Source organism: Planktotalea frisia, assembly GCF_001890925.1.
Classification (GTDB): domain Bacteria; phylum Pseudomonadota; class Alphaproteobacteria; order Rhodobacterales; family Rhodobacteraceae; genus Planktotalea; species Planktotalea frisia.
In genome coordinates this window covers 1-49,825 of sequence record NZ_MLCB01000090.1, presented here as the reverse complement: position 1 = coordinate 49,825, position 49,825 = coordinate 1, and the positions used below count along the sequence as shown (strand labels likewise).

General features: G+C 54.3%; 50 protein-coding genes, 1 tRNA gene and 2 pseudogenes. 14 read left to right on the top strand and 39 right to left on the bottom strand.

Annotated features, from left to right (window positions below; genetic code table 11):
- Positions 1 to 67: 67 nt before the first annotated feature.
- The 8 genes and pseudogenes from PFRI_RS21815 to PFRI_RS05290 all read right to left on the bottom strand — a co-directional run bounded on the left by PFRI_RS21815 (position 68) and on the right by PFRI_RS05290 (position 4,088).
- Positions 68 to 292: a TRAP transporter large permease subunit gene (locus PFRI_RS21815; protein ID WP_249033948.1), complete on the bottom strand. Its 225-nt coding sequence runs from the start codon at positions 290 to 292 to the stop codon at positions 68 to 70.
- Positions 222 to 1,262 (bottom strand): TRAP transporter large permease, encoded by a 1,041-nt coding sequence (locus PFRI_RS05310; RefSeq protein WP_249033949.1) that lies wholly within the window; start codon positions 1,260 to 1,262, stop codon positions 222 to 224. Before PFRI_RS05310 ends, PFRI_RS21815 begins: the two co-directional genes overlap by 71 nt.
- Positions 1,263 to 1,372: 110 nt before the next feature.
- A complete protein-coding gene (locus PFRI_RS05305; RefSeq protein ID WP_170124846.1) occupies positions 1,373 to 1,900 on the bottom strand; it encodes a TRAP transporter small permease in 528 nt (175 codons plus the stop codon).
- 4 nt (positions 1,901 to 1,904) lie between these two features.
- On the bottom strand, positions 1,905 to 2,027 hold the full coding sequence (locus PFRI_RS21810; protein WP_273509472.1) for a hypothetical protein: 123 nt from the start codon (positions 2,025 to 2,027) through the stop codon (positions 1,905 to 1,907).
- A gap of 24 nt (positions 2,028 to 2,051) precedes the next feature.
- A pseudogene (locus PFRI_RS21630) lies at positions 2,052 to 2,702 on the bottom strand (type 2 periplasmic-binding domain-containing protein).
- A gap of 8 nt (positions 2,703 to 2,710) precedes the next feature.
- Positions 2,711 to 2,881 (bottom strand): hypothetical protein, encoded by a 171-nt coding sequence (locus PFRI_RS21290; RefSeq protein ID WP_170124848.1) that lies wholly within the window; start codon positions 2,879 to 2,881, stop codon positions 2,711 to 2,713.
- A 31-nt stretch (positions 2,882 to 2,912) separates the two neighbouring features.
- Positions 2,913 to 3,146, bottom strand: coding sequence for a hypothetical protein (locus tag PFRI_RS21940; protein WP_342742262.1), 234 nt, complete (start codon positions 3,144 to 3,146; stop codon positions 2,913 to 2,915).
- Positions 3,147 to 3,161: 15 nt separating this feature from the next.
- Positions 3,162 to 4,088, bottom strand: a pseudogene (locus PFRI_RS05290) (4-hydroxybenzoate 3-monooxygenase).
- An 86-nt stretch (positions 4,089 to 4,174) separates the two neighbouring features.
- On the opposite strand from PFRI_RS05290, the gene PFRI_RS05285 reads away from it, so the two are divergent.
- A complete protein-coding gene (locus tag PFRI_RS05285) occupies positions 4,175 to 5,083 on the top strand; it encodes a LysR family transcriptional regulator (RefSeq protein ID WP_072629696.1) in 909 nt (302 codons plus the stop codon).
- Between the two features lie 104 nt (positions 5,084 to 5,187).
- Positions 5,188 to 7,224: a phenylacetic acid degradation bifunctional protein PaaZ gene (gene paaZ, locus PFRI_RS05280; protein WP_072629685.1), complete on the top strand. Its 2,037-nt coding sequence runs from the start codon at positions 5,188 to 5,190 to the stop codon at positions 7,222 to 7,224.
- Between the two features lie 19 nt (positions 7,225 to 7,243).
- Here paaZ and PFRI_RS05275 read toward each other — a convergent pair whose 3' ends face one another.
- Positions 7,244 to 9,112 (bottom strand): FAD-dependent monooxygenase, encoded by a 1,869-nt coding sequence (locus PFRI_RS05275; RefSeq protein WP_072629684.1) that lies wholly within the window; start codon positions 9,110 to 9,112, stop codon positions 7,244 to 7,246.
- Positions 9,113 to 9,279: 167 nt separating this feature from the next.
- Here PFRI_RS05275 and PFRI_RS05270 point away from each other — a divergent pair, with 167 nt between their 5' ends.
- Complete coding sequence (locus tag PFRI_RS05270; protein WP_084649608.1) at positions 9,280 to 9,507, top strand: DUF6455 family protein; 228 nt, start codon at positions 9,280 to 9,282, stop codon at positions 9,505 to 9,507.
- Between the two features lie 4 nt (positions 9,508 to 9,511).
- Here the strand turns inward: PFRI_RS05270 and PFRI_RS05265 are convergent, their stop codons facing one another.
- The 17 genes from PFRI_RS05265 to PFRI_RS05190 form a co-directional block, all read right to left on the bottom strand.
- Positions 9,512 to 11,578, bottom strand: coding sequence for a 3-hydroxyacyl-CoA dehydrogenase NAD-binding domain-containing protein (locus PFRI_RS05265; protein WP_072629683.1), 2,067 nt, complete (start codon positions 11,576 to 11,578; stop codon positions 9,512 to 9,514).
- 20 nt (positions 11,579 to 11,598) lie between these two features.
- Positions 11,599 to 12,492, bottom strand: a complete 894-nt coding sequence (locus PFRI_RS05260) for a helix-turn-helix transcriptional regulator (RefSeq protein WP_072629682.1) — start codon at positions 12,490 to 12,492, stop codon at positions 11,599 to 11,601.
- Positions 12,492 to 12,935: an acyl-CoA thioesterase gene (locus tag PFRI_RS05255; RefSeq protein WP_072629681.1), complete on the bottom strand. Its 444-nt coding sequence runs from the start codon at positions 12,933 to 12,935 to the stop codon at positions 12,492 to 12,494. The genes PFRI_RS05260 and PFRI_RS05255 overlap by 1 nt, the downstream gene beginning before the upstream one ends.
- Positions 12,935 to 14,143, bottom strand: coding sequence for a benzoyl-CoA 2,3-epoxidase subunit BoxA (gene boxA / locus PFRI_RS05250; protein WP_072629680.1), 1,209 nt, complete (start codon positions 14,141 to 14,143; stop codon positions 12,935 to 12,937). Before boxA ends, PFRI_RS05255 begins: the two co-directional genes overlap by 1 nt.
- A complete protein-coding gene (locus tag PFRI_RS21495; RefSeq protein WP_211317774.1) occupies positions 14,140 to 14,304 on the bottom strand; it encodes a hypothetical protein in 165 nt (54 codons plus the stop codon). The genes boxA and PFRI_RS21495 overlap by 4 nt, the downstream gene beginning before the upstream one ends.
- 59 nt (positions 14,305 to 14,363) lie before the next feature.
- Entirely contained in the window at positions 14,364 to 15,815 is a 1,452-nt protein-coding gene (boxB, locus tag PFRI_RS05245; protein ID WP_072629679.1) for a benzoyl-CoA 2,3-epoxidase subunit BoxB, read from the bottom strand.
- A gap of 31 nt (positions 15,816 to 15,846) precedes the next feature.
- Complete coding sequence (gene boxC, locus PFRI_RS05240) at positions 15,847 to 17,505, bottom strand: 2,3-epoxybenzoyl-CoA dihydrolase (protein WP_072629678.1); 1,659 nt, start codon at positions 17,503 to 17,505, stop codon at positions 15,847 to 15,849.
- Positions 17,506 to 17,648: 143 nt separating this feature from the next.
- A complete protein-coding gene (locus tag PFRI_RS05235) occupies positions 17,649 to 18,086 on the bottom strand; it encodes a DUF309 domain-containing protein (protein WP_072629677.1) in 438 nt (145 codons plus the stop codon).
- The gene (locus PFRI_RS05230) at positions 18,083 to 18,898 is read right to left on the bottom strand and encodes an alpha/beta fold hydrolase (protein ID WP_072629676.1); all 816 of its coding nucleotides are present in this window, start codon (positions 18,896 to 18,898) and stop codon (positions 18,083 to 18,085) included. The genes PFRI_RS05235 and PFRI_RS05230 overlap by 4 nt, the downstream gene beginning before the upstream one ends.
- Positions 18,895 to 20,430, bottom strand: coding sequence for a benzoate-CoA ligase family protein (locus tag PFRI_RS05225; protein WP_072629675.1), 1,536 nt, complete (start codon positions 20,428 to 20,430; stop codon positions 18,895 to 18,897). The genes PFRI_RS05230 and PFRI_RS05225 overlap by 4 nt, the downstream gene beginning before the upstream one ends.
- 106 nt (positions 20,431 to 20,536) lie before the next feature.
- Entirely contained in the window at positions 20,537 to 21,412 is an 876-nt protein-coding gene (locus PFRI_RS05220; RefSeq protein ID WP_072629674.1) for an amidohydrolase family protein, read from the bottom strand.
- A complete protein-coding gene (locus PFRI_RS05215; RefSeq protein ID WP_072629673.1) occupies positions 21,409 to 23,211 on the bottom strand; it encodes a feruloyl-CoA synthase in 1,803 nt (600 codons plus the stop codon). The genes PFRI_RS05220 and PFRI_RS05215 overlap by 4 nt, the downstream gene beginning before the upstream one ends.
- Positions 23,212 to 23,247: 36 nt before the next feature.
- On the bottom strand, positions 23,248 to 24,009 hold the full coding sequence (locus tag PFRI_RS05210; protein WP_111445467.1) for a crotonase/enoyl-CoA hydratase family protein: 762 nt from the start codon (positions 24,007 to 24,009) through the stop codon (positions 23,248 to 23,250).
- 4 nt (positions 24,010 to 24,013) lie between these two features.
- Complete coding sequence (locus PFRI_RS05205; protein ID WP_072629672.1) at positions 24,014 to 24,778, bottom strand: SDR family NAD(P)-dependent oxidoreductase; 765 nt, start codon at positions 24,776 to 24,778, stop codon at positions 24,014 to 24,016.
- A 23-nt stretch (positions 24,779 to 24,801) separates the two neighbouring features.
- Positions 24,802 to 26,298: a TRAP transporter large permease gene (locus PFRI_RS05200; protein WP_072629671.1), complete on the bottom strand. Its 1,497-nt coding sequence runs from the start codon at positions 26,296 to 26,298 to the stop codon at positions 24,802 to 24,804.
- Positions 26,295 to 26,879: a TRAP transporter small permease gene (locus PFRI_RS05195; protein WP_072629670.1), complete on the bottom strand. Its 585-nt coding sequence runs from the start codon at positions 26,877 to 26,879 to the stop codon at positions 26,295 to 26,297. Before PFRI_RS05195 ends, PFRI_RS05200 begins: the two co-directional genes overlap by 4 nt.
- Positions 26,880 to 26,952: 73 nt before the next feature.
- Positions 26,953 to 27,996, bottom strand: coding sequence for a TRAP transporter substrate-binding protein (locus PFRI_RS05190; protein WP_072629669.1), 1,044 nt, complete (start codon positions 27,994 to 27,996; stop codon positions 26,953 to 26,955).
- Between the two features lie 221 nt (positions 27,997 to 28,217).
- Between PFRI_RS05190 and PFRI_RS05185 the strand changes: the two genes are divergently transcribed.
- Both PFRI_RS05185 and PFRI_RS05180 read left to right on the top strand, forming a co-directional pair.
- Positions 28,218 to 28,700 carry a MarR family winged helix-turn-helix transcriptional regulator gene (locus PFRI_RS05185; RefSeq protein ID WP_072629668.1) on the top strand — a complete coding sequence of 161 codons (483 nt, stop codon included), beginning with the start codon at positions 28,218 to 28,220 and terminating at the stop codon, positions 28,698 to 28,700.
- Positions 28,701 to 28,890: 190 nt separating this feature from the next.
- Entirely contained in the window at positions 28,891 to 29,505 is a 615-nt protein-coding gene (locus PFRI_RS05180) for a 3'-5' exonuclease (RefSeq protein ID WP_072629693.1), read from the top strand.
- Positions 29,506 to 29,523: 18 nt separating this feature from the next.
- Here the strand turns inward: PFRI_RS05180 and PFRI_RS05175 are convergent, their stop codons facing one another.
- Both PFRI_RS05175 and PFRI_RS05170 read right to left on the bottom strand, forming a co-directional pair.
- Positions 29,524 to 30,075, bottom strand: coding sequence for a pyridoxamine 5'-phosphate oxidase family protein (locus tag PFRI_RS05175; RefSeq protein ID WP_072629667.1), 552 nt, complete (start codon positions 30,073 to 30,075; stop codon positions 29,524 to 29,526).
- Positions 30,075 to 30,887: an isocitrate lyase/PEP mutase family protein gene (locus PFRI_RS05170; protein ID WP_072629666.1), complete on the bottom strand. Its 813-nt coding sequence runs from the start codon at positions 30,885 to 30,887 to the stop codon at positions 30,075 to 30,077. The genes PFRI_RS05175 and PFRI_RS05170 overlap by 1 nt, the downstream gene beginning before the upstream one ends.
- 141 nt (positions 30,888 to 31,028) lie before the next feature.
- Between PFRI_RS05170 and PFRI_RS05165 the strand changes: the two genes are divergently transcribed.
- Positions 31,029 to 31,676, top strand: coding sequence for a helix-turn-helix transcriptional regulator (locus PFRI_RS05165; protein ID WP_245812270.1), 648 nt, complete (start codon positions 31,029 to 31,031; stop codon positions 31,674 to 31,676).
- A gap of 577 nt (positions 31,677 to 32,253) precedes the next feature.
- Here PFRI_RS05165 and PFRI_RS05155 read toward each other — a convergent pair.
- The 4 genes from PFRI_RS05155 to PFRI_RS05140 all read right to left on the bottom strand — a co-directional run bounded on the left by PFRI_RS05155 (position 32,254) and on the right by PFRI_RS05140 (position 36,030).
- Positions 32,254 to 32,330: transfer RNA gene (locus PFRI_RS05155), tRNA-Arg, on the bottom strand.
- 68 nt (positions 32,331 to 32,398) lie between these two features.
- Entirely contained in the window at positions 32,399 to 33,784 is a 1,386-nt protein-coding gene (locus tag PFRI_RS05150; protein WP_072629664.1) for a sensor histidine kinase, read from the bottom strand.
- Between the two features lie 96 nt (positions 33,785 to 33,880).
- Positions 33,881 to 35,299 carry a dihydrolipoyl dehydrogenase family protein gene (locus PFRI_RS05145; protein WP_072629663.1) on the bottom strand — a complete coding sequence of 473 codons (1,419 nt, stop codon included), beginning with the start codon at positions 35,297 to 35,299 and terminating at the stop codon, positions 33,881 to 33,883.
- A 2-nt stretch (positions 35,300 to 35,301) separates the two neighbouring features.
- The gene (locus tag PFRI_RS05140; RefSeq protein ID WP_245812269.1) at positions 35,302 to 36,030 is read right to left on the bottom strand and encodes a TVP38/TMEM64 family protein; all 729 of its coding nucleotides are present in this window, start codon (positions 36,028 to 36,030) and stop codon (positions 35,302 to 35,304) included.
- A gap of 303 nt (positions 36,031 to 36,333) precedes the next feature.
- Between PFRI_RS05140 and rpmH the strand changes: the two genes are divergently transcribed.
- The 5 genes from rpmH to PFRI_RS05115 all read left to right on the top strand — a co-directional run bounded on the left by rpmH (position 36,334) and on the right by PFRI_RS05115 (position 39,190).
- Positions 36,334 to 36,468 carry a 50S ribosomal protein L34 gene (gene rpmH / locus PFRI_RS05135; protein WP_009831305.1) on the top strand — a complete coding sequence of 45 codons (135 nt, stop codon included), beginning with the start codon at positions 36,334 to 36,336 and terminating at the stop codon, positions 36,466 to 36,468.
- Positions 36,469 to 36,493: 25 nt separating this feature from the next.
- Entirely contained in the window at positions 36,494 to 36,898 is a 405-nt protein-coding gene (rnpA, locus tag PFRI_RS05130) for a ribonuclease P protein component (RefSeq protein WP_072629690.1), read from the top strand.
- Complete coding sequence (gene yidD / locus PFRI_RS05125; protein ID WP_072629662.1) at positions 36,895 to 37,116, top strand: membrane protein insertion efficiency factor YidD; 222 nt, start codon at positions 36,895 to 36,897, stop codon at positions 37,114 to 37,116. The genes rnpA and yidD overlap by 4 nt, the downstream gene beginning before the upstream one ends.
- 27 nt (positions 37,117 to 37,143) lie before the next feature.
- Entirely contained in the window at positions 37,144 to 37,989 is an 846-nt protein-coding gene (gene ttcA / locus PFRI_RS05120; protein WP_072629661.1) for a tRNA 2-thiocytidine(32) synthetase TtcA, read from the top strand.
- A gap of 73 nt (positions 37,990 to 38,062) precedes the next feature.
- Positions 38,063 to 39,190 carry a lytic murein transglycosylase gene (locus tag PFRI_RS05115; protein WP_072629660.1) on the top strand — a complete coding sequence of 376 codons (1,128 nt, stop codon included), beginning with the start codon at positions 38,063 to 38,065 and terminating at the stop codon, positions 39,188 to 39,190.
- Here PFRI_RS05115 and PFRI_RS05110 read toward each other — a convergent pair.
- The 4 genes from PFRI_RS05110 to PFRI_RS05095 form a co-directional block, all read right to left on the bottom strand.
- Positions 39,187 to 39,984, bottom strand: coding sequence for an ABC transporter substrate-binding protein (locus tag PFRI_RS05110; RefSeq protein WP_072629659.1), 798 nt, complete (start codon positions 39,982 to 39,984; stop codon positions 39,187 to 39,189). The two genes, PFRI_RS05115 and PFRI_RS05110, sit on opposite strands and share 4 nt — an antisense overlap.
- Positions 39,981 to 40,685 carry an ABC transporter ATP-binding protein gene (locus tag PFRI_RS05105; protein ID WP_072629658.1) on the bottom strand — a complete coding sequence of 235 codons (705 nt, stop codon included), beginning with the start codon at positions 40,683 to 40,685 and terminating at the stop codon, positions 39,981 to 39,983. Before PFRI_RS05105 ends, PFRI_RS05110 begins: the two co-directional genes overlap by 4 nt.
- Entirely contained in the window at positions 40,679 to 41,383 is a 705-nt protein-coding gene (locus tag PFRI_RS05100; RefSeq protein ID WP_072629657.1) for an ABC transporter permease, read from the bottom strand. The genes PFRI_RS05105 and PFRI_RS05100 overlap by 7 nt, the downstream gene beginning before the upstream one ends.
- A gap of 107 nt (positions 41,384 to 41,490) precedes the next feature.
- Positions 41,491 to 42,312 carry an SDR family NAD(P)-dependent oxidoreductase gene (locus tag PFRI_RS05095; RefSeq protein ID WP_072629656.1) on the bottom strand — a complete coding sequence of 274 codons (822 nt, stop codon included), beginning with the start codon at positions 42,310 to 42,312 and terminating at the stop codon, positions 41,491 to 41,493.
- Positions 42,313 to 42,396: 84 nt separating this feature from the next.
- Here PFRI_RS05095 and PFRI_RS05090 point away from each other — a divergent pair, with 84 nt between their 5' ends.
- Genes PFRI_RS05090 through PFRI_RS05080 form a run of 3 tightly spaced genes read left to right on the top strand, consistent with a single transcriptional unit; the run spans position 42,397 to position 47,727 of the window.
- Positions 42,397 to 42,996, top strand: a complete 600-nt coding sequence (locus PFRI_RS05090) for an ImuA family protein (protein WP_425439446.1) — start codon at positions 42,397 to 42,399, stop codon at positions 42,994 to 42,996.
- Positions 42,938 to 44,422, top strand: a complete 1,485-nt coding sequence (locus tag PFRI_RS05085; RefSeq protein WP_072629655.1) for a Y-family DNA polymerase — start codon at positions 42,938 to 42,940, stop codon at positions 44,420 to 44,422. Before PFRI_RS05090 ends, PFRI_RS05085 begins: the two co-directional genes overlap by 59 nt.
- Positions 44,419 to 47,727 (top strand): error-prone DNA polymerase, encoded by a 3,309-nt coding sequence (locus PFRI_RS05080; protein WP_111445469.1) that lies wholly within the window; start codon positions 44,419 to 44,421, stop codon positions 47,725 to 47,727. The genes PFRI_RS05085 and PFRI_RS05080 overlap by 4 nt, the downstream gene beginning before the upstream one ends.
- Positions 47,728 to 47,802: 75 nt before the next feature.
- Here PFRI_RS05080 and PFRI_RS05075 read toward each other — a convergent pair whose 3' ends face one another.
- Genes PFRI_RS05075 through PFRI_RS05065 form a run of 3 tightly spaced genes read right to left on the bottom strand, consistent with a single transcriptional unit; the run spans position 47,803 to position 49,704 of the window.
- Positions 47,803 to 48,282, bottom strand: coding sequence for a hypothetical protein (locus PFRI_RS05075; RefSeq protein WP_072629653.1), 480 nt, complete (start codon positions 48,280 to 48,282; stop codon positions 47,803 to 47,805).
- A complete protein-coding gene (locus tag PFRI_RS05070) occupies positions 48,279 to 48,533 on the bottom strand; it encodes a hypothetical protein (RefSeq protein WP_072629652.1) in 255 nt (84 codons plus the stop codon). Before PFRI_RS05070 ends, PFRI_RS05075 begins: the two co-directional genes overlap by 4 nt.
- A 13-nt stretch (positions 48,534 to 48,546) precedes the next feature.
- Positions 48,547 to 49,704 (bottom strand): RND transporter family protein, encoded by a 1,158-nt coding sequence (locus tag PFRI_RS05065; protein ID WP_170124850.1) that lies wholly within the window; start codon positions 49,702 to 49,704, stop codon positions 48,547 to 48,549.
- Positions 49,705 to 49,825 lie beyond the last annotated feature (121 nt).

The following is a 49,825-nucleotide window of genomic DNA, read 5'->3' as shown; positions in this document are numbered from 1 at the left end:
TCTGACGAAATACCATGCGCGAAAAAGGACTTGCAAAAAGGGAGCCATCCACACAAGACCTTGGACGCTAGCGGAACATCGTTGTGGGCAGCAAAAGCGCGATATCCGGCAACAAAAAGACAAAGCACAGTGCCGCCAGCATAGCGAACCAAAACGGCCAGATACCTCGGAAAATTGTGTTAAGTGGAACACCTTCCGCGATGCCTTTGACAACGAAAACGTTAATGCCGACGGGTGGTGAATTCAGCCCCATTTCCAGCGCGATCACCATCAAAACGCCAAACCATATCATATCGACGCCAAGCGGTTCCAAGATAGGCTGCACCAGTGGAACTGGTCAGAACAAGGATCGCAAAGCCGTCCATGAACATGCCAAGAATGATGAATAGCAGTAAAAAGGCGACAACGATTTGACTACCCGTTAGTCCGATGTCCGCAACCCAAAGCGAGAGCGCGTAAGTGATGCCTGTAAAGCCTACGAAGGTTTTGAACACAAACGCACCAAAGAGGATCATAAAGACTGTTCCGCTCGATTTCAGAGTGCTCGACACCACGTCTTCAATGTTTTCACGCGTTAGTGCACCGCGAAATATAGTCACCAAAAGCGCCAGCAAAGCGCCGATGCCTGCGGCTTCGATGGCGGAGAAAACACCCGAATAGATACCGCCAATTGTGAGCACGATGATGCCAGTGATCCAAGTCGCGCGGCCCAGCGCACGCAGGCGCTCAGGCAGCGGCACGGGATCAAGATTTGTGGGTGCTTTGCTAGGATCACGCGTCACGACAATCCAGATCGCAACGATAAACAGACAAGTCAGCAACAGCCCCGGCAGGACACTTGCCATGAACAACTGGCCGATACTTTGTTCTGTCAGGATGCCGTAAATCACAAACCCTGCAGAGGGCGGAATCAAGATACCGAGCGTCCCACCTGCCGCAATCGCGCCCGTGGCAAGACCGTTTTCATAGCCATAGCGCTGCATTTGCGGCAGCGCGACGCGCCCCATCGTCAACGCCGCAGCGAGCGAAGACCCAGACAATGCTGAAAAGCCTGCGCATCCCACCACTGTGGCGGACGCAAGCCCGCCTTTGCGGTGCCCTAGCCGCGCGTTGGCCGCATCATAGAGATCGCGGCTCATCCCAGAAACGCCTGCAAGATTACCCATCAAAACAAACAAAGGAATGATCATCAAAGGGTAGTTTGACGCCTCTGCAAAAATTTCGCCAACGAGCTTTGGCAGTGCCGCTTGCGGGCGGATCATCTAGATGCCGAGCGTGCCAATCAGCATCATCGCAGCACCAACGGGCATACGAATTGCAAGAAGCACAAACAGGCCACCAAAGCCCAGCGCTGCGATTGTTGTCGGATCCATCAGTGTGCCTTTGCCATTGGGCTTGCGCCGCTGTCGCCCCAGATGCTTTTGAGTAAACTCAAGCCGACCTCGAGTGCGTAAACGCCAAGGCACACGCCCAAGTAATAATAAAAGTAGCGGTGCTCGATGTTGAGATCGGAAGTCACGCAGGCTTTCTTAAACCCGCAAGCTTTAACGAACAGCGCGTAACACGCGAGGCTGATAATGCTGAACGTCGCCAATAGCATGACCACATCAGCGATCCGGCTCATCTTTGGGCCCATAAGCTGGCTGATCACATCAATGCTCACATGTGCCCCGTTGCGAGCGCCGTAAGCAACAGACGCACCTGCAACAAGGATCAGCGTGAGCGTCGCGACATCATTGATCCCGAAGATCGGATCATTCAAAACGTAACGCCAAAACACCGACACTGCGATCGTGCAAATCAAGGCGACGATTCCGAGCCCGCCAACAATAGCGAGCCCGGTTGCCAAGCGCGCGACAATGACATCGCAGCGCTTGATGACGTTTGGTGTGTGGCGCACCACATTACTCGCCCAGCATCAACGCTTTGATTTCGCCGACAGTTTTATAACCTGCTGGCTGCTCCAAAGCTGTGGCAAGGGCTGGCGCAATCGTGTCATTCCAACGCGCTTTTTCTGCGTCGTCCAAATTAATAACCTCAAGGCCGGACTCTTACGCGAGCTTAAGTCCTGCACCCGCAACTTTATCATAAGTCGCGCCGCCACCGCGCGACAGTTCATCACTTGCCACCGCATCAATCCACGCGCGCTTTTCTTCGGACAGACCATTGTAGGTGTCATTGTTCATCAATAAAACAAACGCAGACCCAGAACCCGGGAACCACGTGGTGACATATTTCGCGGGCTCGTTAAGCTTGAACGAGCGGATCGCAGAAGGGTCAATTACGATCCCGTCAATCACCCCGTTTGTGAGGTTGATCACATTCACCGGCTACACAACCGCGGATGCACCCAAGGCTTCCGCGAAAGGAATATCGCCTTTGCTGGTGACGCACAGGGTCATGCAGGCAAGATCTTCCATGCTGCGCACAGGCTTGTCACGCGTCAGCAAGACGGGAGGCGCATTAGCCCAAATCGCGAGGATCTTTGCGTTGTATTCGCTCTCTAGCTCAGCGAGTGCGTTCAAAAGCGCTTCGGTGCAGGCCGTCGCACTTGCACAAACGTCAGGCATGCCAACCACTTGCGTCTTTGGGAAAACATCACCCGTATAGCCCGGAAGCGCGAACACGATATGGGAAACGCCATCCAGCAAAATCGCATACTGCTTTGGCGGAACAGCGTTAAGCGCACCACCTGGTAACATTTGAACGCTTATCCCCCGCCAGAGATTTCAGCCAGTTTCTCAGCAAACGGGGTGAACACACCTGCGTTCATCGGATGCTTTGGCCCCATGAAATAAGCAAGGCTCAGGTTCTGTGCGCTCGCCATTGAATCCGCGCCAATCGCACCTATCAAGGCCATTGTTTCCAGTAGTTTTTTCATTTTCATTTCCTCCCAAAAGTTATTGTTCTGTTTAGCACGGAAAACCTACATATTCACGGGCCAGCGCATGCTGTGCGGGCTCTGAAGTGAGCAAGATATCATAGTCGTTTTCGCGTAATTTCTGATCAAACGCGTCTTTGCAGGGGAAGACATGTAGCAGTTTTGTTAACCGCCAAGAGATGTTCTCTGACGCCCAAATCCGCTTGAGCGCAGTGTCACTGTAGCTCTCTAAATGGGTCACATTGCCGTTCTTCAGCGCGCTCACAAACGAGCGTGAAAGTTAATAGCCATCAGAAAACGCCAGATTTAAAACTTTTGCACCCGTAGGCGGCAAAATATGCGCAGCGTCCCCTGCAAGGAAAAGTCTGCCATAGCGCCAAGGCTCAGACACAAGCGATTGCAACGGCGCGATGGATTTCTCAATCGATGGCCCCGTTTGGATCTGACTGGCCACATCTTGCGGGAAACGGCGCAACAAGGTTTCCTAAAAGCGATCATCAGACCAGTCCTCGATTTTGTCGCTCACCGGGGCTTGCGCATAATACCGGCTAAGCTGCGGATTACGCTGCGCCGCCATCGCCATGCCATCAGAGTGATAGGCGTAAATGAAATTCTCGAGCGGTGGCTTTTCCACCATTATTCCAAGCCAGCCAAAGGGATAAACCCGCTCGTAGGAACGCCTTAAATGCTGTGGGATCGCTTGACGCGAAGGACCGTGATACCCGTCACAGCCCGCGATATAACGCGCATCGATCCGTTCGGTTCGCCCGTCTTTTTGGTAGGTAACAAAGGGCGCTTCGCTATCTACCTCATGCAGGGCAACATTCTTTGCCTCGCATATCACCGCACCGCCATCACGTTCACGCGCAGCGTAAAGGTCTTCGGTGATATAGGTTTGCCCCCACGCCACCATATGCTTGCCAGTCCACTTCTTCACATCGATTAAGTGGCTCTCTTTGTCTCGCCAAAGAATTTGCGTGCCGTCTTTGACCTTGCCCATCTTATCCATGCGCGCGCCCAAGCCGTAATCACGCAACAACTGTGCCGCGTCATGCTCAAGCACACCTGCACGGATGCGGCTCAACACATAGTCCTTGTCCTTGGATTGGCGTTCAAGCACCACGGTATCGATACCGTTTTGATGAAGCATGTGGCTCAGCATAAGTCCCGCAGGACCACCGCCAATGACGCAAACCTGTGTTTTCACCTGTTGCTTTCTCTATCTGGGAGGACAGGTCAGAGGACGTAGCACTGAATCGACATGTTCGCTATCGATGCGTATCGATGATTGGTATGGGAAATTTCGATCACAAAGACCTCGACTGGCACCTTCTGCACATCTTGCTGACAGTTCTTCAGGAGACAAACGTCACCCGTGCTGCGGATCGTTTGGGCCTCACACAGTCCACTGTCAGCCATGCTTTGAAAAAATTGCGTCTGATTTTTGGCGATCCTCTCTTCGTGCGTTCTGGCAAAGGGATTGTGCCCACAGAGCGCGCGCGCAGTTTGCGTGATCCCGTCACGGCCATCCTTGATAGCATCAAACAGCTCTCTGATGCGCGCCCCTTTGACCCGCGCGACGCCCCATTGGAATTCGTCATCGCCGCCAATGACGCGACGCGAGACCTGTTGTTCCCGCGCCTGATGTTAGACGCAGCACAAGAGCAAATTGATCTGCGCCTGAGTTTCATCCCGTCGGGCCTGCCCAGCACCAAGTTGCTCAACGACGCGCGCTGCGATTTGATCGTGACGCCGATGCCGCCGGATGGACCCGACATCATTCAGAGCAAACTGTTTGAGGGGGAAATGCACTGCTACTATGATGCGACACAGCGCGATCCGCCGCGAAATTGGGATGCTTACCGCACAGATCGCCATATTGCCGTGCGCTTTGCTGACGGGCGCGCATCCTCTGAGTTGGTTGCGCATGTTGACAGCGCGCCAATCAAACCACCTGTGTTGACGGTCACGAACTTCGGCTCGCTCGTCCCATTCATCAAAGGCAGCACTTTACTCGCGACCGCCCTTAATCATACGGGGTTAGGCCCGCTCAAAGAACTTGATCACGCCCCTTTGCCCTTTTCCACAGATCCAGTGTCGGTGTTTCTGGTTTGGCACAGACGCGACAGTACAGATCCTGCACACCGCTGGCTTCACGATAGAATCAGACAATCTGCGCGCGCTCTTAAGCTACAAAACTGAGCCGTTGCTCCGATGATCGCTGGCACAGCAAAGATCACGAAATGCCTTGCATATTCAACGCATTGCTTCGTTAATGTAGCACGTCTTTCATGGGGAGAAATGAGATGGGTCTTATCGACGTTAAAAGCTACGCAGCTGGTCAATGGATCAGCCCCGATGAAAGCGCGCGCAACTTTGAGAACGCTGTAACGGGTGATACTTTGGGTCGTGCAGGCAATGGCTCCCTTGATGTGCAAACGATGCTCGATCATGCGCGAAACGTCGGCGGTCCCAACCTGCGCAAGATGACGTTTCATGACCGTGCGCGGCTCATCAAAGCGCTCGCCACCCATCTAAACTCTCAAAAGCAAGCGCTTTATGATCTGTCGTATGCAACCGGTGGCACGTTCTCGGATCATCAAATCGATATTGATGGCGGCATTGGCACGATGTTTGTCTTCGCCTCCAAAGGGCGCCGCGAGATGCCGGATTCGAACATTTACCTCGATGGTGAAGTCGAGCAACTCTCCAAGAACGGCACGTTCTTAGGCCAGCACATCGCAACCTCTTTGCAAGGCGTCGCAGTCCATATCAACGCGTTCAACTTTCCTGTTTGGGGCATGCTGGAAAAACTCGCACCGACTTTGCTTGCGGGGGTTCCTGCCATAGTGAAACCCGCGACAGCGACATGCTACGTCACCGAACTCGCTGTGCGCATAATGCTGGAAAGTGGCCTTTTACCAGAGGGCGCACTCCAACTTGTGTCCGGTGGTTTGGGTGACATGCTGGATCGTTTGGACTGTCAGGATGTGGTAAGCTTTACAGGCTCTGCTCAGACAGCCTTTAAGCTGCGTTCTGCGCCACATATCCTGAAAAACTCGATCCGCTTTGTGGCTGAACAAGACAGCCTTAACGCCTCCATACTTGGGCCAGATGCGGTGGTAGGCACCCCTGAGTTCGATCTTTTCATCAAAGAAGTGCAACGAGAGATGACTGCAAAAGCCGGGCAGAAATGTACGGCCGTCCGCCGTATCTTCGCCCCTCAGACCCAAGTTGAAGCGGTCATCGAAGCGCTCAGCGCGCGCCTTGCCAAAACGGTCATTGGTGATCCACAGGCCAAGGGGACCCGCATGGGGGCGCTGGTGTCCAACAGCCAAAAGCATGACGTTCTGGAAAAAGCGAATATTATTGGCACAGAAGCCGAGCGTGTCTACGGCGATCCTGAAAATTTTGCGCTCAACAATGCGGATGCGAACAAAGGCGCGTTCCTGCCACCGATGCTTTATCATTGCGCATCGCCTGACACGGCAGAGCGCATCCATGACACAGAAGCCTTCGGCCCTGTCTCAACGATTATGGGCTACAGCGATCTGGAACACGCCATAAGATTGGTTAACCGCGGCCAAGGCTCGCTTGTCGCGTCGGTGATCACCCATGATCCAGACGTCGCTCGCGAAGCGGTGCTGGGGGCTGCTGCGTTTCATGGTCGGCTTTACTTCAACAATCGCGACAGCATGAAGGAATCTACAGGCCATGGCGCGCCGCTGCCTCATCTTGTGCATGGCGGACCGGGTCGTGCAGGTGGTGGTGAAGAAATGGGCGGCGTGCGTGGCGTGATGCACTATATGCAGCGCACCGCGATCCAAGGCAGCCCTGAAATCCTCTCCGCAATCAGCAGCAAATGGGTGCCCGGTGCCAAAGAAACACCCGCACCTGCACATCCCTTCACGCGTACGTTCCATGAGTTAACGATCGGCGAGACAATCCACACTGCGCCGCGCGAGATCACGCTGGCGGATATCGAACACTTTGCTGAGTTTACGGGGGATACGTTTTACGCCCACATGGATGACGCCGCGGCCAAACGTAACCCGTTCTTTCCAGGGCGCGTGGCGCATGGGTATTTGCTGCTAAGCTTTGCGGCTGGACTATTTGTGGAGCCGAATGAGGGACCCGTTCTTGCCAACACAGGCCTCGACAATCTGCGTTTCATGAAACCTGTTGAGGCGGGTGACAGCATCAAAGTGCGCCTAAGCGTGAAGCACAAAACCCCCCGTAACGAAGACTACGGAGAAGTGCGTTGGCATGTGACTTTGACGAACCAAGATGATGAAAAGGTCGCGGAGTACGAGCTTTTGACGATGAACGCGTATACGTCCTAGGACAAGCAAAGCCGCGAAATCACGCGGCTTTCATAAAGCCAGCAAAGAACGTCTCAACCTCGCTCACCGCGTCGAGCGGCAAAACTTGTGCGACGTATTGATCTGGGCGCACGATCAGCAAAGCGCCATGCGCACGGTCAATACCGCGAAGATCGAAAATATCTTGACCGTGCGTCGTATCAGGGCAAAAGGCTTTTTCATAATCGATCAAGCCATACACCCCTTTTCGCGGCAAAAGCAGATCAGGCAGCCCACCAATATCCATCTCGCGATGCGGCGTTTGAAAGACGGCGCGCAGGTCAAACACACTGTCGATGTCAGCGTCCTTTGGAGTATACATAGGAAATAAGTTTAGCGACAACGCAGAGCACATCTTCGCGATATAACCGCCCTGTTGCCCCACGTCTCGCGCAGCGGCAAAGGCCATCAAACGCCAACGACCATCCGCCTTTAACGCGTGCCCAAGTTGCATCGCCTTCGCGTCGCCAAGCCGGACCACAGGCGCAGAATGAAACCGCATCCCTGTTTGATAACCCGTCGCCAAAGTCTGATGCGCGCCGGAGCCTGTCAGCATAGAAGCGCTATACCGCGTCTCCACTCCGGCAGTGTAGCGACCATGCTTTTTGAAGTATTGCTGGAAGCGTGCCGCCTCTTCAGGTGTTTTGGGTTTCGCACTAAACAAACGCGCCATGTCTTTGTCGAAATCAATAAGCTCCTTCGCTTTGGCCTGCCGTTCGTCTGAATATGTATCCAGCAACTGAGGCCCCGCATGCCCTCGCAAAACAGCCGCTAATTTCCAGCCCAAGTTAAACGTATCAGCCATAGACACATTCATGCCCTGCCCCGCCTTTGGGCTATGCGTGTGGCACGCGTCACCCGCAATAAACAGCCGGGGCTGTTTGGTGCCACGTGCGTCGGGCGCCACATCATCAAACGCGTCACAAACGCGCTGACCGATCTCATAAGCGGACCACCACGCCACCTCTTTCACATCGAGTGAATAAGGCGCCAGGATTTTTTGCGCTTTTTCAACCAGCATGTTCGAGGTCACATTCCGATCAGCCGCGCGCTCATCGCCGTGCAATGCATCCAGTTCGATATACATTCGAACCATGTAGCCGCCTTCGCGTGGGATAATCAGGATGCTACCATGTTCAGCAGACTGGATCGCCGCTTTCAAACGGATGTCAGGGAAATCCGTCACTGCGAGCACATCCATCACCCCCCAAAGCTGACGCGCTGCCTCGCCTTTAAGGGCGTGCCCCATCGCGCGCCGCACTGTGCTACGCGCACCATCGCACCCAACAATGTATTTTGCGCGGACCGTTTTCTGAACGCCGTCCTCACCACATGTGAAGCTTGCGGTTATTGGGTAATCCAGATCATCCGTGCGCGTCACATCAACAAGATCATGCCCATAGTCAGGCTCCAAGCGCCGCGCAGAATTACGCATGATTTCCAGATAAAAGTCATGCACGCGCGCTTGGTTCAAAATGACGTGCGGCATCTCTGAGAGATCATCTTCAACATCTTGGATACGATCAGCGCGCGCAAGCCCTGCACCCGTGTCATCGGGCCGCCAAAAGGCGACTTCATTGACCCAGTAAGCTTCTTTCAAAACCTTTTCGGAAAAGCCAAACGCCTCGAACATTTCAACCGAGCGGCATGCAATTCCATCAGCTTGCCCAACCTCGAGCGGACCAGCTTTGCGATCAGTGATCATCGTTTTAATTTCTGCAAACGCCGATAGTTGCGCCGCAAGAGTAAGACCCGCAGGCCCGCAGCCAACGATCAAGACATCCACATTTTGAGACGCCATCTGCCTATCTGAAAGCGATTTACTTATCGAAGGATCACCAGCGCAAAACCCGTTCAAGTGGTACTGCATAAAGATGCTCCTTTACTGATAAGTATGCACACTAATATGCGGAAGTCATCAAGCTCTGTCAATATAGTAAGTATGCACCTTATTTTTCATCGCTGAGTTGATTTACATCAAAGCCCGCGTTTTTGAATGCGTTAAACAAAGAAGACCTTTGCAACGGGAGACACGCAATGTTCATGAAGAAAATTGATGAGAGCTTTGGCCTGACGCTTGGCATGGCTGAGCGTCTCGGCATTGAAACGGGACGCACTGTCTCGGCAAACCCAGAAGTAGACGCAATCGCGCTCCGCTCAGCTGTTCTGAAGTGCGCGACCTGCAAGCATCATGATGCTTGCAAATCACTTCAGGCAACGCATACGCAGCTAGATGCGGCACCGGACTATTGCCGGAATTGGTAGCCGATCACTTACTCGGGGCAGCGTCCGCAAGTTTGATACCAGTCTCTGCGCAACGCTCAAGAAGGGGCGAGACTTTCCAAGCGACGGCATCTTCTTGGCTCAACTCGCGTAAACGCGCGACAATCGCCTTAGCGCCAAGCGTATCCGCATAGTGCATCAAACCGCCGCGCCAACGTGGGAAACCATAGCCGAACACCGTTACCAGATCGATGTCGCGCGCGTTGTGCGCGATACCTTCATCGAGGATGTCAGCCGCTTCGTTGATCATCGCAAGCACGAGGCGCTCTGTTATTTGCTCGCCCGAATAGTCGGTGCGCTCACGCTTTGCCAAGTGAGATTCCTCGATCGCAAGGTCGGCGACAATTGGATCATCGACTTTGCCATTGCCACCCGGATAACGATACCAACCCGCGCCTGTTTTTCTACCCAGCTTGCCCAACTCGACCATACGGTCCGCAATCGGAATATAGCGACGGTTAGGATCACGCGTCGCGTCCTGACGGCGCCGATTGGCATGTGCGATATCAAGGCCGGATAGGTCTTGCGCCTCATATGGGCCCATTGCGTAGCCGAGCGCTTCCATCGCCTCGTCTACTTCCCAAGGGCTTGAGCCATCCATAAAGACTGTATCCGCCGCCTCACGATAACGCGCCAGAATGCGGTTACCGATAAAACCGTCACAGACACCTGCAAGCACCGGAATTTTGCGCAGCGCCTTGCCAAGTGCGAAACCTGTAGCGATTGCCGCATCACTGGTTTTATCACCGCGCACAATCTCAAGCAGTTTCATGATATGCGCAGGCGCAAAGAAGTGCAGGCCAATCACGCGAGACGGATCCGGCAAAGTTGCGGCAAGCTCGTTGATATCAAGGTAAGAGGTATTGGTCGCCAAGATCGCCTCTTTGGGCAGTGTCATCGCCAATTTGGCAAAGACATCCTTTTTCACCTCCATGCTTTCAAAGGCAGCCTCAATGGCAAGCATCGCGTCGCCGACAGTCGTATAATCTGTCGTCGCGTTGAACCGCGCACGGTGATCTTGCGCACGCGCATCGCTGATCAAACCTCGCTTCAAGCTGGCGTCGATGACCTTTTCAACATTGGTCAGCGCCCGTGCGACGCCGTCTTCATCCGTCTCCAAAATCGTCGCACGAAGCCCTGCATTCAGCAAAGCATAAGCAATGCCAGCCCCCATAGTCCCACCACCAACAACAGCGATGTGATCCAGAGCGACAGGATCAGCTTTGATCGTCTCCGGCATCTTAGCCGCGCGCTCAGCAAAGAAGATATGGCGCAGCGCACGTGCTTGATCACCTATTTTCAACTCTAGAAAGGCGGCGCGTTCAATCGGCAAAGCGTCATGGAACGGGATCGACAATCCAGCCTCGATCACATCAATCGCACGGTTTGGCGCGATCTGGTTCGGGCTTTTCTTCGCAATGGTTGCGCGTGCATTCGCGAGTAGTTCTTTGTCATGCTCAGGTGCGGGCAATTCCCATGTCGGGACAATGCATCCGAGCTCTTCGGTGTTGACCATATAAGCCTCTTCCACCGGATCATCCTCGACCGTGTGGGTCAGTTTTGCCGCCAACGCGTCAGCAGCATTCAGAGGCTTCCCAAGGCTGATCATATCAAGCGCTTTTGCCAAGCCAACCAAACGCGGCAAGCGTTGCGTACCACCCGCGCCGGGGATCACACCAAGCGTCACTTCGGGCATCCCAATTTGTGATTTGGGCGACATGATCCGCATCCGGCACGCCATCGCAACTTCTGCGCCGCCCCCAAGGGCAACCCCATCAATCGCGGCGATCCAGGGAACGAAGCTCTCGTCAATCGCGTTCAGAACGTCAGGCAAATGCGGTTCAAGCGGCGCACTATCAAACTCGCGCGCATCGGCACCAGCCGCGAATGCGCGTCCCTTTCCGCTTAGAATAACACGGGTCAAATGCAACTCTTCCGCCCAGCGCACGGCATCGAGCAAACCTTGACGCACCGATTGCCCAATCGCGTTCACAGGCGGGTTATCGATTTCTACATAGCCCACATCGGCTTCGTTGCGTTTCGTGACGCTCATGGCGCGTTCCCCTGTTTTTCTTAAATCTTGTGTGATTTTGAGATGTTGTGCGCTTTCAACAAAGCGTTCAGTTCCGCGCGTGACGTTTGGATATTCTGCCCGCTGGTATCCAATTGATAGCTTGCTTTGGCATAGTGGCGTTCGCGTGTTTTCAAGATCTGGCGCAATTGTTCCATGGCTTGCGGGTTACCCGCCATGGGGCGCAAGTCGCCTTGTGCGCGTACACGGTCCATATGCTCGGACGGTTGCGCCTTGATCCAGATTGTGTGGAAATCTGTCAGAACATTATCAAATGTTTGCGGCGAAGAGACGATGCCACCTGCGACAGCCAAGACCAAACGTTCATGCGTTGCAATGATCTTGTTGAGCGTTTCGGCTTCGATCTGGCGATAACCGTCTTCGCCATAGAGAGCGATGATCTCTCTGACTGGCACACCAATTCGCGCTTCGATCTCTGTGTTGAGCTCTAGAAACGGCACCCCTAAATCAGAAGCCAAGAGCGCGCCCAAGGTGGATTTGCCAGCCCCTCGCAGCCCAATGAGACAGATACGCTCTGCCTTGGATTTACGTTCGCGTGTAGGATCCAGCACCTGAAGCGCGCGCGCGCGCGTCGCAACGTCCGCCTTTTGATAAAGTGCTGTGACGTGGCGCAATTCTGCGGTCTGCGAGGTTGTCTCTGTGATCAGCGCTTCAATCGGCAGTTCCAAAGCAGTGGCAACCTGTTGCAACAAGCCAATCGAAATATTCCCCTCACCGCCCTCAAGCTGCGCGAGATAGCGCATCGACACGCCAGAGCGCTCCGCTAACTCGCGGCGCGAAAAACCTACACCCGTGCGCGCGGCACGCACTTGCGTCCCAACAAGTTGGATCAAGCTTAACGCTTTTTCGCTCGGCTTTTGCGCCTCTTTTAGCATTAACCAGCATCACCCGCAGGAATATGCGCTTCGACTGCGCGGCGAATGTCTTCGGGCGGGGATTGCTTTTTGAACTGATCCGCCACGATGAAAACACTGACCGTGCGTGTGGAAAAGCACAGCTTGCCATCCTGTAGACCATCGACGCGGAAGGTGATCGACGTCTCGCCCAGCTTGACAGGCCAAACATGGCAGATCAGGCGGTGGCGCGGCGTGACGGGAAAGGCAAAGTCCATCTCAAGACGTACGAAAGGCGTGCCAACATTGCGATCCAGCTCCATCTGGAACCAACCGTCACCGCCGAGCTTGTCTTCCCACCATGCGTTGATCGCCTCCAAAGCGAACCACGGCAGGCGCCCAGTATACGCGATTTTCGCAGGATCACAGTCGCCCCAACCTATGCGTACCATATGTTCGAAAGTTTCTGTCGGACGTGGTTCCATCAGTAAGTCTCCACGTGAAAACGACCATCTTCGCGCATCACATCGCTCAGGGCCGTCCATTGCTCACCCATCGATTCAGCGATGTTGGTGAAAGCACGTTCGACGCCGTCTTCCATCTCTTTCATCCCACAAATATAGATGTAGGTGCTTGGGTCTTGCAGCATCTCTGCCACAAGGTCTTGTTCCACCAGCATGCGGTCTTGAACGTATTCTTTGGGCTGATCGGGCAAGCGGCTATACACAAGATGCTTTTGCAACAAATCGCTTGGCACTTTGTTAAGCGGTCCAAAGTACGGCAAGCTATCAGGTGTGCGCGCACCAAAGAACATGACCATGCCGCCAGACTTTTCGCCCACCGCGCGTTGCCGCGCCATTGTGAACGCGCGCATCGGGGCCGCGCCTGTGCCGGTGCAGATCATCAAAAGGCGCGCATCGGGATCAGAGGGCAACAAGAAAGTCGCGCCAAACGGGCCCGTAACATTAATCTTGGCACCCTTCTCAAGGTCACAAAGATAGTTCGAACACACGCCACCCTCTTCACGTTTCACTGTGAGCGAGACGTTGTGATACCCTGCACGCTCGCCATCGCGCGGACTGGACACTGAGTAAAGGCGCGGCAGATGCGCTTTGCCTTGTGCATCTGTTCCGGGTGCAATGATGCCGACGGATTGACCCTCTAAAACAGGGAACGGTTTGCCCTGAAATTCTAAAATAATGTGGCGCGTGTCCGCATCAGAGCTTTCACTGGTGATACGGTAATTGCCTTGCACGACAGCCTCAACAGGGTTGCCAAGATTATAGAGATTGATCGTCGGCTTCGCAGCCGTCGCAGGCGCTTTGGCCTTACCGCCAGCGCCTTTCTGTGCTTCAGCTAGAAGCACAGCGACAGGATCAATCTCATCCGTTTGCGCACCCCCTTTGGCGCTTGTCTCCGACACGACAACTTCGCCCTGCTCAGGTAATTCTTCCCAGCTGTACTGGTCCTCAAGCGAATACGCTTCGTCCTTGCTGCCCACAACGCGCCACTCATCAATTGAACCAGTGGGACACACAGGAATGCAATCCATACAGAAGTTGCACTTGGACGCATCAACCACGACGTTGTCATCGTTGTGCTCAATCGCTTGTTCTGGACAGGTCATTTCGCAAGTATAGCAACGAATGCAGATTTCAGGGTCGATTACATGCTGCTTGAAAGGGGCGTTCACGAATGTAGCTCCGATGAGCCGAGCAAGATTTCGGGCAAGACGCTCAGTTCCATCAACATACGACACGGGCCAGCACAATCGTGACATCCCAAACACTTGTCACGCAGCTTTGCGGCGGTTTGGGCGGTGTCTTTGCTCAGGGCATTACGTTCGATCAACATGAGGTCTCTCCCATTTAGAAAAGGTCGGCAGGGATTTGCACCCCTTCCAAAGGCGTTCATCACGCCATGTGCAGTTTAACGTACTCAAAGTCGCCCGGCTTATTGTCGATACCGACCTTGGGCGGCGCGATCCAGGAGGCGTATTTTCCCGCCTCATAGCACGGTACCATCAGCGAGGTGATGTAGTCGCCATCCGCAAGCGTAGGCAGCCAATCACCAGCGCGCTTTTCCCACTCTTCGTTGGAAATGATGTCGCCCGCTGGGTCCGTGTTGATCGGCGCAAAGACGCCAATTTGACGGTGGAACGCTTCGTGCGGCAAGGCCAGTGCAAATTCGACCCCCGCTTTCGCGATAAGCTTGTTCCAGCGGCCAATGCCACCAGATGCGTCGCGGATATAGTCATCCCGCAGGCGCATGTTGATCGCAGTCAGAGCAGGCACTTCTTGCGCAACGATTTTGCCGTCCACAACAGAGCGGACCACGTAAGTGTCGTTCTGCAATTGGTGATCATCGTCGATCCGCATCTCCATATAGCGGCCCTTGATGCCGTGGTTGAACGCATTCGCGGCGTTGGTGGAGACTTCTTGCCCAAACAGATCAAGCGAGAGCGAATAATGCAGGTTTAGCTTTTTCTGGATCGTGGGCAGGTCAATCACGCCTAGATCGCGGATTTTGCCGATGTCGTAGGGATCCGTAATCCCTGCTTTATTCATCGCCTCTACCGTCGCTTGGATGGTGCGGCCTACGCCAGTTTCGCCCACAAACATGTGATGCGCTTCTTCAGTCAACATAAAGCGGCAGGTGCGGCTGAGTGGGTCAAAGCCAGACTGCGCGAGGCTTTCCAATTGCATTTTACCATCACGATCCGTGAAGTAGGTGAACATGAAGAAGGACAGCCAGTCTGGCGTTTCCTCGTTGAATGCACCCAGCATACGCGGCGCTTCTTCGGAACCGGACGAACGGACAAGCAGGTCATCCGCTTCTTCGCGGCCATCCTTGCCGAAGTATTTTTGCAGCAAGTAGACCATCGCCCAAAGGTGACGTCCCTCTTCGACGTTCACCTGAAACAGGTTGCGCATGTCATAAAGCGACGGCGCAGTGAGGCCCAAGAAGCGCTGCTGTTCAACCGAGCCCGGCTCTGTGTCGCCTTGGATCACGATGAGTCGCTTGAGCATATTGCGGTACTCGCCCGGCACTTCCTGCCACGCTTTTTCGCCTTTGTGCTCGCCCATGGGGATCACGCGATCCTCAACTTGCGGTGCAAGCAGAACACCCCAGCGGTAATCAGGCATCTTCACGTAGTCGAATTTCGCCCAGCCCTTAGGGTCCACAGAAACAGCAGTCCGCAGGTAAACCATGCTTTCCTGAAAGTTCTGCGGGATCAGTTTATTCCACCAATCAATGTAGCCCGGGTGCCATTTTTCAAGCGCTTTCAAAACCTTACGGTCACTGCTGAGGCCTACGTTATTCGGGATCTTCGTGTCATAGCTTACATCAAGGGGTGCAGACATTGTGTTCTCCTAAGAAAAATCTGTGGGCGCTTTAAACGCGTTCCATATTGTATTTGCCGCGCACGCCCGTTCCGTAACGTTGCAGTGCGCCTTCACTTCCAACAGCGTTGGGGCGGTTGAATATCCAGTTCTGCCAAGCAGTGAGGCGACCAAAAATGCGGGTTTCCATGGTTTCGGGACCAGCGAAACGTAAGTTCGCTTCCATACCTGTCATGGCATCAGGCGAGAAACTCGCGCGCTCTTCGATGAAGATACGCACTTCGTCCTCCCAATCGATGTCATCAAGGATCATTGTCACAAGGCCAAGTTCATCGGCGTCTTCCGCTTCAAGCGCTTCGCCAATAGAGGACTTAAGGCTTTCCACATGCTCAGGTTCCGCCAGAAAACGTGTTTGCAAACGCGAGATATCATTGCCCATCGGGAAGCGGCCAAAGTTAGCTTCGCTCAAAGCAATTGTCGCCGTTGGACGATTGTCGCCCTCAAACTCATCTTCCATCATGTAAGTGCGATCCACGGAGAAGAGCAGTTCCGCGAGGATGCCTGTAAAGCACGAGCCATGCTCGATAAATGCGGCGAGCGAGCGGGACGTCACATCAACCCGCTTGAGCGTACGCTTCCAGTATTCCAGTGTTTCATTCGCCAACCAATGATCAGGATTGCCCATCAAAAGCGCCTCATGCGCGGCGAATTTCTCAGGATCCCCTTGGGTTTTGAAAACCCAGAGACCCAACTCATTCTCGTTTGTGCGCAGGTGTAAAATCGTGTCTTCCAACTCGCGCACCAGCTTGAGCATATAGGCCTGATCACCCTGTGCTTCGAACGCGGCCATGTCTGCTGGCGCATCTTCTGTCGCGCCCTTCAAAGTGATCGTCGCGGTGCGTCCTTTACGATCTAACTCAACCTCGATCAGATCGTAGGTCACTGAGTCTTCACCAATCGAGCGATTTAGAGCGCCAAGGGCGATCCCCTTACTCACGTCAGGTTTTTGCGAATTTGCAGCGAATTCTTGCGCGCGCTCCACAACTGCATCGTCAAACTTGGAGTTCGCAATCACCTCGTCTACCAAGCGCCATTCCTTGGCGCGTTTGCCTTTGATGCCCTCTTCGATAGAGCAGAAAATATCTGCGCGATCACGGCGCACTTTGCGTTTGTCTGTCACCCGCGTGAGACCACCCGTGCCCGGCAAAACCGCAAGCAACGGCACTTCAGGCAAGCCAACCGCAGAAGTGGAATCGTCGGTGAGCATGATGTGGTTGCACGCGAGCGCCAGCTCATATCCGCCCCCCGCACAGGCACCGCGTATAGCCGCGATATAATTCTGACCGGAATCCTTTGCTGCCGCCTCGAAGGCATTGCGCGTTTCATTCGTGAACTTGCAGAAATTAACTTTGTGAGAGTGCGCGGCACCGCCGAGCATACGAATGTTCGCGCCAGCGCAAAACACCTTGTCCTTACCGGACTTCATTACCACAACTTTGACTTCTGGATGCTCAAAACGCATGCGCTGCACGATATCGCTGAGCTCGATGTCAACGCCTAGGTCGTAGGAATTGAGCTTGAGCTCATAGCCCTCGAACAATCCACCATTTTCATCCACGTCCATGATAAGATTCGCGACTGGACCCTCATATTCAACTTTCCAGTGTCGGTATTTTGACGGGTCGGTTTGAAAATCAATAAACTTGGGCATCAGGTATTCCTTGCGTAATCTTAGGTTAGCTTAGCGGCAGAAGGCATGCGAGTAAATTGAATGATGCACAATAACGAGAAATCTAAGTCTCTGTTAAATAATGAAAATGAGACATAAGCGCACTAAAAATTCTGATATGTGCGTTATAATACACCCATCAACCTAGCTGTTAGATCCGCCAACAAGCTATCAGCATCTTGGCTCTGATCCGCAAATGCAGGCGGTCGTTCGGCCTGACGCAAAAGATCTTGTGAGATCACCAACAATCTCTGAGCGGCTTTGGGGCGGCCCATCTCCAGCTTCAAAAACCCATTAGCGAGCTGGATCAATCCCTGCACAAAAGCCCGCTCGCAACTTGGCTTCGGCAGCAACATCCAAACAGGTTCCAGCAGTTCATGCGCTTCCCAGAAAAACCCTTTGTGGATATAGCGCAGCCCAAGTTGAAACGCCGCGCATTGAGCGAGTTGCTCAGGCGTTGACCCTCCTTTTGCAGTCTCACGAATAGGATCAAACACCCCTTCTGGATGACGCGCTGTCCTTCCTGGAACATAAGCGTGCGTCGGCCAAAAATCCTGCGTCAAGGCACAGACCCAGCGTTCTCCAATGCAAACAAGCGCGTGCAAAAATCGGCAATGGCGTTTGTGACGACCACTGGTTGGTCAAGAAACGGCGCGTGGCGGCACTTCTCCAAGATCAATGTTTCAACCGGTGAATATGCACGCGTCTCAATCTCTTCGATTTGTGCCAGCGTGCCATACTGATCGCTCTGCCCTTGGATTGCCAAGGTCGGGATACGCAGATGATCAATCACATCAGCCACGTTCCAATCTTTAAAGTCCGGGTGCAGCCATGCGTCATTCCAGCCGCGAAACGCATTGTCAGGATTCTTATGGTATTTCGCCAACCCAGCGCGCAGGTCGCCTGTTTCATAGGCGATCTTGGCCTTGGCAATCTCGGCAAGCCCCATATCTTCGGTAAAAAAGTGCGGTGCCATCAAAGCAATTGCGCGCACGCGGTAATCAGGTACTGAACCCGCATAAATCGCCGCAATCGTAGCGCCGTCACTATGCCCGACTAAAACAGCGCTCTTTATTGCGACCGCGTCGAGCACCTCACCCAAAACCTCAGTCGCTTCAAGCGTCATATAGTTTAGTGGTCGTGGCAGATCGGCAGGATCAGATTGGCCATATCCCGCGCGGGAATAGACGAAAACGCCAAGCCCTGTGGCCTCCGCCAAAGCCTGCGGGAACTCGCGCCATAAAGCGATGCAGCCCAAGCCCTCATGCAAAAGCACAAGCGTCGCGGCCTCATCTGGTGACGGTCCAAAGCAAGCGTATTCAAGCGACTTCCCGCCGGCCTTTAGCGATCCTGAGGGCACCCAAGGCGCGTTCATACGAGGTCGCGCAGCTTGAAACGCTGAATTTTACCTGTCGCCGTTTTTGGCAGATCATCAATCACTTCGACCCAGCGTGGATATTTCCATTTGCCGATCTTCTCTTTGATAAAGTCTTTCACCTCACCCAGATCACTCTCGGTTTTGCCGTCTTTCAGCACGACAAAAGCTTTGGGTTTTTCTAAGTTCTCGGAGTCGCGCTGCGCGATGACTGCGGCTTCCAGAATGACCGGATGCTCGACCAAAGCCTGCTCGATCTCAAAGGGGCTTACCCAAATGCCAGAGACCTTGAACATATCATCCGTGCGACCGCAGTAGATATAACGTCCATTTTGCGAGAGTTCGTATTTGTCGCCAGTGCGCGTCCATTCCCCTTCGAAGGTCGTGCGCGATTTTTCACGTTGGTTCCAGTAGTCCGCCGCAGAGGAGTTTCCCCGCACCAGCAACTCACCAATACCCCCCACAGGCACATCAGCACCATCGTCATCCACCAATCGCACGTCATAGCCGGGAACCGCTGTGCCAGAGGTGCCGTATTCCACATCACCTGGCCTGTTGGACAAGAAGATGTGCAGCATTTCTGTCGAGCCAACGCCGTCCATAATATCAACGCCCCAGATCCCTTTCCACTTGCGACCAATCTCTGCGGGCAAGGCCTCGCCTGCGGAAATACAGGTCCGCAAAGGCGCTTCAGGATGCGCGCCCTCAACTTCCCACTTTTGGATCATGGCCGCATAAAGCGTTGGCACACCGCAATAGATCGTTGGCTTATAGATCGCCAAAATATCTGAAACTGAATCAGGTGTCGGGCGGCCATTAAACAGATAGGCGGTGGCCCCCACAGACATCGGGAACGACATTCCATTGCCTAAACCATAGGCAAAAAAGAGTTTCGCCGCAGAGAAAACTGTGTCGTTTTCCGTGATACCCAGTACTTGGTTTCCATAGGTGTCGCACGTCACGCGCAGCGCGTCATGGATGTGCCGCACCCCTTTGGGCGCGCCTGTAGAGCCCGAAGAATAGAGCCAGAACGCCACTTCATCCCCAACGCATTCCGCAATCTGTGCAGGCGCCGTGTCTTTCATGAAATCTTCATAAGACACTGTTCCCTCGGGGGCTAACCCGCCAATCACAACGATCTGGCGCAGATGCTCAGAGGCTTGGGCAGCAGGAAGGACAACATCGAGCAACTCGTGCGAGACAAAAGCAATCCCAGCGCGGCTATCCTCAAGAATACGACTATAGACGTCGGTTGCGAGCAACGTGTTGAGTGCAACTGGTTGTACGCCTGCTTTCAACGCACCCCAGAATATTTCAGGGAACTCGATTTGATCGAGGACGAACATCGCAGCGCGCTCTTCGCGGCGCACACCCTCGCGCAGCAAAGCAGACGCACAGCGTGCAGACCCCTCGGACAGCGCGCCATACGTTAGCGTACGTCCATTCTCCCAAGCTTCAACAAAAGCCGCCTTTTCTGCACGACCCTCATGCAAGTGACGCTCAATGAACCACTCTGCTGCATTTCCATTCATAACCTCACCGCCTCCCAACGGATCCGTTGCTTCAACTTTCCTTAACTCTACAACGCTCAAAGCCCAAAATGGGCCGCTTTCTTACGAACATTGCATTATACTGCGCCTACTCCATCAAACCTAAAAGCCGCGCGGCGTTGTTCTTGATGATGTCTGGGCGTACTTCGTCCTTGATCGCGATCTTGTCGAAATCCGCGAGCCAACGCTCGGGTGCGATCATCGGCCAGTCAGACCCGAACAGAACCTTCTTGCGCAGGATCGAATTGGAATAGCGCACCAAAATGTCGGGGAAATACTTTGGCGACCAACCAGAGAGGTCAATGTAGACGTTCGGCTTGTGTTGGGCCACGGCGAGCGCCTCTTCCTGCCAAGGAAAAGATGGGTGCGCGAGAACGATTTTCAGGTCAGGGAAATCAACCGCGACATCGTCCATATACATCGGATTGGAATACTTCAGCCGCATTCCGTTACCGCCCGGCATGCCCGATCCCACACCCGTCTGGCCCGTATGGAACAGCGCGATGCAGCCGTGTTCTTGCAGCACTTCGTAGAGCGGATAGGCCATGCGGTCATTGGCGAAAAAGCCTTGCATCGTCGGGTGAAACTTGAACCCTTTGATGCCGTAATCTTCGATCAAACGCCGCGCTTCACGCACCCCCATTTTGCCCTTCCACGGATCGATAGACGCGAAGGGGATCAGCACATCATCGTTCTGTTTAACCAGTTCAAACACTTCATCATTGGAGTAGCGCCGATACCCTGTTTCGCGCTCCGCATCGACAGGGAAGATCACTGCGGCGATGTTCTGCTCGCGGTAATGCGCCGCGGTCTCTGGGATCGTCGGAGGATGCTCCCAAGGCGCGCGAAAATACTTCGCCATCGTGGATTGAAGATCATCGTAGCCGTCATCAGAGTGGCACCCGCAGGGTTCTTCTGCATGCGAATGAATGTCGATTGCGCGAATTTTGTTGAGGTCAATCATGACGCTGACTTTCTAATAGTAAGTGTTGCTGGATCCGCGTCATCATAGAGCCGCTCTAACAAAGCAGCGCGACGCGTCAGGAGTTTCTTGAAATTGATGCTGCCTTTGGCTGTTATTTCGCCATCAGACATCGACAGTGGTTCCGTTAGGAAAAGCGCGCGCGCGATGCGGGTCGAGCTTGATCCGCCAATCCCCGCGAGCTTTTCGCGCACAGTTGCTTCAAGCGAAGCACAACGCAGACCGCCATCATGATCAATGCAATCGCTTGCCTCTCGCATTGCGGCAGATGGGATTATGAAAAGACCGATATCACTTCGATCCGCACCTGTGATGATCACATCCGTGACCAAAGCACCAAGCGTTGAGAGCACCTCAAGACGCAGGTTCGCAGCGCGCACCCAAGTGCCGGACATCAGCTTGAATTCTTCCGAGATGCGCCCGTCAAACCGCAGTCCAAGATTGCTATCCGCTGGATCAACAAACACCATCGCATCGCCGGTTTTGTAAAAGCCCTCCTCATCAAATGCTTGAGCCGATTGCTCCGGTGCATTGAGGTAGCCTGTGAAAACACTCGGCCCTTTGATGCGCACTTCGCATCGCATATCACCGTCGGGAATGAGCTTGATATCAATCTCAGGCAAAGGAACGCCAACAACGCCAGAACGATCCGTTGGTTGGTGCTGCAACAAGGCCGCAGGCGCAGTTTCGGTTAGCCCCCAAGATGAAGTGAAAAGCGGGATATCCCCGCGCACCTCTTGCGCCATGTTCTCCAGATCGCTCCACACATCTTGTGCAAGACTGGCACCGGCATAAAACAGCATGTCCAGCTCTGCAAAAAAGTCATGTCGCAGGCCCGCATCCGCTTTCAAAGCATCGCGGATCATTGCAAATCCGAGCGGCACGTTAAACGCCATCGTGCCAGTCTTCAGCTTGAGATTCTCGAGCGTTTTGCCAACCAAATGCGGCGCAGGCTTACCGCCATCAATATAAAGCGATCCGCCATGGGCCAGCATCATATTGAAATTATGCGAACCGCCAAACACGTGATTCCACGGCAGCCAATCGACAATCACAGGCGGGCGTGTGTTGAGAAAGGGCAAGCCATAAGAGATCTGGGCTTGGTTCACACACATCATTTTGTGAGTTGTCGGCACACCTTTCGGCGACGACGTCGATCCACTGGTCATCAAAATCTTAGCGATCGTGTCGGGACCGACCTTGTCATGTGCGTCACTTATGTCGCCCGCGACTTTAGCGAGTGCCTCAAGGCGATGCACATCCGTGCCACCACCCTGCCCGACAAGCTTGTGAACGTTTTCAAAGACATCACGGTTCAGCACGTCCGCCAAGACATCCCCATCCTCAGCATAGACCGCCGCGGGTTTGATCAGACCCGCGACGAAATCAATCTGCACACGTGCTGCAGGAATAAGCGCGTATTGCTCTGCAAGCGGCACAATCGGCGCGCCGATATACTGCGCCGCCAGAGCGAGCAGGCCATGGTTCACGCTATTGCCTGAGACGATCAGGATCGCTTGGTCGGGCCCCAACCCAAGTTCGAGCAAACCAACCGCAAGCGCACGCGCTTGTTCACGCACCATCGCAAAGGTGAGCTCTCGCCAACCCTCGCCGGAACGCTCTGCAAGGAAGACTGCGTCGGGCGATTGATCCGCCCAATGCTCGAGCCAATCGGTCGTGCGATCTGCAATAAGGCCAAGCGCGCCGTTCGCGCGTAACAGGATCGAGCCATCCACCCGATCTTCGCGGGTCACATCATGTGCGCGGTATTTACTGTCCATAATCTGCACCCTTGGTTTTAGTATTTTTGCATACCATTAGCGAAACTTCGGCGCGCGTTTTTCCAAGAACGCGTGCAACCCTTCTTGAGCATCTGGTGTGGTTTGAGACAACGCCGCGCAAAGGCTTTCGGTGAACAACCCATCCGCTTTTGACATATCCTCGATCCGTGCGAGCGCTTGGACCATGAAGTAGTTCGACAAAGGTGCGTTGCGCGAGATTTTACCTGCGAGCTCACGTGCTAACGAGAGCGCTTCGCCCTCGCCCACAGAGTAATGCGCGAGGCCAAGACGCTCGCCATCTTCGGCACCATATTTGCGGCCCGTAAGCATCATTTCGGTCATGCGATCCGCACCAAGGATGCGCCCAACACGCACAGTTGCGCCACCACCGACAAAGATGCCACGCCGCCCTTCGGGAAGTTGAAAAATCGTAGATGGCTCCGCGATACGCACATGGGTTGCCGCCGCAATCTCAAGCCCGCCGCCAATCACTGCACCAAACATCGCACTCACCACAGGACGGCCACCAAACTGGATCATATCAAGAATGCGGTGCCAATTACGCGAATGGTAGATCCCCTCTTCCGCGCTGCGTTCTTTATGCTCTGCCAGATCAAGACCCGAGCAATAGTGCCCAGCCGTTCCGGTCAAAATGATCACGCGCACAGCCTCTGGCATAGTCACAAAAGCGTTCTCAAGCTCTGCGATAAACGCGTCGGACATAGCGTTACGCTTGTCTGGGCGGTTCATCGTGACTGTGGCGATTGCCCCATCAATTTCTCGTTCAATCATGGCCATTGGATTACCTCAGTGGCAGGCGAACAGCACCGTCGAGGCGGATCACTGTTCCGTTTAAATAAGCGTTGCGCGCAATGTCGGCAGCAAGGTGGGCGTATTCTTCGGGTTGGCCCAAACGATGCGGGAACGGGATGTTTTCGACGATCCCGGCAACTGTTTCGGGTGGCAATTCTTCCATCATTGGCGTTTCAAATAGCCCCGGCGCAATCGTCATGACGCGCACGCCCAGCTTCGCGAACTCACGCGCAGCGGGCAGGGTCATCGAGGCAATCGCCCCCTTTGAGGCGGCATAAGCCGCTTGCCCGATTTGCCCGTCCTCATATGCGGCAGAGGCCGTGTTGATGATCACTCCGCGCTCGCCCGTGTCTAGCGGTGGTAGGTCCATCATCGCTTGCGCGGCGTAGGTCATGACGTTGTACGTTCCAAAGAGATTCACTTCGAGCACATGACGAAAGAGCGGCGTAGACACCTTCCCTTCGCGCCCGACGATGCGCGCGGCGACACCGATGCCAGCGCAGTTCACCACGATACGCGGCGCTTGCCCGAAGCGCGCCATCGCAGAGGTGACCCCCGCGGCAACAGCGTTCTCTTCGGTGATATCGCATTGCTGGGAATAACCGCCAATGTCTGCAGCAACTTGTGCCGCGCGTGCGCCATCGCGGTCTAAAATAGCAACGTCCGCGCCAAGTTCAGCCAAATGGCGCGCAGTGGCTTCGCCAAGCCCGCTCGCGCCGCCTGAAACAAGGGCAACCTGTCCATCAATGTCCATTCTCAAAGGGTTCCTTGTGGGGGCTAGATTGGAAGCAACATCAGCGTGATGATCGGAAAGGCAACGAGCAGAACAACGCGCACCAAGTCAGAGCCAACGAAATACATGACCGCTTTGTAGGTCTCGACCATCGGCGTTTTGCGATCCATCGCGTTGATCACAAATAGGTTCATCCCAACGGGTGGTGTGATCAGGCCCACTTCGACAACGATCAAAACGAGGATGCCGAACCAGATCGCTGTGCGCTCAATGTTCACGCGATTTAGCGCGCCCTCGGACACACCACGCAGCTTGATCTCGCGGGTCAATTCGCGGGTAAGTTCTTGCCCACTGGCGAGCATCGTTTGCGCCTCTGCCAAGGCAGCCGCGGGGATTTCCTTGCCCGCCGCAATCATCGCATCAAGACGCGCGGATTGCAGATCGACCATGCTCACGAGGTTAAAATCAAGCTCTTGTACGATAGGCCAGAAGATCGGGATGGTCAGCAAGATCATCGACAGGCTGTCCATGAGGCAGCCAAGCAACAGGTAAAACACCAGAATGATTATGAGTACTGTCCATGGACTGAACCCACTCGCGCCGACCCATGCTGCCGCCTCTTGCGGGAGTTGCGTGAGCGCGAGGAAACCGTTGTAGAAGGCCGCACCGAGCACGATGAAGAAGATCATCGCAGTTGAGCGTGCCGTGACGAAGAAGCTTTCAGACAGGGTGGCGCGGGTAAGCCCGCCACCCAAAAACGCAATGAGACCTGTGCCGAATGCGCCCACGGCAGCGCCTTCGGTCGGGGTGAACCAGCCTTGGTAGATGCCACCAACAACCGCCGCAAAAACCAGCAAAACGGGCCAAACCGCGATAAGCGCTTTGAAACGTTCGCTGTAGGGCACACGCGGGCGGGTTCCAGCGGAATCCGGGTGCAAGCGCACATAGATAGAGATGGTGAGCATATATCCCATCGCGGCAAGGATGCCGGGAATAAATGCAGCAAGGAATAGTTTCGCGATGTTCTGCTCTGTCAGAATCGCGTAGATCACCAGCACGATAGAGGGGGGGATCAAGATGCCAAGCGTTCCGCCCGCAGCCAAAGTCGCTGTCGAAAATCCACCCGAATAGCCGTAGCGGCGCAGCTCTGGCAAAGCGACGCGGCTCATCGTAGCTGCGGTCGCAAGCGATGACCCACAGATCGCACCAAAGCCCGCACAAGCGCCAACCGCCGCCATCGCAACCCCGCCTTTGCGGTGTCCCAGAAAGCTTTCGGCGGCTTTGAACAACGCTTGGCTCATCCCGCCAAGGGTCGCGAAATGGCCCATCAGCAGGAACATCGGAATGATTGAGAGCGAATAACTAGAGAAGGTCGTAAAGGTTTCAGATTTGAGGCGCGCGAACGCAAGTGTGGTGTCACCGGAAACGATAGTCAGACCCACAAGACCGCCCAAGAACATCGCCAAACCGATAGGAACCCGCAGAAAAATTAGGATCAAAAGCGCGGGAAACGACAGCAGCCCGATTGTAATATCGCTCAATGCTCCGCCTCCAGATCGAGCGGCAAAAGCGTCTGACCCGTTGCCATTTCAATCACGCGCATGCAGGCCACATAGACCGCGACGATGGCTGAAGCCACAGCTGCAATTAAGCTCAGCGCATAAGGCCACCAAACCGGAAATTCGAGGATAAAGGTTGTTTGTCCTGTGCGCAGTTTGCTCAGCATACCTTGGGACAATTCATAAGCGATCAGAACGATCACTAGTGCAAAAATGACCTCGATCACTGTGCGCAGCAGCACATTCGCGCGCGCCGGCAGTTGAGAGGTGAAAATATCGACAGAGGCGTGCGCCCCTTTGAGTTGGCACAGCGGTAAAAAAGCAAAAATGACAAAAGCCATGCCCGCTTCAACAAGCTCGAACGCACCATTGATCGAACCGACCCCCGTTGACAAAAGGCTCGAGGCAAGACCCGGCAGGTTCGTTTGCATGAAATCACTATGCAAGATCGAACTGATCGAACGCCCCAAGATCGATAGGCATGTTTGCACAATCAAAATCGACAAGATGATGCCGCCCAGAATTGCAAACAAGCGCGCGACGCGATCCATAAACTGATACATTGCCGCCCTCCCCGACAGGCAAAAATGTGCCGCAGCCGTTGACCCGCTACGGCACTATTCTAAGCGTAATGGATTACATTTTACCCATAGCACCGGCACATTCGCCACTCATCAGACCCCTTGCCTGATCAATCAGAGCCTGACCATCAAGGCCTTTGCCCTTCATGTCCGCAACCCACGTGTCATAGAGCGGATTCACCAGCGCTTGCCACTCGGATGTGTCGGACACCGTGATAATGTTATTACCCATCTCAACCGCGATTTCGCGCGCAGGGCCGTCCGCGTCAGACTGTGTGCCACCCGCGAAAACGGAGAAGTTCATGCCAGAATTGTCATCGACAATCTGCTGAAGATCCGCTGACATGCCGTTGAACACACCCTCATTCATCGCCAAAACGAACGTGAGGTTGTAAAGCGCAGGGCCTTCAAACTCTGTATGGTTCTCAACGAGCTCAGGCACTTTCAGCGCGGCTGTGACTTCCCAAGGAATGGTTGTGCCATCAATCACGCCTTTGGACAGGCCCTCAGAAACTGCAGGAACCGGCATACCAACAGGTGTTGCACCTGCAAGCGTCAAAAGCTGGTTCACAAGACGCGAACCGCCGCGAATTTTCATGCCCTCAAGATCAGCAGGCGTTTCAACAGGATCCGCCGTGTGGAACATGCCGGGGCCATGAACCCATGTGCCAAGGATTTTGACACCTTTGAATTCTTTGTCTTCCATATGCTCTTCGAACATCGTCCAATACGCGCAAGAGGCCGCGCGTGCATCTTCAACCATGAACGGCAACTCGAAAACTTCGGTCGTTGGGAAACGGCCCGGCGTGTAGCCAACCACTGTCCAAACAACATCCGCGACACCATCAATTGCTTGGTCCAGCAATTCCGGTGGCGTGCCGCCTAGCTGCATAGACGGGAAGCGATCCACTTTGATACGCCCTTCAGACGCTGCTTCGATCTTATCCGCCCAAACGTCCAAGACCAGCTTTGGAACATTTGCTTGCGCAGGCAAGAACTGGTGCAATTTCAGCGTCACTTCTTGCGCCATTGCGCCAGACGCCATGATTGCCGTTGCAGCCACACCGCCGAGCAATCCTTTGAAAAATTTCGATGTCATTTGAGTTCCTCCCTAGAACCGCGCCGGGTGACATTGCACCCTAAACTCTCAAGTAAGTTCATTTGATTTTCGCGCTCACATTTAAAGTAAGCACACTTAGTAAATAAATGTATGGCACAGCTTTTTGGCTCGGTCATCTTTTTTCTTCAAAACCTTGCCCTTTCTAGAATGTGAACTATGCGATGGCTTGCCAAACTCGTAAGTATGCATATGGTCTATGCATGTCAGAAATCTATTCCATGCCAGGCCACTTGATCAGACGCCTTCAACAGATTTCATCGTCGATCTTTGCACAGCATATGAAAGCGTTTGGAACGGATCTAACCTCGCCTCAATACGCCGCTTTGGTAATGATCCACGATCACCCCAAGATCGATCAAGCAAGGCTGGCTGGTGCGATAGCCTTTGATCGCGCAACGATTGGCGGCGTCGTAGACCGCCTTGTAAGTAAAGGTTTCGTCGAGCGGACAACAAACCCCAAAGACCGGCGCGCCCGCGTTCTTTTGCTAACGGCTGAGGGCAACGAAGTTCTCGAAAAGCTCAAACCCGTCGTTGAAAAGTGCCAAGCCTCGATCCTGCCAAGCCTGAGTGAGCAAGAGCAAAAAGAATTTATCCATCTCGCGTCCAAAGTCGCAACCGCTGAAAATAATAACTCCCGTGCGCCGTTGAATATGCTCAAGGGCAACGGCGCGCAGGAGAATTAAGCTTTAATACGTGCTGGTCAACAAGCGGATCAAACGATCTCAAGATCGTTCGCGAGTTGATTGATCGTCACGTAAATTATCATCACTGCCGATGAATGTGTAAATAATTAATGAGAGCATGCAGAGCTCGCCAAACAAAACAGCGTCAAATGTATTGTGTGCGCCTATAGAACGCGTAACAATCTTTGGCATGACGAACGATACGCTCTCCAAAATGCCAAGCCCTTTTCAGTTCACACCACCGAAAAATGGACCCTTCAGGTTCATCGCTGTTGATGTCGAGACTGCCGCATATGACGTAGCCAGCATATGTCAGATTGGCCTCGCTTTTGTGCGCTTTGATGGCGCGATCGAGACGTATAGCACCTATATTGATCCCTGCGTGCGCTTCGCTGAGGGCAACACACGGCTCCACGGGATAGACGCTGCGACCGTAAGACACGCACCGACATTTTTGGAAGCTTTGCCAGAGCTGCGCTCTTTTATGGAAGCGCACCCACTTGTCCAGCACAGCCGCTTTGATGAAAAGGCATTTGATGCTGCCTGCCGACATGTCGGAATGCCAATTTTGAAATCGATTTGGACCGATAGTGTTTCCGTCGCACGCAAAGCATGGCCGGAGTTTCGCGGCAACGGCGGGCACGGGTTGGCTAACCTGAAACACGAACTTGGCTTACACTTTCGACACCACGATGCAGGAGAAGATGCGCGTGCCGCGGCTGAAGTCGTCCTGAAGGCCGAGACGGTTTTAGGAGCAGAGATCACTATGCTAAATGCTACGCGACAATTGGTCTTCGACTTTTAGCGCACAGACTTAGCGACATCATGGCTCGAAAATGCCGGTCGGTTGGTCATCCAGACTGACAAGGTTTTTCTTCTTCCAGAACTCTTTTACTTTTTGCGGACCCATTTCATCGTACCAAGGTTCAAGGTCTGTTTCACCTCGACTGCGCACCACCGACATCTCTGGAACGCCACTTCCGCAGGACGTCGTGACGAGGTCAACATCAAGGACAAAGATGTTGCGCGCGCCAGCAAAGTCGGGGAACAGCGCGTAAAGATCATGCCATTCAGCATCGCGCGGATGAACCACGCGCGCCTGACCATATGTGCGCAGGATCAGGTGATCGCCCTTAAAGGCGCAAAACATCAACGTCATGCGCGGGTCTTGCATCATATGTGCCGCAGTTTCATTGCCGCTGCCTGTCAAGCTGAGCCAGACGATCTTTTGGTCAGAGAGAATGCGAAGGGAATCCAGTCCTTTCGGAGACACGTTAACACGCCCTTCAGGTCCTGCTGTGGCAACGAAAAACATAGTCTGTTCTTGGATGAACGTGCGAAAACTCTGGGTCAGTTTATGCGTCTTGATACCCATTACATCCGCCCCCCTTTTGTCATGCAGTCATCAATCACTTCGTAAGACAAGTTGTTGCCTAACCCCGAAAAATCCCCCTCGCCAAACATGCTGGTTGATAAGGTGTGTAAGGCTGTGTTTGCAGCCGTTGCCATCGCCATTCCCAGTGAGATTCGTGCGGCACCTGCGTCCGCGAATTGCTTCAAAGAGATGTGTTCAACAGAGCTTATACCAACATTTACAGGGATCGCGACGCTGCTGCAGACCTTTTTGACGTTCTCTATGTTGTTCAGATAGGGAACATAAACGCAATCTGCCCCAGCTGTTTCAAATGCTTGAATGCGTCGGATCGATTCATCGATGTCGTATAGGCCATGCATAAACCCATCCGCGCGCGCGACGAGCACAAAGTCGCGTGGCAAAGCCCTCGCCGCAGCACTGGCTGCTTGAATGCGCTCGACCGCTAGGTCAAACGCGTATGGGCGCGTATCAGGCAGCGACATGTCCTCTATCGAAATGCCCGCCAAACCAATTTCAGCAGATAACTTAACAGTTTCTTCCAGAACGTCCGGGGTGTCCCCAAAACCGTTTTCAAAATCGCCGGACACGGGCAGCGACGTGGCCGATACAATAGCCTCAGCGTGCGCGAGCGCCTCGTCCCTTGTGACTGTCCCAAGGTCAGAGCGACCCAATGAAAAAGCATGCGCACCAGAGGAGGTCGCGAGCGCTTTAGCGCCAAGACCTGCAAACAAACGGGCCGTGCCTATGTCCCAGGCATTCGCCAAGATAAACGGATTTCCGCGCGCATGAATATCTCGAAATGAATGTGCCATTCGGGGAATCCTTAACTTGATGGGTTGAACGTTACTGACCCTTAGCACGGCCATGCTGACATGTGTGTGTCAGCAGGCTTCAATGGTGTTATAATAATCAGATCAAAGAATAGGATGAGATTGATAGCGCGTTCAGTACGGATGTTTGAAATAATCCAGTTGCTGCGCAACTCAGACCAGCCCCGTACAGCACAAAGCATCGCAGAGAATTTGGATGTCACCAAACGCACCGTTTATCGCGACATTGCTTCACTTCAAGCGCTTCGGGTTCCTATAGAAGGCGAAGCTGGCGTCGGTTACGTCATGCGATCCGGGTTTGATCTGCCGCCAATCAATTTTGATGTGGACGAGGCGGAAGCAATCACAGTTGGCTTGGCAATGATCACGAGAACGGGTGACAAGGGACTTAAACGAGCAGCGCGCAGTGCTGCGCAAAAACTGGCAGATGCGACACCGCTGAGCAGCACTTTATTCGCCTCAAGCTGGGGAGCGGACGAGCCTAAATCCATCGACTTATCAGACGTGCGCAAAGCAATACGCGAAGAGCATAAATTGCAAATCGCCTATCAAAATGCACAAGGGATTCAGAGCTCGCGAACGATCATGCCGATTGCCATTGCGTATCACTCAGAAGCCATCGTCCTCGCTGGGTGGTGTGAGCTCAAAAACAGTTTCCGACATTTCAGGCCAGATCGTATTTCATTCTACAGCATTTTGCCTGACACATTCTTGGGTTCTGACGATCGCCTGCGCCAAGAATGGATCAAAAGTTATTCAGAGTGGCTGTGAACTGAGATGCGCCTTCGCAAACGCAATGGAAAAAACGGGAACTGTCTAACGTCGGATACGGGTGGTCGTTTTGCCCCTAGAACTGCGGGCTGCTTGCAACTCGTCAGACTGCTGATCACGACCAGCGATCGTTTCGATCCGATCCAAAAGCGCATAGTTGCAAGCTTGACCACTTGGTCTATCTACAAACAGCGCAAACCTTTTGACGCCGCCTAATTCTGTACGGCTTCAAAGTGTTTCGTCGCGTGCTCACTGTTCCCCAACAAGCGCTCTTGTCAAGCAGCCAACTACTTAGTCCAAACCGCAGAAACCTTTTCACGCACAAGTCGCCGATGATCCGTTTCCAAACTGATCCAGATTTCCAAGCAAGATTCGAGCTTTTGAAATTACAAAGGTAAACGATTGTGCAAGCACCATTGATTTCCTCATGTAATCACGGACATAACACACCCCGGAACAGACCTGCTGTTTAACAATTTTGTGGAGTTCGACCAGCTGACAAACAACATGAAACGCACTTCATTCTAGTAAACACTCGTCGAAAGTCAATTTTTAAGTAATTAAGAAAAAGTGTAAATGGCGGACCGAGGAGGATTCGAACCCCCGACCCCCTGATTCGTAGTCAGGTACTCTATCCAGCTGAGCTATCGGTCCGTTAAGCGCTGATTAGACGAGGCACGAAACTGTTGCAAGCGTAAAACGCAGCAATCTCAACGCTTTCTTTAAACAGCGACATCCCCCTTCGGTAAACGTATTTCAAAGGTGGTTCCTGCCTCTGTCGAGCGCATCAATTCAAGCACGCCGCCGTGCCCTCTGATAAGCTCTGCCGCAATCGCAAGGCCGAGCCCTGTCCCACCTTTTCGAGCGCCCCCCTGGAATGGGGTGAACAAATGTTCCAGCGCCTTTTTAGGCAACCCCGGACCTGTGTCATGTACACAGATCACCCAATCGTCGTCGTTCTCTTGGGCGCATACGGATATTTCACCTGCTTTTCCTGTCGCGATAATCGCTTGGCGGGCATTACGCACAAGATTGGAAATCACGCGGTAGAGCTGCTCAGGGTCCGCGCGTACGGACAAACCGATGGGAACATCCTCTGCAAAACTCAAATCATGCTCACCCACAGCGAGCCGCTCGGACGCGATCACGTCGTTTACAATCTCACTGAGCGCAAATCGCGTCAAACGCGGCGCAGGCTCTTCTGCTTTTCCAAAAGCCAGCGTTGTCTCACAAAGGTTCACCGCGCGCGTGATCGAATTCACCAATTTCGGTGCCATGCGCTGAACGACAGGGTCTTCGCTCATCTCGATACGGTCGGTAAATAACTGTGCGGAGGTCAAGATATTGCGCAAATCATGGCTCACGCGCGCGACTGCGCCGCCCAGTTGCGCAAGGCGCTCTTTCTGTTTGAGCGCTTGTGTGAGTTCAACCTGCATAGATTGCAAAGCATCTTCCGCTTCGCGCAGCTCTGTGACGCCAGACGACGGTTCAATGATCTGACGCGCATCTTCGGGTGCGGCGGCATAGCGCTGCATGTGGTCCACGACACCGCGAATTGGGCGCACCAGCAAAAAGCGCACCGCAAGGAACAACAAGCTCGCGGTGAAAATCGAAATGACCGCAGAAAGAGCCAAAATGCGCAGGCCATAATCCAGCATTGCAGCACGCAGACCTTCGGTCGGCATTGTGACCTCGATCAGCAATCCTGCTTCTCGCACAGGCGCGCCGATAATGCGGATCACTTCTGGCTCACTTTTCAGGAGCCGCGTAACGGCATCCTTGATCAATAACATTGCAGGCGGGTCACGTAGATCAAACGTGCCATCTATCGGACGCGGCATGGGTGACGACAGCACCAACTGGCGCACAGCATCGCGCCGCAACACGACGTTAAAAACCTCGGCATTGAGCAAAAGCTCTTCCTCAAGGTCTGCATCAATCATATCATCCGCCAAAAGCGCAAGCGAGGCAATCTGTGCGCGCTCCAAGCGCGACAATAGAAAATCTTCGCGAAACCGTGCAACTGACGGGAAAAAGATCAGCATCTCCGCCAACATCACAAACACAGTGGTCAGGATCAAAAAGCGACCTGAAAGCGAATTCAACATGCGCGCACGCGTCCTTTTATGCTTGTCCAGATCTTCATCTTTCCAAGTAAACTTCCCGCGGAGCGTCCCGCAGGTTCAACACATGCGCGCACATGATCATGGCAACCAGCGCTGCACAAGGCGCACCACTTTTTTGACCGTATCATTCTCAAACAAGCGCGGCGTGAAATAAGCCCCTGCGGCACGCTTGTTTATCTCGAAGACCGACGGATAAGGGGCAACCATCGCGGAAATCTGGCTCATCTTCAGCTTGTTCGCAATTGCAAGCGACCACATGCCAATCAGCTCACCTGCATGTGGCCCAGCAATAGAAACCCCGACAGGACGACCTTTCACAACCATCACTTTGATCAACCCGTATGCCTTGCGTTCTGCAATCAGTCTGTCGTTGTGATGAATGTCAAAACGCACCACTTCCAGCTTGTCGCCATGCTCTTTCTTGGCCTGCGCTTCGGTCAAACCGACCTGCGACAATTCAGGATCCGTGTAGGTCGCCCAAGGGATATGCTTCGTGCTTTGCTTTGCAGGCAAACCAAAGAGCGCAGAGCGAATGATCACCCCTGCCTGATAACCAGCGACGTGCGTAAACTGCAAACCACCTGCGACATCGCCAATCGCATAGACCTTTTTATTCGTCGTTTTCATGCTGTCATCAACAACAATACCTGTGCGGTGCGTCTCGATCCCCGCCGCTTCAAGGTTCAGCTTGTCCATATTAGACTTGCGCCCGACAGCCATCAAAAGATGCGAGCCCTTGAAAACCCGACCATCTTTCGCATGCACTTCAATCGCGCCTGCTTTGCCTTTGATCTCGCCCGCGAGCGCATCTTCTTCGATGACAAGCCCCTCAGCGCGCAGCTTATCGAGCACAATCGCAGCCATTTCAGGATCGTCTTTGCCCAGCGCTTTTGCACCTTCAATGACAGTCACCTTGGACCCCATACGCAAATGCGCTTGCGCCATTTCCATACCAATTGGGCCGCCACCGATGATTAACAAATGCTCTGGCTGTTCACGCAGCTCGAACAATGTCTCGTTCGTTTCATAAGGAACAGTATCGAGACCCGGAATGGGCGGTACAAAAGGCGAAGAGCCTGTAGAGATAACCACACGACGCGCTTTGATGCGGTAATCGCCGGCTTCGACTTCGGTTGGCGACACAAAGCGTCCGTATTCACGGATCACCTTAACGCTCAAACCTTCGAACCGCTCTTGGCTGTCCAACGGTTCAATCTGCGCAATCACACCAGCAACATGATCCTTCGCGGCGGCATAATCCACACTCGGCACAACATTGGCGACGCCATATTGGGATGCGTGCGCTTGCCCGTAGGCAGCCTTGCCCGAGGCAATCAGCGCTTTTGAGGGTACGCAACCGAAGTTCAGGCAATCGCCGCCCATTTTATGACCCTCAAGCAAGACCACAGTCGCGCCCATCTGCACCGCACCTGCTGCGACGGACAATCCGCCAGAACCACCGCCAATGACCAGAATGTCTGTTTTGATCGTTTCCATGTTCAAATGTCCTTTTTGCCGGTCACGGCTTTAACAAGAATGGGCAAGAGCGATAGCGCGCTTAGGCCAAGGATAGGCAGCAGAATGTGCGGCTCGAATATAATGCCAAGGTTCGGCGTTTCACCCGCCGCGAAAACCTCACCAAGACCCGCGCCAACAGATGTGAACACCAGCGTGCCGGGAATAATTCCGAGAAACGTTGAGATCATATAGCGGTGCAAAGGCACTTCCAAAAACGCAGGGATTAGGTTCGCAATGAAAAATGGGACCGCAGGCACAAGACGGATGATGAACAACATCGACCATTGGTTTTCGTCGATACCATCTTTGATCTTCTTCACAGGGCCTTTACTGCTTTCTAGTTTTGCGCCCAGTTTCTCACCAAAACCATACCGCGCCGCGAGGAAAATCAGTGTCGCCCCGACCGTGGCGCCAGTCACGTTAAAGAGCGTACCAAACACCGTGCCGAACAAGAAACCACCTGTCAGCGTTGCAATCGTCGCTCCCGGCAGGGAAAAGCCAACAATCGCGACGTAAATCGCTAAAAAGCCAATTACAGCAATAAGATAGTTACTGTCTCGAAACGCGATCAACGCCTCGCGGTTGTCGCGCAGCGCATCAAAACTAAGGTAATCTTTCAGCGTAAATGCACCAATGACAGCGACCACAAGGATTACCAGCATTGGAAGAAATCTGGCAAATCCAGATTTGGTTTCGGGGGTGTTTGTCATATCGTTTATCATTCTCTTTCGGATCAAATCTGTTGTTCTTGGTTGAATGCAACATGCTGATTTGATCTAGGTTGCGGTAGCCCTATCACGCGCGCTTGATCACGAGTGACAGTTGCCGTGATCAAAGCTGGACTTTCGCATCAAACTGTAACATGCGCTTCGGTAAGAACAGGCCAAATGTTGCAGAAAATAGGTACTCTTTGGTTTGACTTATCCACCACGCCTCTCTATTGGACAGGCTTCAAGATACATAGGGCCTTTGCGATTCTGCGCGACTGCCCTGCTTTATACGGAGACGGAGCGATGAAACGCACCTTTCAACCATCGAATCGCGTTCGCAAGAACCGCCACGGCTTTCGCGCACGCATGGCCACAAAAGCAGGTCGCAAGATCCTGAACGCGCGCCGCGCTAAAGGCCGTAAAGAGCTGAGCGCGTAAGCGTTTCTCTTTTAGGTTAATGACTTTGACACCGCCAGAGGCCTCAGACGCGTTAGACGCTGACGAGAACACGCCACTGGCGGTTTCTTTGCGTCTTGCGGTTCTCAAAAAACGCAGCGATTTTTTGCGTGCAGCGCGTGCGCGCCGTCAAGGCACCGCATCCATGATGGTGCAAATGCGTGATCGTCGCGATGATGATCTGGCGGTACGCGTCGGTTTCACCTGTTCCAAGAAAGTCGGCAACGCCGTCGCACGCAATCGCGCCAAACGCCGTCTACGCGAAGCTGCGCGCGCTGTTCTACCCCAGCATGGCGCTGATGGCTGCGACTATGTTCTCATTGGCCGCGCTGAAGTCACTGCAAATCGCCCTTTTGATCTGCTCATCGGCGATCTGCGGTACGCTCTCAAAAAACTGCACGCCCAAAAATGAGCCCGCTCGCACACATCGTAGCCCTCCCCGTGCGCGCCTACCGTTTACTACTCTCTCCTTGGGTCGGCATGCACTGTCGCTATGATCCCACATGCTCTGCCTACGCGATGGAAGCACTCAAAAAACATGGCGCAATCAAAGGCAGCTGGCTCGCTGCGCGCCGCATCGGTCGTTGTCATCCTTGGGGCAGCTCTGGCATTGATAACGTGCCAGACTAATCTTGCCCCTTATGTTAAGGCCTTGCCATGCTAGATAATCACGACGACATCCACCCGCTCTTTCACGGCGCTCCGTCCACAACAGAGTTCAAGAAGCTGCGCAAACGCATTGTGCGCCAAACGCGTGAGGCGATTGAGCAATACGGGATGATCGAACCCGACACTAAGTGGCTCGTTTGTTTATCAGGTGGCAAAGACAGCTACACATTATTGGCCGTTCTCAATGAGCTGAAATGGCGTGGCCTGCTGCCTGTTGAACTGATTGCCTGCAATCTGGATCAAGGCCAGCCTAATTTTCCAGCGACAGTTTTGCCTGAATTCCTCAAGAAAATGGGCGTGCCACATCGTATTGAATATGAAGACACCTATTCCATCGTCATGGATAAAATCCCAGCGGGCCGCACCTTTTGCGCGCTCTGTTCGCGTTTGCGGCGCGGCAATCTCTACCGCATCGCGCGTGAGGAAGGTTGCTCTGCTGTCGTGCTTGGTCATCACCGCGATGACATCCTTGAGACATTCTTCATGAATCTCTTCCACGGCGGTCGCCTTGCTACGATGCCGCCGAAACTGCTGAATGATGAGGGCGACCTGTTCGTTTACCGCCCCCTCGCTCATGTGGCCGAAGTCGATTGCGAGAAATTCGCGAGCGCGATGAAATACCCGATTATTCCATGTGATCTGTGCGGTTCTCAGGATAGCTTGCAGCGTCAACAAGTCAAACAAATCCTCGATCAATGGGAAACCAACAGTCCCGGTCGTCGCCAAATCATGTTTCGTGCGCTGACCAATGCGCGCCCGTCACACTTACTCGACCCCAAACTCTTTGATTTCGCAGGGCTGATGCGCGGGAATGTGCCTGAGAGCGAACAATAATCCAGACTGTTTGCGCGCACGCAACAATGCGTTAGGAACGTTTCCAAACAACGCACAAAGCGCGAGCAGAGATATGACAGTCACACGACGCACCTTCGCCCTGACCCTTGGCGCATTCGGCCTTGCCGCATGCAACAGCGCTCCTTCTGCTAGAACGAGCCGTGCCAAACCATCTGGCCTTGCCGCAGAATTTCGCCCGCAACCCAACGCAGGCTACGACGCTTGGGTTGCGAGTTTCAAAAATCGCGCAAGCGGATACGGGTTAAGTGCAGCGACTGTTGCCGCTGGTTTTCGCGGCGCAGGCTTTTTGCCCGGCGTCATCAAACGTGACCGCAATCAAACAGAATTCAAACGCTCGCTAGAGGACTACCTCTCCATCGCCGCGTCTGACGAACGCATCGCCAAAGGACGCGCCGCCTTTGCACGCCATCGCACGACCTTAACGGCGCTAGAAGCAAAGTACGGCGTCGATGCAGAAATCATCTGCGCGATTTGGGGTTTAGAGAGCCAATATGGCGAGCGCATGGGCGACATTCCCATCATTTCATCCACCTCGACGCTCGCCTTTGAAGGGCGGCGCGGGGTGTTCTTTGAAAAACAGCTCGTTGCAGCACTAAAAATCATCCAGAACGGCGACATCACGGCCAACCGCATGGTTGGCAGCTGGGCGGGTGCAATGGGGCACACACAGTTTATACCAACCTCTTACGAGGGCTTCGCTGTGGATTTCACAGCTGATGGCCGCCGCGATATCTGGTCTGCGGATCCCAGCGATGCCCTTGCCTCTACCGCCGCATACTTGCAGCGCAACGGCTGGGCGCGCGGTGTGAAATGGGGTTCTGAGAGCGCGTCCGGCACGCTTCAACCCCAAGCGGGCGGTCCGAAATTCGCCACCACCGGCAATTTCCGGGCGATCAAGCGTTACAACAATTCTGACGCCTACGCGATTGGTGTGGGGCATCTGTCCGACCGTATCGCAGGTGCAGGTCCTTTACGCGGACAGTTCCCGCCCGATGCGAATGGGTTGACGAAAGACGACCGGATCGCCTTGCAACAACGCCTCACACGACGCGGGTTTGACACGGGCGGTGCTGATGGTGTCTTCGGACCTAAAAGCAAAGCAGCGGTCAGCGATTATCAACGCAGCAAAGGATTGCCCGTAACAGGCACACCCTCGCAAGAACTGCTTCGCAGTCTTTAGTTTTGAGCGTTGAAGCTGAACAAACGTTCGCCATTGATTGAGTAGCCGTTGATTAAATCAGCGGCATTCTGTGACACAAGCCACGCTTCCAAAGCCTGCGCAACGGCGGCGTTCACATGCGGATGTTTCACAGCGTTCACAGGCAAATAGGCGTACTGATTAAACAGCGCAGGATCACCCGCGTAGAGTAACGCCAATCCAGTTTTATTGCCAAAATTCAACCAACTCGCACGATCTGCGAGGATGTATGCACCCATCGCAGAAGCCGTATTCAAGCTCGCACCCATGCCTGCGCCCACAGCTTTGTACCATGGATCGAACGCACTGACCTCTAGCGCTGCCGCATCCCACAAAACCAACTCCTTCTTATGCGTACCGCTTTCATCACCACGTGAAATAAATGGTGCTTTCGCCGCTGCGATCCGCTTTAACGCATCACGCGCACTCGTGGCTTGCGCCAGTTGGGCCGGATCATGCGCAGGCCCGATCAGTACGAAATCATTATACATGATCTCGCGACGATAAGGCGCGAAACCCTCAGCCACAAACGCATCTTCCGCTGCTTTGGAATGCACAAGGATCGCATCCACGTCCCCTGCGCGCCCAAGACGCAGCGCTTGGCCGGTGCCGACGACCAAAAGCTGAACTTCCAGTCCGATCTCTGCCTTGATCACAGGCAAAAGCACATCCGACAGTCCCGAATTATGAAAGCTCGTCGTCACCGCCAACCGCATGGTTTCAGCAAACGCCACACCCCCAAGAGCCAACCACATCAAGACCGCAAGCCGTATCATTCGATGATATCTCCGTTTAAGAACGCTTGCGCTTCTGGCGTTTCAGGCGTCACGAAAAATCTGCCCGCCGCACCGCGCTCATGCACTTTTCCACCCAGTAGAAACACCACATCAGACGCCATGCGCCGCGCTTGGCCCAAATCATGCGTTGTCATGATGATCTGCGTCCCTCTCAAATGAGCGTCTTTCAAAAGCGTCTCAATCTCGCGCGTGGATCGCCCATCGAGGTTCGCACAAGGTTCATCCAGAAACAGCACATCCGGTTCGCGGATCAGCGCGCGCGCGAGGGCAAGTTTTTGCTTTTCACCGCCTGAAAGTCGGGGGGCATGACGGTCTAGGGCATCCGCCAATCCGATGCGTTCCGCCCATGTCTCTACACGTTGCGCAATTACGGGTTTCGCCGTGCCGATTAACTCAAGCGGATACGCAAGATTAGCGCGCACAGTACGGCGCAGCATGATGGGACTTTGAAACACATAGGCTTGTTCCTGACGCGCCTGTGCATCCGGTTTCGAGAGGGTCAGCGCGCCGGACGAAAGCCGCTCAACCCCATGCAGCACGCGCAAAAGAGTGGTCTTTCCAGCACCATTTGGACCCAGAATAATCGTGATGTCAGGTGCATTCAGCGCCAGATCAACTGGCCCAAGAATGACCTTGCCCCGCCGCTTCACCACTCCCTTGGAAAGAGCCAAACTCACCAGCGTCCCTCCTGCTCTGTGCGCGACAGGGAGTGGATCAAGATGTTCACCGCCAAAGCAAGTGCGATCAAAACAAAGCCAAGCCCTAGCGCAAGGGCGAAATCCCCCTTGCCTGTTTCCAGCGCAATCGCAGTCGTCAAAACGCGCGTCGCATGATCGATGTTCCCGCCCACAATCATGATCGCGCCAACTTCGCCAATCGCGCGGCCAAACCCCGCCAGAGCAGCAGTCAACAATGCGCGACGACCATCCCAGATCAAAGTCATGATCCTTTGACGTTTCGTGGTGTTCAGCGAAATCAGCAGGTCATGATATTCCGCCCACAACTCACGCATCGCCTGATGGGTGATCGAAGCGATGAGCGGCGTGATAATGATCACCTGCGCAATAATCATCGCAGTTGGCGTGAATAACAAACCAAACACTCCGAATGGGCCGGAACGGCTCAGCAACAAGTAAACAATCAGCCCCACGACCACGGGCGGCAAACCCATCAAAGCATTCAAAACCGCAATCGCGGTGCGGCGATACCGAAAGCGCCGGATCGCCAACCATGTGCCAAAAGGCAGGGCAATCAGAGACGCGAAAACCAACGCCGTGACACTCACCTGCAACGAGCGCAGCGTGATCTCGACCAAATCACTGTCGAGCGTGACAATCAGCCAGAAAGCGGCCTCCAATCCGGCCCAAATGTCGGTCATTGCGCATCCTTCACAGGCCCACTCGGCCCTTTGGCGCAATCAATCACCGATCCAACCGTCACACCACCAGATTTACGGCGCGTTTACTGCCAGAGGCGACGAGCAATCTAGATACCAAAGGGAACGCCACCCGTAACGGGCAGATTGATACCTGTCACATACTGCGCCTCAGGGCCTGCCAAAAAGGCAACAGCGTTCGCCACATCTTGCGGCAATCCCGCATCGCGCAGGGCCACATTGGCATAGCGTTGCTGTTTGATGTCCGCCACGCTCATCCCTTGCTCTTGAGACAATCGCGTATTGGCGGCTTCGTGCATATCCGTCGCAATAAAACCGGGGCAAACGGTGTTGCACAGAATGCCATCAGGCCCAAACTCTGCGGCAAGCGTTTTGGTCAAACCGACCAAGCCATGTTTCATCGCCGTATAAGCACCAAACCCCGCCTCAGCCCCCAGACTTCCTGTCGAGCCGATATTGATGATCCGCCCGCCACCAAGTTTGCGCATTTCTGGGATTACCGCTTGGGACAGCATCATTGGACCCAGTAAGTTAACCTCAAAGCTAGAGGTCCACTGCGCAGCATTGGTGGACAAGAAGTTATCTGACCCCGCCAACGAGCCTGCGTTGTTTACCAAGATATCCAAACGACCGAAGCGCGCCAGCACTTGCTCCATCACCGCCGCGATATCGCGCGCGGATGTGACATCAAGCGTAAGCGCCAAGGCAGACCCACCTCGCGTAATGATGTCTTGCGCCAATGCGTCCAACAAACCCGCGCGCGTGGTCATGCCCCCTTCAATCGCTCCGCTGATATCCGTGACCACAACATGCGCGCCATCTTGTGCCAAACGCTGCGCAATGGCCCGCCCAATGCCCTTGGGCGCTGAGACCCCCGTGACAAGCGCCACCTTCCCGTGCAAAGCCTGCATGCTGTTATCCCCATCGCCTTTGTTACTCTTTCAGAGCTAAGCGGTGCATTTCGATCTACAAGGGCACCGCGATCAACCTATTTGATGCCATCCAAATTTGCGCTACACATCACACCCATGACGCCAGATTTCACCAGTTCTTTTCCTTTGCGCGCCGCGCGTGTGCACGAAGTTTGCGGCCCAAGTGCTGCAAGCTTTGCCGCTGTGTGCGCCAGTACGGCACAGGGTACGGTGCTGTGGATCCGCGAACATTGGCGACCCGAGGGCTTGAACCCACTGGGTCTTAGCCCCTTCTTTGATCCTGCTAAACTCTTGATCGCACAGGTAAAAGATCAAACTGAGGGCCTTGCTGTGGCCGAAGAAGCGCTGCGCGACGGATCAGTCCCCTTGGTTGTTCTAGAGATCAGCCAGCCCATTGGATTGATCCAAGGGCGACGCCTGCAACTCTCTGCAAAGACAGGCAAATCCACGGGTCTGTGCCTGATTCCCGATGGTATGGGCAGCAATGCCGCCGAGTCCCGCTGGCGCGCCGCACCACTTTTTGATCCTTTCTCTGCGGCAGGAGACTCGACTCTGCAGCGTTACGAACTTATTAAGAACAAATCAGGAACATTAGGATCTTGGCATGTTCGATGGGATACAGCGTCGCGTCGTCTCCATCTGGTTTCCGCGACTGGCGAGTGATCGCGTTTTACGGATGCGCCCTCTTGAGGGGCCATTCGCGCTGACGCTTACGCAAAGCAATACCAACCGGATTTATTGCTTGAACACGGCGGCGGAACGACTTGGCCTCAGCGCTGGCATGCCCTTTTCCGACGCACGTGCGTTCTGCCCTGATCTGCAAAGCCGCCCTGCTGATCCTTTGGCGGATCGTCGTTTTCAACATGCCCTGCGCCGCTGGGCGGTGCGTTATTGTCCTTGGGTCGGGCTTGAGGATCACGATGGTCTGGTGCTCGACATCACAGGCACTGCGCATCTGTTTGGCGGCGAGGCCACGCTTTTGATGGACATGCGCCAACGGCTTTCCCGCGCTGGAATCACCGCGCGCATCGGGCTTGGCGATTCACGCGGCGCCGCTTGGGCCTTAGCGCATCATGGTGAAGGAAGCGCGCCTATTGGCGCGGCTTTGGAAGCGTTGCAAGATTTACCTGTCACGGCCCTGCGCCTTGAGGAAAAAACCGTCACAGCGCTTGGTCGTCTTGGTCTGCGCACGATCAACGATCTCGCAAGCGCTGCGCGCGCCCCTTTGACCCGCCGTTTTGGTCCCTCTCTGCTCATGCGTCTTGACCAAGCCCTTGGGCAACAGCCCGAACAAATCACCCCGCTCAAAGATCCGCCCCATTACGGCGTGCGCATGACCTTGCCCGAACCCATCGGCATCAAGAGCGATGTGATGGAGGGAACTTCGCGCCTACTCACCCAGCTCTGCGAAAAGCTGAAAGCACGCGAAACAGGCGCGCGCATCCTCTCTTTGACACTGCGCCGCGTCGATCAGGACAGCCAACAAGTCGAGCTCCGCCTCGCCCGCCCCATGCGTGACGCAAGCCGTATTCTGCCCCTGTTTGAACGTGGCATTGGCGATGTGGATGCAGGCTACGGCATCGATCAAATGCGCCTTGAAGCGGTGCAGGTCGAACCGATGGCAGTGCAGCAAATTAGCCATGTCTCTGCTGGTCATAAAGATCAGCTTGATGATCTGATCACCCGCATCGGCACACGCATCGGCCTTGAAAACGTGCAGCGTTTTCTAGCCGCAGACAGCCATATTCCCGAGCGCAGCTATCAAATCGCCGCCGCAGCATTTTCCACTCCTGACAGTGCATGGTCCACCATACGCCCCCGTCCGCTTCACATCTTTCCGCCCAACCCTTTGATGGGCACTCATGCCGCCCCTACCCCGCCAAAACGCTTTCGCTGGCGGCGCATGTCCTTCTCAACCGCGCGCGCATCTGGACCAGAACGCATCGCACCGGAGTGGTGGCTGGAAGCAGGGGGCTGGCACACTGGTGTGCGCGATTATTGGTGTGTTGAAACCCGCCAAGGCCGCCGCCTTTGGCTGTTTTTTACCCCGCAAAGCCCAAGCTGGTATGTCCAAGGCGAATTCGCATGAGCTACGCAGAACTCGCCACGACCACCAATTTCACCTTCCTGCATGGTGCGTCACATCCTGAGGAAATGGTGACCCGTGCCGCAGAGTTAGGCTTGCAAGCCATCGCCATCACAGATCGCAATTCGCTTGCGGGTGTCGTGCGAGCATATGCAGCCCTGAAAGAACTCAAACGCGCCACTGAAGACACCATACGCATCCGTTCAGAAACGCAACTTGATCACTCTTCACGCCAAGAAGTCGGCGACCCCCAACACATCCCGCGTCCTGAAACCCTCCATCTCCCCAAGCTGATCGTCGGCGCACGTCTTATGCTGCGCGAAAGCGCGTGCGATTGGATCGCGCTCCCAAAAGATCGCCCTGCCTACAGTCGCCTCACCCGCCTTTTGACTCTCGGCAAACGGCGCGCGGAAAAAGGTCAATGTCACCTCGACCTACCTGACCTCTTAGAGGGCTGCACTGGCATGATCCTCATCGCCCTGCCAAACGGTCCCCTGCGCAAAGCCGCCGCTGACATCCAGAAAATGCAGCGTCGTTACCCGTCCCACGTCTTCCTCGGTGCCGCCCCACGCTACAATGGGTCTGATCAGGCCTACCTCGCCGCGTGCGCGCGGCTTGCGCTCAAAACCTCCGCGCCGATGGTGGCTGTAGGTGATCCACTGATGCATCACGGCAAACGTCGCCAGCTCGCCGATGTGCTCACCTGCATGCGCGAACATATCACCATCGATCAGATCGGCACGCGCGCGCTCCCCAATGCTGAACGTCGTCTCAAAGGGCACGCTGATATGGCGCGTGTGTTTCGTGATCATCCTGCCGCGCTGCAACGCTCTGTAGAAATCGCTGCGCGGTGTAGCTTCTGCCTGAGCGAACTCTCTTATGAGTATCCCGATGAAATCAGCGAGGGCGAACCGCCCCAAGAACGTCTCACTCGCCTCGCCTATGAGGGCATGATGCGCCGCTACCCGAATGGCGCGACGAAAAAGGCGAAAGCGCAGATCAAGAAGGAACTCAAGCTGGTCAAAGCCTTGAATTTCCCTGCTTATTTTCTGACCGTCCATGACATCGTGCAATTCGCGCGTTCACAAGGGATCCTCTGCCAAGGGCGCGGTTCGGCGGCCAATTCGATCCTGTGCTACTTGCTCGGCATCACCGAAGTCAGCCCCGAAGTCATCACCATGGTCGTGGAGCGATTTGTATCAGAGGCCCGCGCAGAACCGCCTGATATCGACGTAGATTTCGAGCATGAACGCCGCGAAGAGGTGATCCAGCATATTTACACCAAATATGGGCGTCACCGCGCTGGATTATGCGCCACTGTCACCCATTTTCGCACGCGTGGCGCGATCCGTGAGGTAGGTAAAGTGATGGGGTTGAGCGAGGATGTGACTGCAAGCCTGTCGAGCCAAATTTGGGGGCAATCTGACAAAGGTGCGGACCCTGATCGCGTGCGCGAATTGGGTCTCAACCTCGAAGATCGTCGCCTTGCCCAAACCATCCGCCTGATCGGGGAAATCATCGGTTTTCCAAGGCATCTATCCCAACACGTCGGTGGATTTGTCATTACAAAAGAACGTCTTGACGAATTATGCCCGATTGAAAACGCCGCAATGGAGGATCGCACAGTTATCGAATGGGACAAGGATGACATCGACACTTTGGGCATTCTGAAAGTCGATATTCTGGGGCTGGGGATGCTCAGCTGCATCCGCAAATCATTTGATCTTTTGCACGAGCATCACCGCAAAACCCTTTCCATCGCGACCGTGCCGCAAGAAGACCCCGAGACCTACGATATGCTCTGCGTCGCCGATGCCGTTGGCGTGTTTCAGGTAGAGAGCCGCGCACAAATGAACTTTCTGCCGCGCATGTTACCGCGCAAGTTTTACGATCTGGTGATTGAAGTCGCCATCGTGCGCCCCGGCCCTATTCAGGGCGGCATGGTGCATCCCTATATCAACCGTCGCCAAGGCCGCGAAAGCGTGCATTTCCCCTCTAAAGAGCTTGAAGATGTGCTCGGCAAAACCCTCGGCGTGCCGCTGTTCCAAGAGCAAGCGATGCAGATCGCCGTGGTCGCTGCGGGCTTTGATCCAGCCGAAGCAGATCAGCTGCGTCGCTCCCTCGCCACCTTTCGGCGTATGGGCACGATCAGTACCTTCAAAGAGCGTTTTATCAGCGGCATGCTGGAACGTGGATACGATGAAGATTTCGCACAACGCTGTTTCGCGCAGATCGAAGGGTTTGGCGAATACGGCTTTCCCGAAAGTCATGCGGCCGCCTTTGCGATGCTGGTTTATGTCTCTGCTTGGCTCAAAAAGCATCACCCTGCGGTATTTGCCTGCGCTTTGCTCAACTCGCAACCGATGGGCTTTTACGCCCCTGCCCAGATCGTGCGTGATGCGCGCGAACACCATATCGAAGTGCGCCCCATTTGCGTCAACGCAAGTGCGTGGGACAACACATTAGAGCGGCGCGGTGATGGCGCGCTGGCGCTGCGATTGGGGTTTCGCCAGATCAAAGGCTTTCGCGAGGCGGATGCCGATTGGATCGTCGCCGCGCGCGGCAATGGCTACCGCGACCCCGAAGCCGTCTGGCTGCGTGCCGGCGTGGCCCCTTCCATTTTGGAGCGCCTCGCTGAAGCGGACGCCTTCTCCGACATGGGCCACACACGGCGCGACGCGCTTTGGTTGGTCAAGGCAATCCGTGGGCAGCAACCTTTGCCGCTGTTCAATGATCCCATTGATGGCGAGAGCATTTCCGAGCCTGACGTGATCCTGCCGAACATGCATTTGGGCGAAGAGGTGGTAGAGGATTACGTCTCCATGCGGCTGACTTTGCGCGCACATCCGATGGAATTGCTGCGCCCGAATATCGCCGGTCTGACGCCGCATGACAAGCTTCCCAATGCGCCTTTGTACCGGATTTCCGTATGCGGCCTGGTGATTACACGTCAACGTCCCGGCACTGCCTCTGGCGTTATTTTCCTGACGCTAGAGGATGAAACCGGGGTTAGTAATGTGGTGGTTTGGCCGAAATTATACGAAAAATATCGCCGCGCAGTGATGGGCGGACGGCTCTTGCGTGTCACGGGTTTTTTGCAGCGTGAAGGCATAGTCGTGCATGTGATTGCCCAAGAGGTTGAGGATCTGTCGCATCGCTTGAGCGAGTTGGGTCATCCGCTGGATGATCAGGTTGGGATTACGCGTCCCGAGGCAGATGATGCACCACGTCCACGCCGCCAGCCTGCACGCGCAATGCATCCACGTGATCAAGCGAAGCGGTTGTTTCCAAGTCGGGATTTTCATTAGCGGTTGAGGGGCTCTGCCCCGTCTCGGCAAGCCGAGCCTCCCCGGGATATTTATAAAGAGAGGATGCGAATAAGGTTAACGCTTAAAGCTGATATCCGACATCATCGCATCAGGATTGGATCGGTCCGTCGCTCGCAAGCGTAAGCCATCCGAACTTACGCGCCATTCTACATTTTGCGCAATATCGCGGCCTGTTTCCGGGTCTTTTACGCGGAACGTGAAAGCGAGAATATCACCGCGCTGCACGCCTTTAATCCGAACCAAACCAAGCCCATCCGGGTTAAACCAGTGGCCTGTTATCTCTTCCGAGCCTGCATCGCTTTTGATTTCCCCTGAAAGAGTAAGCTTGCGACCCGGAACAGCACAGCGACCTTTTATCGTAAGAACATCAGCGTCATAGGTATTTTTCAGACGACAGCGCACAGTCTCTTGCGGGCCATCAGGCGTTTCGCGCGCCCAACCAGAACCGTTCCAAGCCCCCTGCATCTCTGCCATAGGATCCGCCAAAGCGGCACCACTTAAAACCAGCAAAGCGCAGGTCACAATCCGCATCATTTATTAGATCCTCGAGCCGTCAACAGTGCAGGCAACAAAAGTAAATCAAACAGCAATGCAGCCCAAAGCGTAATAATCATCATGCCGCCAAACAAACGAATTGGAAAGAACCCAGATATCATTGTGATGGATAATCCAAAAGTTAACAAAACCGTCGTAAGTACCATAATCTGCCCCGCAGAGGCAGTTGCGGAGATCACGGCCTCACGAGGCTCTGATCCCTTTGCGCGCGCTTCAAAGAAGCGATTCATAAAATGCACGCTATCATCGATCGCAATACCGAAGGAAATGGTCAACGCAAGAACCGCGGTAGGAGACAACTGACCAGATGTGCAAAGACGCTCCCGTCACCATCAACGGAAGCACATTCGGCACCAACAAAAGCGGAAACAAACGTAGCGATCCAAAAGCAATCGCAACCACAAATGTGGCACCTAAGGATGCAATGACCAGACCTTTGGAAAGTTGCGAAATCAAACTCACCGCTTCTTGGCGCATCAGAGTCGGCAACCCGTAAACACGCGCGGCACCACCTGCTTGTGCCGTCTCATAAAGCGCATCGAAAAGCATGGCGGCTTGCGCATTCCGCATCGGCTCTGGCACCGAAATGAAGATACGCGAGACGGTCTCAATAGGGCGCACTTGCCCGACCACTTCACTTGGAACAAGCGTTAAGTCCTCCGCAACGGGCGCGCCATCAACACCCAGCCAACGGGCAATATTCACTGTGGATAAAACAGCCTCGGCACCCGCGAGCTTGGTTAATGCATCGACCATCACTTCTGTTTCCCGCCAATCGCCTTCCATTTCAACGATCATTTGAAACACACCTCCAAAATCGTCCGAAATCGCATCATTTACCTGCACCGTCTGGCTGCCCGAAGGGAGGTTTTGATAGAGCGGAAACCAAGCTTTGGTCTGTTGGAAGCCAAAGATCGAAAGCACTAGAACGAAGACGCCCGAAGCAATCACAGTCTTTGGAATGCGCAAAGAAAACATCGCCAAACGCTGCGCAAGAACGCCCGTGAAATTCGGCGTCGAACGTGTATTGGGACGAATGACCAGCGCCAAAAGCGCGAAGGTCGAAATCGTAATTGCAAAGGCCAGCAAAGTCCCAAGCCCCCCAAGCACCGCAAAATCAAACAATTGGGCATTGCGGGTCACCATGATGCTCGTAAACGCCAGTGCCGTCGTGATTGCGGTCAAGGCGCAAGCAGGGCCGATGCGTAAAATCGTTTCGCGCGGACTGTCACCAGTTGCTTTCAAATACCCCGCCAAATGGACCCCATCCGCAACACCCAACACCAGCAGCAAAATCGGGATAACATTGCTCAGTACCGTGATCGGATGTCCAAGCCAAACCGACAATGCCAGCACGCTTGCAGCGCTCAGAAGCGCAGGGATCACAGCAAGTAAAACCATCCTCAAATCCCGCAGCAACACAAGCGCGGCAAAACCAACGAGCAAGCTCCCCCAAAGATTTATACCGCTGCTACCCCAAAACCCGAATTTTTTCATGGGTTATGACGCGGAAATTGTCTGA

What these genes read in the sequence shown, in the direction of transcription:
- PFRI_RS21815 (WP_249033948.1), bottom strand. Translation starts at nt 292, where the DNA reads ATGATATGGTTTGGCGTTTTGATGGTGATCGCGCTGGAAATGGGGCTG.
- PFRI_RS05310 (WP_249033949.1), bottom strand. Translation starts at nt 1,262, where the DNA reads ATGATCCGCCCGCAAGCGGCACTGCCAAAGCTCGTTGGCGAAATTTTT.
- PFRI_RS21290 (WP_170124848.1), bottom strand. Translation starts at nt 2,881, where the DNA reads ATGAAAAAACTACTGGAAACAATGGCCTTGATAGGTGCGATTGGCGCG.
- PFRI_RS05285 (WP_072629696.1), top strand. Translation starts at nt 4,175, where the DNA reads ATGGGAAATTTCGATCACAAAGACCTCGACTGGCACCTTCTGCACATC.
- paaZ (WP_072629685.1), top strand. Translation starts at nt 5,188, where the DNA reads ATGGGTCTTATCGACGTTAAAAGCTACGCAGCTGGTCAATGGATCAGC.
- PFRI_RS05275 (WP_072629684.1), bottom strand. Translation starts at nt 9,112, where the DNA reads ATGCAGTACCACTTGAACGGGTTTTGCGCTGGTGATCCTTCGATAAGT.
- PFRI_RS05270 (WP_084649608.1), top strand. Translation starts at nt 9,280, where the DNA reads ATGTTCATGAAGAAAATTGATGAGAGCTTTGGCCTGACGCTTGGCATG.
- PFRI_RS05265 (WP_072629683.1), bottom strand. Translation starts at nt 11,578, where the DNA reads ATGAGCGTCACGAAACGCAACGAAGCCGATGTGGGCTATGTAGAAATC.
- PFRI_RS05260 (WP_072629682.1), bottom strand. Translation starts at nt 12,492, where the DNA reads ATGCTAAAAGAGGCGCAAAAGCCGAGCGAAAAAGCGTTAAGCTTGATC.
- PFRI_RS05255 (WP_072629681.1), bottom strand. Translation starts at nt 12,935, where the DNA reads ATGGAACCACGTCCGACAGAAACTTTCGAACATATGGTACGCATAGGT.
- PFRI_RS21495 (WP_211317774.1), bottom strand. Translation starts at nt 14,304, where the DNA reads ATGTTGATCGAACGTAATGCCCTGAGCAAAGACACCGCCCAAACCGCC.
- boxB (WP_072629679.1), bottom strand. Translation starts at nt 15,815, where the DNA reads ATGTCTGCACCCCTTGATGTAAGCTATGACACGAAGATCCCGAATAAC.
- boxC (WP_072629678.1), bottom strand. Translation starts at nt 17,505, where the DNA reads ATGCCCAAGTTTATTGATTTTCAAACCGACCCGTCAAAATACCGACAC.
- PFRI_RS05230 (WP_072629676.1), bottom strand. Translation starts at nt 18,898, where the DNA reads ATGAACGCGCCTTGGGTGCCCTCAGGATCGCTAAAGGCCGGCGGGAAG.
- PFRI_RS05225 (WP_072629675.1), bottom strand. Translation starts at nt 20,430, where the DNA reads ATGAATGGAAATGCAGCAGAGTGGTTCATTGAGCGTCACTTGCATGAG.
- PFRI_RS05220 (WP_072629674.1), bottom strand. Translation starts at nt 21,412, where the DNA reads ATGATTGACCTCAACAAAATTCGCGCAATCGACATTCATTCGCATGCA.
- PFRI_RS05215 (WP_072629673.1), bottom strand. Translation starts at nt 23,211, where the DNA reads ATGGACAGTAAATACCGCGCACATGATGTGACCCGCGAAGATCGGGTG.
- PFRI_RS05210 (WP_111445467.1), bottom strand. Translation starts at nt 24,009, where the DNA reads ATGGCCATGATTGAACGAGAAATTGATGGGGCAATCGCCACAGTCACG.
- PFRI_RS05205 (WP_072629672.1), bottom strand. Translation starts at nt 24,778, where the DNA reads ATGGACATTGATGGACAGGTTGCCCTTGTTTCAGGCGGCGCGAGCGGG.
- PFRI_RS05195 (WP_072629670.1), bottom strand. Translation starts at nt 26,879, where the DNA reads ATGTATCAGTTTATGGATCGCGTCGCGCGCTTGTTTGCAATTCTGGGC.
- PFRI_RS05190 (WP_072629669.1), bottom strand. Translation starts at nt 27,996, where the DNA reads ATGACATCGAAATTTTTCAAAGGATTGCTCGGCGGTGTGGCTGCAACG.
- PFRI_RS05185 (WP_072629668.1), top strand. Translation starts at nt 28,218, where the DNA reads ATGTCAGAAATCTATTCCATGCCAGGCCACTTGATCAGACGCCTTCAA.
- PFRI_RS05180 (WP_072629693.1), top strand. Translation starts at nt 28,891, where the DNA reads ATGACGAACGATACGCTCTCCAAAATGCCAAGCCCTTTTCAGTTCACA.
- PFRI_RS05175 (WP_072629667.1), bottom strand. Translation starts at nt 30,075, where the DNA reads ATGGGTATCAAGACGCATAAACTGACCCAGAGTTTTCGCACGTTCATC.
- PFRI_RS05170 (WP_072629666.1), bottom strand. Translation starts at nt 30,887, where the DNA reads ATGGCACATTCATTTCGAGATATTCATGCGCGCGGAAATCCGTTTATC.
- PFRI_RS05165 (WP_245812270.1), top strand. Translation starts at nt 31,029, where the DNA reads ATGTTTGAAATAATCCAGTTGCTGCGCAACTCAGACCAGCCCCGTACA.
- PFRI_RS05150 (WP_072629664.1), bottom strand. Translation starts at nt 33,784, where the DNA reads ATGTTGAATTCGCTTTCAGGTCGCTTTTTGATCCTGACCACTGTGTTT.
- PFRI_RS05145 (WP_072629663.1), bottom strand. Translation starts at nt 35,299, where the DNA reads ATGGAAACGATCAAAACAGACATTCTGGTCATTGGCGGTGGTTCTGGC.
- PFRI_RS05140 (WP_245812269.1), bottom strand. Translation starts at nt 36,030, where the DNA reads ATGACAAACACCCCCGAAACCAAATCTGGATTTGCCAGATTTCTTCCA.
- rpmH (WP_009831305.1), top strand. Translation starts at nt 36,334, where the DNA reads ATGAAACGCACCTTTCAACCATCGAATCGCGTTCGCAAGAACCGCCAC.
- yidD (WP_072629662.1), top strand. Translation starts at nt 36,895, where the DNA reads ATGAGCCCGCTCGCACACATCGTAGCCCTCCCCGTGCGCGCCTACCGT.
- ttcA (WP_072629661.1), top strand. Translation starts at nt 37,144, where the DNA reads ATGCTAGATAATCACGACGACATCCACCCGCTCTTTCACGGCGCTCCG.
- PFRI_RS05115 (WP_072629660.1), top strand. Translation starts at nt 38,063, where the DNA reads ATGACAGTCACACGACGCACCTTCGCCCTGACCCTTGGCGCATTCGGC.
- PFRI_RS05110 (WP_072629659.1), bottom strand. Translation starts at nt 39,984, where the DNA reads ATGATACGGCTTGCGGTCTTGATGTGGTTGGCTCTTGGGGGTGTGGCG.
- PFRI_RS05100 (WP_072629657.1), bottom strand. Translation starts at nt 41,383, where the DNA reads ATGACCGACATTTGGGCCGGATTGGAGGCCGCTTTCTGGCTGATTGTC.
- PFRI_RS05095 (WP_072629656.1), bottom strand. Translation starts at nt 42,312, where the DNA reads ATGCAGGCTTTGCACGGGAAGGTGGCGCTTGTCACGGGGGTCTCAGCG.
- PFRI_RS05090 (WP_425439446.1), top strand. Translation starts at nt 42,397, where the DNA reads ATGCCATCCAAATTTGCGCTACACATCACACCCATGACGCCAGATTTC.
- PFRI_RS05085 (WP_072629655.1), top strand. Translation starts at nt 42,938, where the DNA reads ATGTTCGATGGGATACAGCGTCGCGTCGTCTCCATCTGGTTTCCGCGA.
- PFRI_RS05080 (WP_111445469.1), top strand. Translation starts at nt 44,419, where the DNA reads ATGAGCTACGCAGAACTCGCCACGACCACCAATTTCACCTTCCTGCAT.
- PFRI_RS05075 (WP_072629653.1), bottom strand. Translation starts at nt 48,282, where the DNA reads ATGATGCGGATTGTGACCTGCGCTTTGCTGGTTTTAAGTGGTGCCGCT.
- PFRI_RS05070 (WP_072629652.1), bottom strand. Translation starts at nt 48,533, where the DNA reads ATGAATCGCTTCTTTGAAGCGCGCGCAAAGGGATCAGAGCCTCGTGAG.
- PFRI_RS05065 (WP_170124850.1), bottom strand. Translation starts at nt 49,704, where the DNA reads ATGGTTTTACTTGCTGTGATCCCTGCGCTTCTGAGCGCTGCAAGCGTG.